Genomic DNA, 57,671 nt, shown 5'->3' with positions numbered 1-57,671 from the left:
TCTTGTTTTGTTATCTGAATTGTTAACATGGTGATTCCAAAGAACTAGGCTTGTTCTAATCGGTCATTTACCAAATTTAAGGGGATGTAATTCATGATCATGTCGGCTATCGTTAGGAAGCGAAATCTGCTGACTTGCTTGCAGGCTGCAGTTTCAGAAGCCATGTGCAGGACGACCTGAATGCTTGAAAGACTGGGATCAAGCCAGTTCGCATTCCCTTGTATACATGTATTCAATATGTGCACAAGAAAAATGATCAAGAGAGAAGGAGAACTTACAACATGAACAGAAGACTCAATCTGATTTTCCTCAAACGATGGTTTATGTTATTAATCATCGTGGCGGTTGCGGCTATGCCGCTGCACGCCTTCGCCGCGGAGGCGGAATCTGGGGCCAATCGGCCTTGGATGAACAAATCTCTATCAGCGGAGGAACGTACCGAGCTGCTACTCAAGGAGATGAAGCTGGAGGAGAAAGTTGGATTCGTAACCGGTAAAGTAAATAACTATTATGGTTTCTATAATGATGGATTGGAGCGCCTCGGCATTCCGGCATTACAGATGGCAGATGGACCCGCAGGAGTACGTGTGGCTAACCCGGATGTGCAGGACAAAAAGTCCACGGCATTGCCTGCACCCATCGCGCTTGCGGCTTCCTGGGATACCAATCTGGCCAAGAAATATGGCGATCTGATCGGTCAGGAAGCACATGATACAACACATAATGTAGTGCTCGGCCCTGGGCTGGATATTGCACGTACACCATGGGGTTCCCGGAACTTCGAATCTCTCGGGGAAGATCCGCTACTGGCTTCCGGCATGGGTGCAGCGTATGTGAACGGGATTCAAAGTAATCCAGTTATCGCTACAGCGAAACACTATATCCTGAACAACCAGGAGACGGAACGTTTCACGACCAATGCAACAGCCAGCGAACGTGCCATTCAGGAAGTCTATGCACGTCCGTTCCAGGCGATGGTCGAAAAAGCGGATCTTGGTTCAGCAATGTGTTCATTTAACCAGGTGAACGGTACATATGCTTGTGAGAACAAGGAGATGCTGACCAATGTCCTTCGGGATCAGTTTGGCTTCGAAGGTTTTGTCATGAGTGACTACGGTGCAAACTTCAGCACAACCAAGTCCGCCAATGCGGGTCTGGATCTGGAGACACCGGGAGAGCCTTACGGCAAATGGGGAGACAAATTGCTGGAAGCCGTGAACAATGGCGAAGTCAGCGAGCAAACCATTGATAAGAAGGTTAGACGCATTTTGCTTCAAATGTTCGATAAAGGGCTGTTTGATAACCCTGTAACGAATACACAAATCAATGCCAAGAAAGACGGCAAACAGGCACGTGAAATTGCAGAAGAGAGCATGGTTCTTTTGCAAAACAACGATAATGTGCTGCCGCTGTCCAAGAAAAACGTGAAATCCATCGCTGTCATCGGTCCGGATGCAGATAACGCATCTGCTGCTGGTGGAGGTAGCAGTCTGGTTAATCCGACTTATACTGTAAGTCCGCTTCAAGGCATTCGTAACCGTGCCGGTAACGGTGTGGATGTAAAATATGCTGCCGGAACGGATCCTATCTCCGCAGGAGATGCATTTAATGGACCATCCGCTGTACCTTCTACTCTGTTATCACCAGCGGATGCTCAGGAAAGCGAAAGAGACTATGGTACAGATCGTGCGGAATATGGTCTGCGTGCTGAATACTGGACGAATAAAGATATGGAGGGTAATCCTTCTTTGGTCCGAACAGATCATCAGGTCAACATGAATCTTGGATTCTACAACTATGAAGGTTTTAACGCACAGTCTTCCAAGCTTCCAGTGACACCAACGAAATTCAATGCCAAAATGTCTGCTCGTTGGACAGGGGCGATCACAGCACCGCAAACGGGTGAATATAAACTGTCCCTGACCAGTCTAGGTTCTGCGAAACTGTATGTGGATGATAAGTTACTCGTAGACAATCAAGGTGAAACATTGAGTACAACGAAGAAAGAAATCACATTCAAAGAAGGTGAATCCCACAATATTCGAATTGAGTATCGTACGGATTTCCCGGTACAGACTAATCATGATATGGGTGCACAGGTTCGTTTTGGCTGGGAAGCTCCAGACGACGCTGTGGATATTAAAATGCGAAAAGCAGTTGAGCTGGCGAAAAAATCCGATGTTGCCGTCGTGGTAACTCGTACGTATGACAGTGAAGGTTACGTCGACCGTTCCGACCTGGAGTTGCCGAATAACCAGGAGCAGCTGATCCGCAAGGTAGCAGCAGCCAACCCCAAAACGATCGTGGTGCAAATGAGTGGTCGCGCTGTTGAAATGGATTCCTGGCAAAAAGAAGTGCCATCCATCGTTCAGGCTTGGTATGCAGGTCAGGAACAAGGTAATGCGGTGGCACGTGTGCTGTTTGGTGATGTGAATCCATCCGGTAAGTTGCCGGTGACGTTCCCATCAGATGATTCCCAGACCCCGGTATCCACTGCGGAACAATTCCCAGGTGTGAACGGGGTGGGCAACTATTCCGAGGGTATTTTTGTAGGGTATAAAGGATATGACAAAGAAGGCATGACACCGGCGTTTGCTTTTGGACACGGACTGTCGTATACCGATTTTAATTATCGTAATCTGCATGTGAAAAACACAGGTAAAGGCGATAAGGAAACTGTAGAAGTATCCCTGAATCTGCGCAATACCGGTAAAGTTGCCGGTGCAGAAGTTGTACAGGTCTATGTTGGCAATCTGCCAACTAAAGTTGAAACGCCAGAGAAGCAGCTTGCTGGTTGGGCGAAGATAGATCTGAAGGCAGGCAAGCAGCAGCGGGTCAACATTCAACTGGATCGCAGCGCATTGTCCTACTGGGATGAAACATCCCATGAATGGGTAATGCCTAAGGGTAAAGTCCAAGTGTATGTTGGCAGTGCATCGGATGATATCCGTCTGACAGGCAGTGTGAATATCGGAAGCAAGTCCGGTAAATAAAAGTTCAATAAGGGAGATTGGAAGGTTGTTCTCCCAGTGAAGTTATTTCGTTAAATGCAGTTTGTTCTACTTCATATAGATTAGGAAAATGAGTCGTGGCCTAGTGGCCGCGGCTTTTTCCACAATGGAAGGAGAGTGAAGCATGATAAACATAGGTTGGCGAGAATATCCCAAACGATGGATGATCCTGTTGATCGCTGCTGTTTGTTTTGTCGGTATAGGAATCTGGCTTATCTTCAACCGAAGTGAACAACCCGCTCCGCCACCGGTTGTGGACAAACAGAGAACGGCCGAAGTCTGGTTAACCACGGGAGATCAGCAAAATCTGCTTGCACGACAGAAGCCCATTCCAATTACCGATCACCATGATGCAGACACAAGTTCTTCAGTTTCTTCAACGCAGGGGCCAGACATTTCTTCGTCGGCGTTCACCATACAGATTGACCCGGACAAGACGTATCAGACCATGGATGGTTTTGGCGCAGCGATGACGGGTTCATCGGCACATCTGATCAACGAGCTCCCAGAGGAACAACAAGAGCAACTGCTGAAGGAACTGTTTACAACAGAAGGGCTGAACATGGATATGGTGCGTCATACGATTGGTGCCTCCGATTATTCGGTAGATGAAACAGGTGTGGCTTCGAGTTATACCTATGATGATATCGAGTCTGGCAAGGACTATGACATGGAATCCTTTTCGATCGAAAAGGATCAGGAAGTTGTGAACATGCTGGAGCGTGTAGCTGATTTGAAACCGGATCTTAACGTACTGGGCACACCGTGGACGGCCCCGGGCTGGATGAAGTATGGGGAGAAGACCACTAACGGTTGGTATCTGGATTACAACGATCCTCAGGTGTATGAAGCGTACGCGAGATATTTTGTGAAATATATCAAAGCTTATCAGACAAAGGGCATTCCCATCTACGGGATCACGTTGCAAAATGAACCGGAATTCACCTCCGATAAATATCCGAGTATGAGTATGGGAGCTGAAGAACAAGCGATGTTCATTCAGGATTATCTCGGCCCGGCTCTACAGGATGCGGGACTGGACACGCGAATCATCGCGTATGATCATAACTGGGATCAGGCGGTCGAATATACCGCTACGGTGCTTGGTGATGAGCAGGCTGCTGCTTATATCGATGGATCTGCTTTTCACTGTTATGCAGGTGATCCATCTGCCATGTCGGAAGTGCATGAGCGCTTCCCGGACAAAAATATCTATTTTACCGAATGTAGTGGTGGGGAGTGGAGTCCTGATTTTGGCGAGAATCTGAGCTGGCAGATGTCCAATCTCATCATTGGTGCACCTCGCAACTGGGCGAAAAATGTACTGCTCTGGAACATCGCACTCGATCCGCAAGGTGGACCCACGAACGGTGGCTGTGAGAACTGTCGTGGGGTTGTGACGATTGACCCGGAGCGTGATGAAATCATCAGAAATGTCGAGTATTATGCGTTAGGCCACATCAGCCGTTATGTACGTCCGGGAGCCGTAAGAGTTGCCTCTACGCAAGAACAGGGCCAGCTCGAGAACGTAACCTTCCGCAATCCGGATGGAACGATGGTGCTGGTTGCAGCTAACACGGGTGAGGCAGAAGTTTCCTTTGATGTAGTCATGAGCGGAGATTCGTTTCGATATATACTGCCTTCCCAATCGGCAGCAACCTTCCGTTGGAAGCCAAAAACGGAGGTAGAACGTTGACTCAAGATTGGAAATTATGGGTACAGATTGAATGATGGACATGGTAAAATAAACGTAGAGTTATTTCAAATTTGATGTATTAAACAAGTCCGATCCCAGGATCGGGCTTTTACATAACCTTTTACTTTTAATAGAAAAGGAGCATAAGTTGGACATGTTAGTCGTTGAATATCGGGAACAGGATCATGACAAGTTGGTCGAGATCTGGGAGAGTGCTGTTCGGGCAACACATTGGTTAACCACGGGATATAATGACCACGAAGAGGAGTGTGCAGGATGACACAGATCAAGGTGACACCGGAACAACTGGAGACGGTCAGTGGGCAGTTCGCTCAGGCACATCAGCAATTATCGGGCTTCATGTCCACATTGGACGGTAAGATGAGTGTCATGCGGAGCAACTGGGATGGCATGGAGCGTGAGCGTTTTTATAACGATTATTCAACGGCTCAAGGCACGATGAAATCTGTTCTGGAACTGGTTCTGTCCATTCAGTCGGAGCTTAAGAAGATTGCCGAGCGTTTCCGCACGACAGATGAAGAGGCGGTGAGCCAGGCAATCATGACGGCGCTGACCGCAGCGCGGGCGCTATCAACCATGGGCAAAAATAAAGGCGATGATCTGGACAAAACGCCAGGTCCACCAAAGAACATGGATGAATGGGATGAGAAGGATGCCGAGAAATACCAGAACTATGAGGAAATGCTGAAGAAAGCCAAAGAGATGGGTGACGAAGAACTGGCGCAACAGATTCAGGCCAGCATGAACATCATTCGGCTTCAGTATGAAGATGTAATCTATCAGACTGACCCCAATACGGGCAAGACGGTGAAAATTACCGAGGATTCCATCGTAGGTACGTATCAGGTGAAAAGCGACAAGGGCGAAACAACCACCATCAGTCTGGATAAACAGGGCAATGTGGTGGACTATAGCAAGGATACGGAAAAGTATAGGTATTCGGAGCAAACGCACACGACCAGTCAAGGCGAGCATCTCTTTGGCAAAGCAGCACAAACGGCTACAGCCTACGGGATTGGTCTGCTGCTCACAAGCAAGACGGGCTCTGCCTTTACAGAACATGCCACTGGACTTGGTTCTTCCTTCGTCGCGGACAAATTCCTGTTCTCCGTGCCGGAAGAAGGCGAGACACGTACGATGATTTACCGTACCAATAAGGAGACGGGCAAAATTGAGAATATGATCGTGGTCACGCGCGGCGACAACGATATTGAATATACTCCGTGGCGGGAGTACTTCTAAGCCACGGATGGGGTTGGCAAGCGGGCAACACAGGGCTACCTGATTGCGGCCTGCTTGCCGACCCACCGCATGGAGCCATGTGGTTGTGTATCACATGGCTATGCGTGTGGAGGGCAGGCGGCTTATCCGTGAGCCTGCCCGTAGAGAAACACCCCGGCAACCTTCTCCCTGAGATGGGAAGGTTGCCGGGGTGTTTTGTGTTTTCCTTACCGATTCGCCACGGTCGAAGGACCGGGCTGGAAGGAGGGCTTTTTTTGCCAGAGATTAATGTGTCTCTTCATCCAGAAACGGTTTGTTCACCGCATAATACATAAAGCCCATCAGCAACACACCGCCCACGAGATTACCCAAAGTCACGGGAACCAGGTTGTGGATCACACCTTCAATTGAGATCGTCCCCGGATGGTTCAGCACGAGTGCAATCGCGAACGTACACATATTGGCGATGCTGTGCTCGTATCCCGAGATGAAGAAGCAGAACACAAAGAGCATCATGGCAAACATTTTGGCTCCATTCTCCTTCATGAACATCGGGACAAAGAACGCCATACATACAAGCCAGTTACACAGAATTCCGCGGAAAAAGAGCTGCATGGTTGGAACTTCCATTTTGTGTTCTACCACGCTTAACAGAAAACCATTCACCTGAGACGAATCGAACAATCCGGTCAGGTAGATTAACAGGGCAAACACGGCTGCACCCATCAGGTTACCGCTATAACTCGCAATCCACAGTTTGATCACTTCGAACCAGCGCAGTTTCTTGCGCAGCGCCGCATACGTGTAATAAAACGTATTGCCCGTGAACAGGTCACCCCCGCCATAGGCGATCAGAATGATGGCCGCGCCAAACGTAATTGCCGCCATCGGATAGGTAAATGGGGACTGCTCCATATAAAAGAAGTTACCTGTCTTAAACGCCACGATGACGCCGAATCCGATAAACATACTGGCCAGCATGGAGCGTGCGAGGTACCTGATTAAACTTTGTTTGTAAATCTTGTGTTTCTTCAGAGCTAGTTGTTCCACGTTGCGTAAAGCTTCCGTTTCCATAATTCTCCTCCAATTGCATGGTGTCTTGCTTACCATTATAACGAAATTATGGAAATTGGGGAGGGTAAACTTGGTTTATTGATTATTACTTCGTTGTTTCGATTGCAGTACCCGCATTGCAGAAGAGCCAAAATCAGGGTCGGATTGAAGCGATTCTAACGCAGATGCTGCACCATTAACTTGTTGATGTGCAACAAGAATAGCAAAGGCAGCTCCTCTGACTAATATGTTTTCTTCACCACTGATTTCGTTAAAATCAGGGTGTTCATCATTGTTATTATGATTCATATCAGACATGTCAGACATATCCTATTGTCCACCTCCTGAAGAATATTAAGATTGGGGTGGAAGCAGGATGGGACGGGCAGCCAAGGCTTCTTCCACAATCTGTTCAGGTGTCAGGTCTCGATCATCCCAGAAAATCAGATTACTGATCTCCGCATGTGGAACCTGCTGCTGTAGCTCCGTTAACATGTCATCCAACTCGGCTTCCGTTCCTTCAGAGTCCATCAGTTTGCGAACCAATTCTACCAAATGTAATCTATTGTCCATATCGATACCTCCTGAATGATTCATAGTGTGAACAAACTAGTCATTCCATGGGTTGATTCAATGGATCATACGTAATGAGCGCCGGAAAAAAATTGGGCTCAAGCATCAGACTAATGCGTTGTTCGTCTTGATCAGTATAAGAAATGATATAGTTTCCGAAATGAGACTCGTAGATGAAGTCTTGGAATTGAAAGGAATGTTCGGGATACTTTATCTTCACATATAACGTAGTAACTCCTCGGGCTAAGGTTTCTTTTAACATAGGAATTTGGGCCAAAATGATAATAGTAATAAGAACAATTAGTATACGTTTAGCGAGACGGGTCAGATGGATTCACCCCATTATCGTTAACTAATTTTCAACAATTCATGAAGGCCCATCTCAAAATAGATGTCACTCCATAAGGATAGCCAGATTACCAAACTGCTCGCCTTTTTCCATGCGTTCGAATGCTTTTGCTACGTATTGCAACGGATATACGCCATCAATTACAGGATGTATGTCATGTTGCTCCACGAATTGCAGCATCTGGATAAACTCCTCACGGCTGCCCATAGAGGTGCCGATCAGACTGATCTGCGGGAAGAAGATAGAGCGAATGGGTACAGTCAGATCATCCCCCGAGCTTGCACCATACATCACGATACGTGCACCTGGTCTGATTATATCAAAATATTTTGGGAACATGGCTTGTCCGATGCTATCCAAGATGATGTCCACAGGTTCCAGATCGTTCTGCGTACTCCAATCGGCATGACTATCCAATGCATGGGTAGCACCCAAGCGCAGTGCCTCATTTCTTTTGGCTTCATTTCTGGAGGTGACGGTCACCTTGGCACCAGCCGCAACGGCCATGAGCAGGGCATAGGTCGCTACACCACCGCCAATACCGGGAATGAGCACATGTTCACCTTGCTTTAATACGCCGCGAGTGAATAAGGCGCGATAGGCCGTCAGCGCTGAAAGGGACAGCACACCTGCTTCCTCCCAGGATAGGTGGGCTGGCTTAGGCAGGGCATTTGCAGCAGGCAAGGTTATATATTGCGCCAGCGTTCCATCCGTAGGGCCACCAACAATATCGGGCACGATGGGCACTTCAGATGCATGTTCCCAACCGAGTGTAGGATGGATAATGACTTCATCCCCTATCGCGAACCCTCTTACGCTTTCGCCAATCGCTACGATAATACCTGCTCCATCGGAACCGGGAATGAGCGGGGTGTCCTGGGTTCCGCGTCCTGCCATGATGAATAGATCCCGATGGTTGATACCAGCGGATTTTAATTGAATCTGCACTTCCCCGGCTTCTGGTGCCCGAGAGATTGACTCTGTATATTGAAGACCTGCAAGGCCGCTCTGGCCCGAATGGACAATAGCTTTCATGTTTAATATTCCTCCTGTCTATGTAGCCAGACTTCACTACTGAGCCTCATTGTACAGACGGAGCAGATTCACGTAAAATGAACAAAAATGATTGTCAGTATCATTGAAAATAATAGATAAGCACTTTGCATGAATCGGATGATGCAGAATGCCGATATAACGACGAGCAGGTGATCAGGGTATGGATGCAGGTGATTTGAAAATATTTCAGGCGGTTGCCCGCGAAGGTAGTATCAGTAAAGCTGCGCTCTCACTTAATTATGTGCAGTCCAATGTAACAACACGGATTAAACAGTTGGAGACTCAACTGCAAGTACCGCTATTTCATCGTTCCAATCGTGGGATGTCGCTGACGCCAGCGGGAGAGAACCTGCTTGGGTATGCGGATAGAATATTGGAATTATTATATGAAGCAGAGCAGGCCACGCAAGTGGGTAACCCACCAGCTGGCATGCTTCGTCTGGGTGCCATAGAGACAGCAGCTTCTACTTTTCTGACGCCGCTCTTGGCTGAATATACTTCATGTTACCCGGAAGTAAAACATTCGCTTGTCACGGGTGGGACCCATGAACTGAACCAGAAGGTTATCCAACATGAATTGCATGGAGCCTTAATATATGGGCCGATTGATCATCCTGAGCTGAATTATATGAAGATGTATGACGAGGAATTGGTGTTGATCGCTGAACCTGGAGTACATGAGATGTACACGTTATTGTCCAGGCCGATGTTGTTTTTTGAGATCGGATGCACACATCGCGATCAGGCGGAATCCTTTTTGAACGATCAGGGTATCCACACGCTTAACATCATGGAATATGGAACACTGGACACGATTCTGAATGGTGTATCTGCCGGGCTCGGTGTATCATTGCTGCCACGTTCTTCGGTTACCAAAGCAAATTTAAGAGGCGAGATTGCAGTGTTATCATTGCCTGATCCTTATTGTCGGTTGGAAGTAGGATTTGTGTATTCCCGTGGTGAACATATATCTAGTGCGCTCAGCGCTTTGGTTGAGATTATTACAGAACCAGAACTATAAGAGGTTGTTCAAAAAGTCCGTTTATGAACATGCACTATAAAGGAGTGAGTGATCTTGAAAGAAACTGCGTTAACGTTGGGTGATGCATTTAATCAGGCAGACTTTATTGTAGGTGGTCATGGCAGTCGCCAAGTGAAGGTACTTCAGAACGTACTGGACCAGATCGATGGAGAGTTGTTCAGTGACCACTACGGGAACGGCCCACTCATTGAAGAATTTCAGCAACAGATGGCTGACGTTCTTGGCAAGGAATCGGCAGTGTTTTTCCCAAGTGGAACGATGGCGCAGCAGATTGCATTACGGATCTGGTGTGACCGCAAAGATGTAAAACGAGTAGCTTATCACCCTCTGTGTCATCTGGAAATCCATGAGGAAGACGGACTGAAAGAGTTGCATCAGATTGAATCAATTTTACTTGCGGACAAGGATCGTTTGATTTGTTTGGAAGATGTACAAGCGCTTGATCAGGACATTGCCTGTCTGCTGTTGGAACTTCCGCAACGCGAGATTGGTGGGCAATTACCGGCGTATGAAGAACTGGAAGCGATCTCGGCCTATTGCCGTGAACGCGGGATTAAGCTGCATCTGGACGGGGCACGCCTGTTTGAGATTACTCCTTATTATGAGAAAACGCCTGCGGAGATTTGCAGTTTGTTTGATACGGTGTATGTTTCCTTTTATAAAGGCATTGGAGGTATTGCGGGGGCTATATTGGCGGGTGATCCGGATGTGATGCAAGAATCGAAAGTATGGAAACGTCGGCACGGCGGAGATCTGATTGGCCTGTATCCGTATATTCTGAGTTCTCAGTATTATTTCAATAAACGGATTGGCAAAATGGAGTTGTATTACGAGCAGGCTCAAGAACTCGCATTCTTACTGAATGCGTGTCACGGAATACAAACCTTGCCCGAGGTGCCGGTATCCAATATGTTCCATGTGCACTTTGCGCTCGCTGCGGCCGAAGTTGAACCAATTCTTGTGCAAATGGCTCAGCAGTATGGCATAGGAATGACTTCATATCTGAACAAAACAAGTGGAAACAGCTGTGCCTTTGAACTGTCTACGGGTGATCGTTATGAGAAAGTTCCTCTGGACAAGCTGCGTGCAGCACTGGAATGGCTGGATCAAGAGTTGCGTAAACAGGTGAGATAAAAAGTTGATTTTAATGCTCGACTCTTGTTTGGGTAAGGTGTTGCACTTCAAGGAGAACTATTGAATTCACAACGGCTTATCAGTGGAGAAAAGTACCTTAAGGGGGAGTTCAAGTGACGTCAATAGAATTGGAACCGATTCGTGATCTTTTGGTAAAAGCCTACGATACAACAATGGGAGAAGGATGTACTCCTGAAGAACAACAGAGCATTGAGGATTTTGAGCAAAAGCATAATGTGAGACTGCCCGCAGTGTATCGCGCACTTTTACTTGAGTTCGGTGCATGTAACTTCGGCGACCCTGCCTTGTATTCGGTGAAAGAACTAAGCTGGGCTTATCCGGATTTTTTGGAAGTATACCGTGAATATGAGAAAGAATACGAGCTGCCAGCTGACCTCCAGCCTTTCCCGATTGGTGGATTTGGTGAAGGAAGTACGGCTATACTGGATCAAAGTTCAGGCAAGATAATGATGTTGATCCACGATGCAGGGGAAACTCCTCTGCGGGAGATTGCTGTGGACTTTAATGAATTGATGACGATGCTGGCTGAGTCGGCAATCTGGGTTCAGGAACAGATGAATTAACAAGGTAGACGGAAGGATGCGCAATCGGCTTATGGATATTCGGAAGTTAAGATACTTTATCACCGTGGCAGAAGAACTTCATTTTCACCGTGCAGCGGAAAAATTAAATATGACGCAACCACCGCTGAGCCAGCAGATTCAGAATCTGGAGGAAGAGCTTGGCGTGAAGCTGTTGGAGCGCACGAGGAAAATGGTTCGTCTTACCCCGGCAGGTGCCGTATTTCTGGAACAGGCCAGACTGATCATGGCTCAGCTCGAACGATCCATTCAACTTACGCAAAAGGCAGATCAGGGCATCATCGGGCATATCACCATAGCCTTTGTGGATTCGGCTTCGGGGAGCATTATGGTGGATGTTCTTAGGAAATTTCGCACTGCATATCCGCAGATTGAATTGACGCTGCGTGAGATGACTTCGTCCCAACAATTGCAGGCACTGGAAGACGGACAGATCCATATTGGATTTTTGAGATATCAGGAAGATACTCGTCATGTATCGTTCCGCCCCTGTCAGATGGAAACGTTGATTGCCGTATTGCCAGATCATCACCCGTTGGCTTCTCAGACTCAAGTTTCAATTCGAGAACTGGCGGATGAAGATTTTATTTTATTCCCAAGGCATCTGGGTTCTCCGTTCCATCGTCTCGTTCTGGATTATTGCAGGGAGCATGGCGTAGACCCTCGAATTACGCAGGAAGCGATCCAGATGTATACGATTGTGAATCTCGTTGCGGCGGGCATGGGCATTTCCATTGTTCCGTCATCAGTGGATGTGTTCCAGCGTAAGGGTGTAGTCTTTCTTCCATTAGAAGAAAATCCGCCCTCCGTACCGTTGTATACGGCATGGCGGACGGATATGAATCAGGAAGTGGTATCACGTTTTATGAACTTTGTTGATGGGGAATATGAGTTGCGCTAAAGGTTATTTACACTTACACTGCGATGACAGAACAACCTTCCAATCGCTGTTATCCCCAGATTTTTTTCGATCCCTTTTCTCAAGGGGAAATCTGGTGATAAAGGCGAACGCTCCGCTTTTTCAGGTTTTTTCTGTCCTCTCCGTTATCGTGTAAATGATTAGTACAACTTAGTATGTTGTGAGTAGTGAAAAAAGAAACTATCCCGTCTTGGTTGGATCACGCTCAATCCACGGATTCAGTATTTCATCAATACGAGACATGATCGCACAGTCCAGTTTCACACCAGAAGCTTTTACATTTTCAAGTACCTGCTCCGGCCGGGATGCACCGATAATAACGGAACTGACATACGAATGTTGTAGAACCCACGCCACAGCGAGTTGGGGGAGAGTTAGACCAATCTCTTTAGCGAGTGGAACAAGCTGTTGCACAGCGGTAAGAACATCTTCACGTAGCCACTGTCCAGCCAGTTTATTGAAAAAGGGTGCTCCTGCCTCAGCAGCTGCACGTGATCCGGTGGGCAATGCTGCGTTAGGCGCATATTTGCCTGATAGTATACCCTGAGCCAGAGGAGACCATGTAATCTGTCCAAGTCCTGCTTGGTCGCTTGCAGGCACCACTTCTTGCTCAATCACACGCCATAACATCGAATATTGCGGCTGACTTGAAATGAAGGGTATATGAAGTTCCTTCGCCAAAGCGGCTCCTCGTGCAATCTGATCTGCGTTCCATTCACTTACGCCAATGTAATGGACTTTGCCCTGACGCACCAAATCGGAGAATGCCAGAAACGTCTCTTCCAGCGGAGTGTTGTAATCATAACGGTGAGCGTAATAGACATCGATATAATCCGTCTGTAGCCGCCGTAATGAACCATTGCAGGCTTCCATGATGTGTTTACGTGAAAGTCCGCGGTCATTATGACCTGTGCCGGTTGGGTGACAGACTTTGGTGCATAGTTCAATACTTTCTCTTCGTACATCCTTAAGAGCCTGTCCTAAGACGGATTCTGCCTTGGTATTGGAGTACACATCTGCGGTATCAAATGTGGTAATACCTGCATCCAATGAGGTTCGCACACAAGCTTCTGCTATTCCATCCTCGACTTGCGCTCCATGCGTAATCCAGTTGCCGAGTGAAATCTCACTGACGGTTAATCCACTGTTTCCTAATTTGCGATATTCCATTCATGTCGCCTCCCTAAGTCATCTGGACTCCATTGTAACAATGGCAGATTAATAGGTGAAATATCTTTTAACCTCATCTTTGATACGAAAAAAGTATCAGTGAACCTATATTTTCTCTTGGAGGTATTTGCGATAGAGAGCAGGCGTAATTTCCTCGAACTTTTTGAATATTTTGATAAAATATCCCGATTCATTAAATCCCAGCTCATCACTGATCTGTGAGACAGGCATGTCGGTGACCTCCAGCAATTGTTTGGCCCACTTTATCTTGAGTTTTGCCAGATAGGTGGTGAAGTTCTCGCCCGTTTCCTTGGCAAACAGTCTGCTGAAATAACTCGGACTCAGGTGGCATAGATCGGCCATTTGTTTGAGTGAAACTTGTTCACTCTTGTGACTGTGAATGTATTCAAAAGCAGGCTGAAGCACCGGGCTGGAGCTTTCCGTGTCACTTGGGCTGTTCTTCAGATAAGCATCCGCTATCGCATTGGTCATCTCTTTTTTGATCGACTCGATATTACGAATGGAGTAACCCGGCAGAATGGTGGAGAGGTTTAGAGTCTCCTGATTGCCTGAAGCTTTTTCGAACATTTCAACTAACAGATTTTTGTTTAGCGCTTCTTCCACAATGTAGTTGCAGAGCAGGGATAACATGTTAGAGATTTTCACAATCTCTTCATAGGTCATCACAGGTAGCTGGGCGTAATCATCCTTTAATTCCTCCAGCTTGGCTGCATGCATGGGTACGTTTTTGGACGTGACAATTTGCTCCAAGTCGCTACCCTTTTCCGGATCGGCGAGTTTCACTTGTCCTGCCATGACGGCGCCGATATATTTGCCATCAATCGTGATTGGAATCGCGATATCTATAATATTGAAATGGCATAAATACACATAAGGTTCATTCAATCGGACCGCTTCCAGACCACCGCGTGAATCACATTTTTGACAGTAGGGGAGAAGCTCCGGGTCTTTACGGACATTCTGGCAGAAAGCCTGACAGCTACTGTGACTGGTTACGGGAATGCCTTTATAATCAACGGTGAGGATCGCCAGTTTGGTTACTGTTGCGAGAGAATCTTGTAGACGCTTCCATTTATTAAGGTCCAGAATTTTATTGATATGCAGATATTCTTTGATCATTGGTGCAACCTCCATAGGCTAACCTGATTCATAATTTAGGCCGTTAAAAGTTAGCAAGTTGTACATATTAAGATGTAATGATGACGGGTAATGTATAATGGGAGGTCAAAATTCAACCATCTCATGACAATAAGATACCATGATTGTGACAAAAAGCAAAAAATTACGATTGTAAATTATAATAATTTGTTATCAAAGTCCACTGTAAAACCTGTTGCTCATGCGTTATATTAAGGTCAATTGTAAGAAATTAAAATTTGATGTAATCACTACACTATTTCATATCCTTAGGAGGCATATAATATTATGAGAAAAGCATTTATCAGCCCAACTAAATATGTACAAGGCGAAGACGAGTTGTTGAACCTGGGGTACTTTGTTAAATCCTTCGGAGAATCTGCTTTGCTGATTGCACATCCCGATGATGTACAGCGTGTCAAAGCTAAGCTGGATGCAACAGCCGAGAAATTTAATATTACGTTTGTTGAAAGCGGTTTTAAAGGGGAATGTTCCCGTGAGGAAGTTGCTCGTCTGCAAGCGATCGCAAAGGAAAAAGGATGTGACTCTACCATCGGTCTTGGTGGTGGTAAAGCCATTGATGCGGCTAAATGTGTAGCTGAAGGCGAAGCACTGATCATCTGCCCAACGATTGCGGCAACAGACGCACCAACAAGTCACTCCGCTGTATTGTACACACCGGACGGTTCTTTTGATGACTATGCTTACTTCAAACAAAGCCCAAGTGTGGTTCTCGTTGATACAACGGTAATTGCCAATGCACCAACACGTTTCCTCGTATCCGGTATGGGAGATGCGCTCTCTACATACTTCGAAGCAAGAGCAACAGCAAAATCCTATTCCCGTGTAAACGCAAGTCTGCCAATGGGTTCCCGCGAAGGATATACCCCATCTGCAGTAGGTACCAATGCGGCGCTTGCACTGGCAAAACTGTGTTATGAAATGCTGCTGACTGACGGTGCAAAAGCAAAAGTAGCAAGTGACAGCAACGTTGTGACACAAGCGCTGGAAAATATCGTTGAGACCAACATTCTGTTATCTGGTCTTGGATTCGAAAGTGGCGGACTGGCCGCAGCACATGCAATTCACAACGGTTTGACTGTTCTGGAAGGCACACATCATTTCTTCCACGGTGAAAAAGTATCCTTCGGTACAATCGCACAGCTCGTCCTTGAAAATGCACCAACTGAAGAGCTGCATGAAGTCATGGACTTCTGTCTCGAAGTGGGACTGCCGATCAGCTTGGCGGATATCGGTGTAGATACGATTAGTCAGGAAGAACTGTTGAAAGTGGCAGAGATCGCTTGTATTCCGGAAGAATCCATTCACGCCATGCCGTTCCCAATCACCGTTCCTGAAGTAGCTGCTGCCATTGCAGCGGCTGACCGCATGGGTCGTGAGTACAAAGCAGCTCGCCGGGAGGTAAAATAATGAAGAAAATTATTAACCAGGCCGAACATGTTGTTATGGAAATGTGCAACGGGATTGCGCTTGCACACCCGGAGCTTGAATTTCTGAAAAAATATAAAGTCATCAAACGCAGAGAGATTCAGGCCGATAAAGTCAGCCTGATCAGTGGCGGAGGCAGCGGGCATGAACCGGCTCACGCTGGTTATGTGGGTAAAGGCATGCTGGATGCAGCGGTGTGTGGAGATGTATTCGCATCTCCTTCCCAAATCCAGGTGTATCAAGCGATCAAGGCAACAGCCAGCAACAAGGGTACACTCTTGATCATCAAGAACTACAGCGGCGACATGATGAATTTCAAGAATGCAGCACATCTGGCTGAAGAAGATGGCATCAACGTACAGTATGTACGTGTTGAGGATGACATCGCTGTACAAGACAGTTTGTATACCGTTGGGCGTCGCGGCGTTGCCGGAACTGTACTGGTTCACAAGATCGCCGGAGCAGCAGCCGAAGAAGGCCGCAGTCTGGCTGATGTGAAATCCGTTGCTGAGAAGGCAGCTCAGAACGTGCGCAGTATTGGTTTTGGATTCACATCCTGTACGGTGCCCGCCAAAGGCACGCCTACATTCGAAATTGCTGAAGATGAGATGGAATTCGGCGTAGGGATTCATGGTGAGCCAGGGATTCGCCGTGAGAAATTGGTATCAGCGGATGAGTTGGCAGGACGTATGGTCGAAGCATTGCTCGCAGATATGAAGCTGGATAAGGATGCATCCGCTGAGATTGCGGTGCTGGTGAATGGTTTTGGTGCAACGCCACTGCAAGAACTATACCTGCTCAACAATTCCGTTCAGCGTGAGCTTGCTGGACATGCAGGTCTGAAGGTCGCTACTACGTTTGTAGGCAACTACATGACAAGTATCGATATGGCGGGGGCATCGGTTACGATCCTGAAACTGGATGAGGAACTAAAAACGCTGTTGTTCAAGGAAAGTGATACACCTGCATTTAAAGTATCCGGCCCTCCAGCAGCACAAGTGGCGTATTCCGAAGCGCTGGAAGCTGTTGTGGGTGAAGACGCTCCTGTATCTTACGAAGTGGAGACGGATGCATCAGCTGCGGTAATCAAAGGCAATCAATTTTCACTGGACAATGTCGTCTATCTGATCGATAAAATGGGTGAGATCATCATCAAGAATGAAGTACCATTCTGTGAACTGGATTCCCATGCCGGTGATGGCGATTTCGGTATGAGTGTGGCAAAAGGCTTCCGCCAGTTGAAACGCGAATGGAATCACATCATTAACGAAGATAAAAAAGACATCGGATCATTCCTCGATGCATGTTCCTTGGTCATCATGGAATATTGTGGCGGCGCATCCGGCCCAATCTGGGGTTCGGCATTCCGTGCGGCTGGCAAAGCAGTAGGGGATAAACAGCAATTAAACGTTGCTGAATTCGCCGAGATGATCCATGCAGCGGTGCAAGGGATTCAGTCTACAGGAGAACGTTCCTTCGGACGTGGTGCCGTTGTAGGTGATAAAACCTTGATCGATGCACTCGTTCCGTGTGCCGATTCCTGGACTCAAAGTGCGGAGTCTGGCGATGACTTCAAAACAGCATTTGCCAAAGGTGCAGCAGCAGCCGTTGAAGGTGCGAAGAAAACCGAAGACATCGTGGCACGTATGGGACGTGCAGGTGCCGTCGGTGATCGTAGTCTGGGCTACCCGGATGCTGGTGCGTATGCGCTGGGTGTTATTTTCACAGAATTATCCGAGTCGATGAAATAAGATTGGTCACGGGTTTGCCCAGCGTCATTCTTAGACAGCTATAGAGATTGAGTCAGTAAACGTTAAGATACTATGTAGCAAGTGACACAGGTAATGGCGCCGGACGTCCGGCGCCGTTATGTGTGCCTTTTTTAGGCCATACTAAGTCAATTTTTACATGTTATCATTTACATCTAATTTGAATAGCTCTTTGGACGTATCTACAATGCACTATTATTCATTCATTTATCTAGTATTTTATATTTGTTAAGGGGACCTTTATGAGAACAGTCACATCATTCTTAAAAAAACCGCAGGGGTTGTTGGTTTTATCACTCGTTTTGGTCATTTTCGGCAGCTTGTTTGCTGGAATGTTCAACTCTTCCTTTTATTCCGTTAAGGTCAAAGAGATCAAATTCCAAGCCGATCACGGCACGCTATCGGGTCTGCTCTACATGCCTAAAGGGGCAGGTGCGGCTGATAAACGTCCGGTCATTATTACAACACATGGATATCTGAATACGAAAGAAATGCAGGATGCACCTGCTATTGAGATGTCCCGACGCGGCTATATTGTGCTTGCACTGGACATGTATGACCACGGGGATTCCCGCTGGAGTGCAGATATTCCGGTAAAGGATCTGTTCGGAACGTTCTGGATATACTCGCAGTTTGATGCAGCCAAATATATTTATGAGCAGGACTTCACCAAGAAAGATGAGAAAGGCAATGCCTACGTGGCAGTCAGCGGTCACTCCATGGGTGGGTTCTCAACGCTGTTGTCAATGTACATGGACGAGATGAGTTCCCTTCAAACAGGATACCGTATGATCTACACAGGCATCTCGGCAGGTGCGGATTACTCTTACGCTGCGGCGGTTGCGCCACAGGATCAGCTTCAGGCTGCATTTGGCAGTCGGACGGTGGGCATGGTCGCGGGGAAATATGACGAGTTTTTCTTCAACAAATCGGATGAAGAGAAAACAGCCGCAGAGAAAGAAGTACAAGGTACGGTGACTCGCAAGGATTTTGCAGCAACGGCTTCGGGTAAAGCCTTCCTTGGCCTTGCACCTGATGCGCCAAGAGGCACGACCGATACATTTACCAAAGTACCATCCGGCGATCTGACCGTAGACGGAAAAGTGGTACGTCCTTCCCAAACGGGTGAGCATATTCTGTTTACGCCTAATCAGACTCACCCATGGAACCATTTCTCGCGTACAACAACTGGGCATCTAATCGACTTCTATGCACATGCATTTAATGGTGTGACGTGGCCTAATCAGACCAATGTGAATCTGGATTCGGGCAATCAGATCTGGTGGGCGAAAGAGGCATTTAACTTTGTCGCTCTGATTGGATTCTTCTTGATGATTGTGCCGCTGATTACGTTGTTGATCAGACTGCCGTTCTTGCGCAAAACGGTAACGGGAGAGATTGCAACGGTGTCCGCAGCAGTCAGTGGGAAACAAAAGTCAATCTATTGGCTTGCTATCGCATTCAGCACCCTGATTCCAGCGGTCTTATTCCCAACCTTGATGGATAAAGAGGCAAATGGATTGAATGTGCTTCGCATCATCGCTCTGATTGTACTTGCCTTGAGTGTGCTTGGAGCCATTATTGGGTTCGTGATGGCTGGAAGCAAGAAGAACGACTATACATCAAGCCGCCGGATGAAAAATATTGCGGTAGGCAGCGTGCTTCTGGCTGTTGTGTCCCTAGTGATGTGGCTTGTCTTCCAATATGCAGACAAGATTGTGGTTACAAGTTCGTACTTCAATGAACCAACAACGAACCAGATTGTGTATTGGGCGTTGGTATCGGCGTTAATTATGATCCTGGTGACCTTTGCCTTCCATTATTTCTCTAAAAAGGATGCAGGAACCCGTTTCAGCGATTATGGTATCAGCTTGAATCCTGTTACGATCATTGCCAGCTTGGTGACCGCTGTGCTCGCAGTAGTCATCGGATACGCATTGCTGTTTGTAGTGCAGGCGATCTTCGGAACAGATTTCCGGATCTGGACGTTTGCGGTCCGTACGTTCGAGAGTGAACACTTCATTACCGCCTTACGGTATACACCGTTCTTCCTGATTTATTACTTTGTCAGTGCAGTTACTCTGAATGCCAACACACGCGGCAAACGTGGCGGAACGTTACTGACGATTGTACTGAATGTTGGCGGGTTGGTGCTGTGGTTGCTGGTGCAATACGGCAAAGACTTTATGACAGGTGTGGCGTTGTATCCAGGTCAGGCATTGAATGGCATTTTGCTCTTTGCACTGGTGCCTTGTCTCATCATCGCTGCCGTGTATGCACGCAAATTGTTTGAAAAAACGAATAATGTATGGCTCGCCGCATTTGTGAACACATTATTGTTCACGATGGTTACGGTGGCGAATACCGCCCTGTTCTGGAATTTGGTTTAATGTAAAAAAAGACATGGAATGCACCTGGGATTACACTTGACCACTCCGATTGCAGACCATACTTGATTTGACACTCAGGAACTACACAGACAGAAAACCTTTCGATCTCTCTTATCCCCGGATTTTAATGATTTTTCCCCTGAAGGTAGAAATCCGGTGATAAGGGAGCACGCTTCGCTTCTTCAGGTCCTTTCTGTCTGCTTCGCTCTTGTGTCTATAATAAGTAATATGTCTGCAATCTCCGTTCCGGTGTAATCATAGCTCAAACCATATCCAACGTTACATTAAACGTGGATATAAGTAAGGAGACCGCTCTGTAGCTTGGCTTACAGAGCGGTCTTTTTGATATGGAGGAGCGATCTTGTGTGCCTTAAATTGGATTCACAGTTCCAGATAGTGTAATCTGGAGGTTAGGTGCAGATCGGTAAAAAACCATTTGAACGAGAAGGGATCGGGATGATTCAATGACGCAAAAAATCTATTATGACTCTGCTTATACAAGAGAGTGGCATACAACGATTACAGGCAGAGTAGACAAGGAAGATGGTGTATATGTCACGCTGGCGGAGACTGCTTTTTACCCGCATGGGGGCGGACAGCCTTGTGATCTGGGACAAATTGGTGGCATCGCTGTTCTGGATGTGAACATTGAAGATGGTGACGTATGGCATAAGCTGGAACGCACTCCTGAAGAGACTGAGGTACATTGTGAGATTGACTGGGAGCGCAGATTCGATCATATACAGCAGCATACGGGTCAGCATTTGTTATCGGCAATCACTCTAAAGCTTACTGAAGCGATGACCCTCAGTTTCCATCTTGGTACGGAGTATGACACGATTGATGTGGCTGCGGCTGAACTGGGAGCGAATCAATTAACCGCCATTGAACAAGAAGTGAATCGCCAGATCTATCGTAACGCTCGTATCAACACGTCCTGGGTTACAGCAGAAGAGGCTGCACAATTACCACTGGTGAAGCAACCTACGGTAACGGAAGACATTCGCATCGTCGAGATCGAGGATGTGGAGTATAACGCCTGCGGTGGAACGCATGTGTCGGCGACAGGTGAGATTGGGATCATCAAACTGTTGAAAACTGAAAAAGTGAAGGGCGGTACCCGCATTTATTTCAAATGTGGAACAAGGGCTCTAAATGAATTCACAGCTACACAAAACGTGCTCAATAGCATTATGGTTAAATTAAAGACCAGCAAGGACGAGTTATTGGAGCGCATTGAGAAAATGGAGCTGGAGCAAAAGCAGCTGCAAACTGAGCTGAATGCAGTGAAAACAACGAACGATGCCTATTATGCGGAGGAACTTCTGGCCGCTCGGCAAGGGCTGGTAATTGCTCAGGTTTTTGAAGACAAATCGCTCAAGGATATGCAGAGTCTTGCTACCAAGCTGACGGCAGACCATGAGGGGCTTGTACTCTTTGCCAGTATCTCAGAGGCCAAAGTAGTTCTGGCACAGAACGGCCAGCCGCCTGAATGGGCTTGTGGACCTTTCTTCAAAGGTAATCTTGGAGCATACCAAGGCAAAGGTGGCGGTAGTGAAAAGATGGCTCAGGCAGGCTTTGCCAGCAGTGAAGATGCGCTTGCCTTTTACGAATTTACCAAGGACCAGTTGGGACATCACTGATTCGTATTTTCCTTTATGGTACACGCAGGTATTTAAATATGGAGTAAGGGACAAGCACGTCACGTTGTGGCGTGTTTGTCATGGCATGATGAAGCGAGCAGATAGTAGAGGGGGTGGAGGGATGACAGGACGAATTCCGTGTATACGGGAAGGGTGTGCAAATACCATTTTACCAGCAACAGCGTTGAAAACGGCTGGTTATTGCATGCCTTGCAAGCAGGAGATGGAACGCGAGGAGCGTCAGAGATACATTGAAGCGAATCGACGTGACGTGAACTTGTATGCAGGTATTACAGACCCAGTCGAAATTTTGAAAATCATGCACAAACCTCAGGTTCGCAATCCACTAATTCGTTATACGCCCTATGAACAATCCGAGGAACAGGTATATCTATCTTTGTCTGTAGAGCAACAAGATCAGATGAAGGATTACGCGATGCAACGGATTTGTACAGGTGATGAAGATACGGGCAAAGACATTCTGGTATATCTGGTCTGCTACCATGATATATCGTTGACTGCCGAAATTCCTGAGGTGCTGGAACAAGAGATCTATTATCCTGCCATTTTGTATAAAAGTGCCTCGGGTGAGGTTCGTGATCGTCTCTTGCAGCAGGTGAACAGCGATGATGAGAATCGGAACCACATATTGCTCATGCTGGCCCATATCGGAGATGATGTTGTCGTGCGGCAGTTCCGGCAGTGGAGACAATCTCCTCCATCTTGGGCGAACGAATTATACGTGGCACCTGAGCATTACACCACTGAAGCTGGTTGGGAGCTTACAAAAGACGGGCAGCGCAGGGAATTATTCATCACCCCAAGTTATTCACTCTATAAAGTAAAAGAGAATGAAGGACCTAACGTGGAGTTAACCGGAAGTTCACTATCGATGCTGAACCCTAGCACCAATTGCTGTCCATGGTGTGGCAATGCGTTAACCACCTTAATTAGTCTGGATGTTAAGCATCCAGCATTGAATGACGTTTCTTGGCATGCTCAGCAACTTCAGATACAGACTTGCGTGATATGCAGCAGTTACGGTGTGGTTTACATGGAGCTGGACGTAGCAGGAGAACCGTTATGGAGTTCACATAATGTCATGCCTGCGGGAATGGACGAGATTGACCTGGACGACTATGGTAAACTTGCACCGGATGTTGGCCAGCAGTTTCGGATTGCAAATGCATCGCGTCATGCATTCCATGCCAGTGAGTGGGCGATGGAGCCATCGTTATCTCAGGTCGGCGGCCATCCGGGATGGGTTCAAGATGCGGAGTACCCAACATGTCCACGCTGTTCCACGAGAATGGAGGCTGTCGCACAACTGGACTGGGGCGAGGTTGAGAAATATGGTGAGGGTATGTATTACATGTTCATATGTGAGCCGTGTCAGATGACCGCCGTATCGTACCAGCAATCTTGATGGTGGAAGCTAGTATATAACATTATAAGCAATTATAAGCAGTCATCTTATTATGATATTACATCGCTTTTAAGGTTGGAATGACAGTAGTAGACAGACTATAACCAAGGGGCATCCCGAAGTTCTTGGAACTTCATGGGATGCCCCTTTGCCCTGCGTAGGATGGATGTGAGATATCTTTGCTACAGCCAGTCGTTTATGCTATTTATTTAGCCGCCAGAGTGAGAATGGGTTGTTTTTTCTACGTGCAGAGGCCGCTTGTCGTACTCACACAGTCTAACGAACCTAGCACGTCTTATTGGGTGAATTTGCAGCAGTATAGAATTCTAACGAATCATAGCAACTCTATTTCTCCAATTGTCATGGTTTTTCGAAGAAAATCGGAGGTTAGGTCTGTAATAAGACTGCTGAGATTCGTTAGAATTTCATATGTTTTTAAAACTGCGATATAAGGTGTGTCCGATTCGTTAGCGCTTGCCACAAACCTAACCCTAAACTCACCCCATACATACCACCCGCACATTACGGCCCACACCATACGTTTCGCACATTACTACCTAAGTTACTACTTCGGCGTATGTGCTCTTCACTACATCTCTCTACAATTCCGCAGATGCTTGCTTTAACAAACCAGCCAACCATTCATAGTCCGGCGTATCTTTTTCCTTGAGTTTGATCGTTTTGCGCTCTTCTGGGCCTTCAAATATCCCATCAGGTAGATCGAGTCCGGTTGCATTGAAGATGGTGAAAGACATGGCTTGTTTGGAAGGCGAGATGACCGCAGCGTACTTTCCGTTTTTCAAAAAATGAGGTTTCTTGTATTGGACGCGTTCTTGTACGTCAGGGATGGTATCATGCACCAACTGGCGCAATTGTTCAGCGACTTGTACTTGCCAGGGGATCTGAATCTGTTCAATAAACTCGGTGACTTCTTCATTCTTGGTCATGCTTGTTCACCCTCCGTATGGATCTGATTGTGTGTTTCCCATTCTGGTCTTAGGATTCCCATCATCAAGCGGTCATAACGCTTACCATCACGATATACAGCTGAGCGTGCCCGACCTTCCAACTGAAAACCAACCTTTTCATAGGAACGGATTGCTTTGGCATTGTAGGCGATGACATCGAGACCAACTCGGTCCAGATTCATCTCATGGAACGCATATCGTAAAATAAGATTCAACGCTTCCGTGCCATATCCCTTGTTGCGATGTTTGGCAAGTCCGATGCCAATGGCAAGCTGTCCGCAGCGGTTGTTCCATTCAATGCCATGAATGACGACAAAACCAATCAGCGTATCCTCTTCATGCGTGCGCAGTCTGAAGTAAACTTCCTTGTTCTTCGTTTCGCCCTCATCTTCCAACTGTTTCTCTGAATAGGGAATGGCCAGATCAGTATCCACATTCCGAAGGTACTCCGGGTCTTCGTTCCATTGCAGCATGGTCTGCACGTCTTCAGGACGTGGTGGAGTCATCTTTAATCGTTTGCTATAAAACAGGTTATCCGTTTTTAGGGTCATAGGGTTCTCCTTTAAAATAAGTTAAGCTTGCTTCACCTTAGTTCCACGTTTAACTCTATGTATATTTCGCAATAGACCTCGCCCCTTTGGCATATGATAGCCTCATCATACTGGAAATTATAGGTGGATCACAATAGCGTATTTCAGTGGATATAAGCAACCTCTTGTCATAAAACCTAACACGGTAGTAAGATGAAATGATTGATATACATTCAGTGATAAAACCAATAAAAATGTCGGCGGGAGTGGTACGTTATGGAGATCAGAGTGGATGATTTGAGTGGAGTACAAGTTAAGGCATTAATCGCTGAGCACTTGCAAGGGATGGCAGCAGATTCGCCTCCAGAAAGTATTCATGCGTTGAATCTGGACGGACTCAAGGAGCCCGAAATTACTTTCTGGTGTGCTTGGGAAGGGGACGACTTGCTCGGCTGCGGGGCTATCAAAGAACTTGATCCAGAGCATGCAGAGTTGAAGTCGATGCGTACCGCTTCGGCTCATCTGAGAAAAGGCGTAGCGAGAAAAATTTTGGCACATATTATGGAGGTTGCCACAGACCGTGGTTATAAGCGAATCAGTCTGGAGACGGGTTCAATGGATTCATTTATCCCGGCAAGGAAGATGTACGAAGACTTCGGATTTGAATATTGCGAACCATTCGCGGATTATGTATTGGACCCGAACAGCACGTTTATGACGAAAAAAATCTAAATGAATTCACATGACAAACCAGTATTCTGTTTTTTTACAGGACGCTGGTTTTTTAATTTTGCAACATATCGTACATTTTAAGAGATGGAAAAAGAGTAGAATAAACTCAATAATACGCATTAAAACAACGTGGCCTTGTGACGAAGAATGTGGAGGGAGTCGTGCATGATTTACTGGTGGTTCGATCATATGAATCCGCTGTTTGCTGTCTTGGTGTTATGTCCCATCATTGCTGTGATGCTTGGAGTATGCAGTTATTTTGCCAATTGGTTTAGACTCTGGGTAGCGCTGGTTATATCTTTTATGCTGCCTTTGTTGTATATCGCGAGTGATCTTTCAACATGGGGTAGTAACATAGGCGCTTGGTTCATCTATGGGGCAGGGTACATTTTGCTAACCTGGATTGTACACAGATTGCTTCGTGCCATTGTGGGGTATAAAACATAGGTTATGTCCATATATGTTTGGGATGAATTGGCCATAAGGAACTTCTGGGCTGATTGATGGACAATAGGGTATACTGGACATTATGTCTATGAAACAAGACAGCATTACAGACGTTTTTTACATCAGGAGGACTTGAATTGGCTCAGACAGAAGGAACACTACAAAAGAAGCTTAAACCAAGACACATCAGTTTTATGGCTATGGGTGGTGTCATTGGAACAGGAATTTTCAAAGGCAGTGCAGAGACGATTGGACTCGCAGGTCCGGGCGTGATCGTCACGTACATTTTTGCCGGATTATTGCTGCTGGTAGTGATGGCCGCGATGGCGGAGATGGCTACGGTGTACAAGAACAAAAATATGAAAGACTTCGTGCAGGAGGCATTTGGTAGCAGAGTTTCCTTTGTTATGGGATGGATGTACTGCTTTCTATGGTTATCGGTGTGTGTCATTGAGGTGATTGCCGCCGGGAGTTTTTTGCAGTATTGGTTCAGTGAAGTACCGCTGTGGATGCTGAGTCTGGCTTGTGCGGCGTTCATTATACTGGTTAATCTGTTAAGTGTAGGTGTGTTCGGGGAATTTGAGTTTTGGCTGGCCGGGATCAAAATTGCCATGATCATTATTTTTATCTTCCTGGGTGCAGGGTTGATCTTTGGCATTATCCCAAGTGATAACACCCCTTATCTGCAAAATTATACGCAAGCAGGCGGGTTCTTCCCGAACGGATGGTCATCGATCTTCTCGGCACTGCTTGTGGTCATGTTCTCTTATGGGGGATCGGAGCTGATTGGTCTGACCCTGACCGAGACGGAAAATGCAGAAAAAGTTATGCCCAAAATCGTGGGCAATTTCATGCTCAGAATTATTCTGTTCTTCACCTTGCCGATTCTCATCATTTGTGGTCTTATCCCATGGAATGAGATCGGGCCGGAGAGCAGTCCATTTGTACAGGTGCTTGCATCCACGGGACTGCCGGGAGCAGCACACATAATGAACTTTATTTTGGTGACGGCCGTTCTGTCTGCTGCGAATTCAGGGATCTATGGTGCATCCCGGATGATGCACTCCATGGCAGTAGGCGGTGAAGCTCCAAAGGCATTGTCACAGACGAATCGCAACGGTAGCCCTGTTAACACACTTCTGGTGTGCTCAGTAGTTTTGCTCGGAGGTTCCTTGCTAGGCCTGTTCGCGCAGGATCAACTGTTCCGCGTATTGCTCGCAGTTCCGGGGTTTGTTGTAATCCTTGTGTGGATCTGTATTGCTTCATCACAGTTGAAACTGCGGAAGAGATATCCGGTTCAACCGACCTTCAAAGTTTGGGGATTCCCTTATATAACCGGAGTCGTTGTACTATGTCTTAGTGTGATTGCAGTGATGTTTGTGTTTGATGAAGGTAATCGGTTCAGCATTAGTATCTGTCTTGCCGTGCTTGCGTTGCTGATTATCTGGTCCCTAATTCGATTCAGGAAGAAGAGTGAACGAACGGTTTAATATTTGTGACATTCAAATGTAGAACACCTCAACATCTCGGCGCTTACGTCGGGGTGTTTTTTTCTATCAATTTTCACTGTAAGGAACCGAAAAGAATTCTTCGAAATTTATCCTAAATGTAGCTCCAATGAACAAAGCTACCACGACCATGATAGCGTTTTTATGTAAACCCAATATTTTCTTGCCTAATTCGACATATTCGTTTACTATTTTCCCATACATAGTGCTTCAAGCATGTGTTTTTTGGGTAGCGCCTAGTCAAAAAGGCTTGGGTTCACGGGAGAGGAAGAGGAGCGGATGATTGGTTTTTTTAGAAAACGTTTGGTTGTGCGCATTGTTGCAGTAGTCACACTGGTCATTACGATTATAGCCGTTGGAAGCATGCTGTTACAGGTGGCCAATATGAAACTTGCTGCGCAGGAGGCCATTTCGAGTTACAACATCCAGATTGCTCAGAGTTATGTGAATCAGCTGGATACAGCATCTTATGCCGAGTTTGCCAAGGACCCCAAGGAGAATGACGAATTCTTGAAGATTCGTGATGAACTGGATGACTTTCGCGTAAGCATTGGTGCAATGTATGTGTATTTCGTCAAAATAGATGACAAAGGTACGCCACTTATTATGGTGGACGGTATGAAGGATACAGATAAAGCCTCACCGATTAATGAAGTTACGGATGTCCCTCAGGAGGCTGTTCAGAAGCTGTTGCAGGGGCAAACAGCCAGTTCTTCGATCATTAACAATGAGGAGTACGGCGACTATATTTCCTCTTACGCTCCCATGCTGGATAGTAATGGCGCTGTAACAGGTGTAATTGGTATCGATACGGCGGTATCGGTGATCGGAAGTATAGAATCGGATATTATGAAATCGAGTATCCCTTTCTATGCCTTGTTGCTACTAATTACACTTATAGGCATTGCTGTTGTCACGTGGTTTATCGTAAGAGGACTGCGGCCACTTCAACCGCTGAAGGCGAGTGTGGAAAAAATGGCACAGGGTGAGCTTGCAGAAGCGAACCAAATTTTGACGTCGTATCGTTTGCGCAGCCAAGATGAGATTGGAACCACATATCAAGCGATGATACATATGTCCGGTAACTTGAATAAGATTGTGAGTAACATGGTTGAAGGCGTAGCAGTAACCACAGATATTTTATCGGAATCAACGAAGGAATTTAATCGCAGTACCGAAGAGATGCTTGAGATGGGCAAGACGGTTGATCAATCTGTCGAACAGATTAGGCAGGGTGCACATACGCAGAAGCAGGGTGCAAGCGATAGCGCGCATGCGATGGAAGAGATCGCAAAAGGCATAACGGATATATCCGAATCCTCGATGGTTGTATCGGATGCGGCATCAAGTGCGCTTTCTACGGCGGAGTCCGGTAAACAGAGCATGACACTGATGAAAACACAGATGGAGAGTATCTCAAATGTCTCAAGTGAAGTTGTAGCGATGGTTCAGGTGCTGAACAACTACTCCCAGGAAATTGGTGGTGCCCTGCACACGGTTCGTGATTTTGCGAGTCAGACGAAGCTGCTTGCGCTTAATGCATCCATTGAGGCAGCACATGCAGGAGAACATGGCAAAGGTTTTGCGGTTGTGGCGGATGAAGTTCGGAAGCTTGCTGAGGCCTCAAGCACATCCATGGAACGGATCTCCGACTTGTTACTTCGTATTCAACAAGAATCACAACAGATTGGCTCACAGATGGGGGTTACTGCAACCGAGATTGGACAAGGTGTTACGATTACCGCAGAAGCGGAGCAAGCTTTCGCCCATGTAGTTGATGCGTTCCAACTGGTGACCCGTCGCATTCAGGAAGTCTCCGCTGCGGCAGAGGAAATCTCGGCAGGATCGGAAGAGGCTGCAGCCTCCGTCAATACGATCTCGCAGATCTCAGCCGGGGTATCGGATCATTCGGATGAAATCTATCGATTGATGCGTGAACAGTCGGCCATGTTCAACAGGGTGGCACAGACCTCCACCATGCTGGAGCAGCAGACGAATGAGATGAGTGAAGCCGTACGTAAAGTGAAAGTATAGTTTGAGTTAGATGTAGCAATAGTAACGCAAGAGATAGTCAGAAAAGTGTTCCGCTCTTGGAGAAGTTGGTGTTCATCCCAAACTTCCTTCAAAGGGTGGAGCACTTTTTTAGATTTAAATTTTTAAATGATCCAGCTCTATCGCCTGTCTGAAGCGTTGGGCGAATCGTTCTGCGGCTACGGCGGACTCCTTGGACTCCGTCTGCACAAAGCCAATTTGCATTTTCGGTTGATCGATTCCAGCGATCTCTACCATCTTCACCAGACCTTCTTTCCATAAGGGATTTTGGTGAAAGGAAAAGTCGTGACCAATCGTGGCGGCAATATCGTTTCTTAACACCATGTTGATGGCTTCTGAATTATTTGTTTTAAACAGAATGGACAGAGGTCCATGATCATAGGTGAATTCCTTGATGAAGTCTTCGATGAAACCATCTCGATACAGTGCCAGCTTGTGTTCTTTTAATTGATCCGGTGAAACACGGCTGTGCTTGGCAAGTTCAGACAGGTGATGAGTACCAACTACCAGCCTGCCCGAGTACATGGGACTGAAGTGAAGTCCATCGAATTCCCGCAATTGTTTGGCGTAGATCGCGATAAAGCCCAGATGGGTTTTGTTGTTGCGAATATCTTCGATAATTTCCATGGACCCTTTCTCTTCAATGGAGATATTAAGTTGCGGGTGCTCACGCTTCATATCCGCAGCAGACTGAACAAGATAGGGCATGACACTTGGAAAAGTAGCCACATGAAGCTCTCCGCTAAGAGAGGAGGCTTCGGCGTTCAGGGATTTCAATTCATCAATCCGCTGCAAAATGTCCAGTGCCTTGGCAATGAATTGTTTGCCTTCGGGAGTGGGATGAGTTCCCTGCCGCGAGCGTTCGAACAGGATGATACCCAATTCTTTCTCCAGACGATGCACCGATTGGCTGATCGCCGATTGTGTGACATGCAGATGCTCCGAGGCGGCGGAGAATGATTGCGTTTTTGCAATTTCAACGACATATTCGAGCTGTTCCAGATTCATGAGTTCATCTCCGTTTAGCATTAATACAACTAATGTTAACATTAGTATCTATAAATATGAATAATACATGAACAGCGATATAATATATAGACAATCATATAAAGGGGATGAACTTCATGAAAGCAGCAGTATGGTATGCCCATAAAGACGTGCGTGTGGAAGAACGGGAGGTTCCGGTCGCTCAAGCGGGTCAGGTCAAAATCAAAGTGGAATATGCAGGGATCTGCGGCAGTGACTTGCATGCCTATCATCATGGTGTGGGCATTCAAGAAGGCGAGAATCATCCGCTCTCAGGACAGAAAGCGCCGCTGACATTGGGTCATGAATTTGCAGGAACCGTGAGTGAATTGGGGAGTAATGTAAGCGGTATCAGTGTAGGGGATCGAGTCGTGGTAGAGCCGTTGTACCATTGTGGAACATGTGAGTACTGTATCCAGGGGCGTTATAACCAGTGTACTCAATTTGGATTCGTTGGACTGAATGGTGATGGTGGTTTTGCGGAGTACGTTGTTGTTGAATCCTACATGGTTCATCCCATACCGGATAACGTAACTTTTGAAGAAGGCGCGCTCGTTGAGCCTACGGCAGTAGCCTTTCACGCGGTTCGTCATAGCAAGCTGAAAGTGGGGAATAAGGTAGCCGTATACGGAGCCGGTCCAATTGGATTATTGACGATTCTGTCTGCCAAAGCAGCAGGAGCATCTGAAATCTATGCAGTCGATGTATTTGAGGAACGTTTGGACTTGGCAGCCAAGCTGGGAGCGATCCCGGTAAACAGTGCCAAAGTCAATGCAACCGAGGTGATCTTGCAACAATCGGGCGGCATTGATGTGGCCTATGAAGCAGCGGGTGTGCAGCCAACGATGGATAGCGCCATTGCGGTTGTCAAAAAAGGTGGAGAAGTTGTTGTCATCGCAGCGATTCCAAATCCGCTTCAAGTGAACTTCTTCGATCTTCTGGTCAAAGAAGCGAATCTAACGGCAACACTGGCATATCGCCACATTTTCCCTGAAGTAATTTCATTGATTGCGGAAGGATCGCTCGATGTGAAACAGGTCATCACCAAGAAAATCAAACTGGACGACATCGTGCAGGAAGGACTGGAGCTGTTGATGAGCGACAAGAGCCATGCGAAGATTTTGGTAGAGATTGGCGGCTAAAAAATCAATAGCGATGTAACATTGCAAATGTTATATAAGTTGAACTAAAATTTATTTACACTGACACTACGATGACAGAATAACCTTCCAATCGCTGTTATCCCCAGATTTTTTTCCATTCCCTTTTCTCGAGGGGAAATCCGGGGATAAAGGCGAACGCTTCGCTTTTTCAGGTTTTTTCTGTCCTCTCCGTTATCGTGTAAATGATTAGTGCAACTTATATAGTTGACATTTATAAACGTAAAACAGACCGTCATGAAGATGATCGGTCTGTTTTACACTTCATTCTCTGTTCGCAGATCCCGTGTTGCTGTTACCCTCCACTAGGAATCATAACGGTAGCAGATCGCCTTGCCCCCGTCACTCTCGGAGCTGAATTCCTTATCCTCTGTAAATCCAAAACGCTCATATAAACGGATGGCATTAACCATCTGACCGCCCGTATATAAGTACACCGTATTTTTGCCCATCTCTTTGGCAGAATCTACGCATTGCTGGAGCAATACTCTGGCAATCCCGTGACCTCTCCATTTTGGATCAACACCCAACAGCCGAATAAACGGATAATCGATCGGCAATTCAAAGTTTGGATAAGCCTTGCGTGCTGTTTCGAATAATTGAACTGTACCAACGATCTGATCATCAATCTTCGCGATCCATAATTGTGTCAGGTACGGATTAACCACAGACTCTCGAATATCTTTTAGGTAGGCTTCCCAGCGTTCATTTTGCTCAAAAGTCTCCCGATACTCGGCATAACTTGCAACAAGGATATCTACAATCTCTGGATGGTCTGCTTCTGTGGCAGGATGAATCGTAACGGCAGCCGTTGTCATCTTATAATTCCTCTTCTCTTATGGGTTAAGCATGGAATATAGTTTTCTTGCATTTTACCATAACGGATTCAATCCGATTCATTCAAATTTTCTATAGGTAACTCAGTCATTTCTATAGATCAAAGCATATCAGCGATTGAGCTGTGTGGAATACAGATGATTGCGATATTCGGTTGGCGTATTGCCTTCGTATTGTTTGAACATGCGCAGGAATAGCTTGTAGTCGGAGAAGCCGCACTGTCCGGCGATTTCTTTTACACTGGCATTGGTGTTGAGCAGCAACTGTTTTGCCCGGCGAATACGTTCTGTGAGGATATAGGTTTTGAGTCCAGTACCTTTCTCGCGTTTCACCATTTTGGAGATATAGTCTTTATTAAAATTAAAATTTTCCGCAATCTGACTCACCGTGATGTTTGTATGCAGATGAATATCGACCCACTTGCAGATATGGTCCACAATTGCATTGTGCGGGCGATAATCGGCCTCTATATTCCGCTCCAGTTCTCTGAACAACAATAACAAAGCCGCGTTGGCTTCCTCGGGTGAGAAGGATGACACATGCAGCAATTGCTTGAATAACTGATTGGCCATGGAAGGCACCTGAATGGTGGCATGTGTCCTAAACTGGTTGAATTCTGCCGAAATGGCATCATAGTGAACCCAGTAAAAGCTGACGGGGGCGTCGCTGATCTGGTAGCCGTAATGGGTGCGACCGGCCCGCAGAAACAACAGATCGTTGGCACGAACTACATATTGTTCCTCTTCTTCCGTGATGTACATCTCACCTTCCAGCATCAAAATGATCTCATACACAGGCATGCTGCGTCTCATGTGGCTCCAGTTGCCTTCGGATATGAACTTGCCGCACAGGTAATGTTCCAGTGGCTTTTGCATAGGACGGATTTATCCACCTTTTCTTGGATTATGAGTCTGATGTAATTGTATTTTATTTGATAATATGAGGATATTCAAGCTCTAAAGTGGATTGATGAGTATTAGTCTTGTAGCTAAAAAAACGGATTTTACCCCTCAAGAATCAATGGATATCTATTACATCCCGAGAAGGAGTGAGTGTCATGATTGATACGAAAAAAGGATTTCTGGGACCGGAACATGTAGATCTGTTAAATGGTGTGTTCCAAACATCACAAGAGGTGGGGGAGCGTTACCTGTTATCGCTGGATATTGATCGATTCCTGGCTCCGTGCTTCGAAGCGCATGGTTTACCTGCCCGAAAAGAGCGCTACGCGGGTTGGGAGGCACGTACCATCAGCGGACATTCCCTCGGACATTATCTGTCTGCCTTGGCTGTGACGTATCAGGCAACCGGGAATATCACGTTAAAAGAAAGACTGGATTATGCGGTCACCGAACTGGCGAGAATCCAGCAGACCACGGGGAGCGGGTATATCGGTGGTTTGTCCGAAGAACCTTTCCACATGGCTTTTCGAGCAGAGAATATCGGTGGATTCAATATCGGTGAATACTGGGTTCCCTGGTACAGTGTGCACAAAATCTATCGCGGCCTGATTGACGCGTATAAACTGACTGGCAACGGACAGGCACTTGAGGTGGTTACTCGATTTGCAGACTGGGCGGTCGAAGGTTTGCTCCCGATGACAGAAGAACAGATGCAGACGATGCTTCAAAGTGAACACGGGGGCATGAATGAAGTATTTGCACATTTGTATGGGATTACCGGCAAAGCCTTATATCTTGAGATCGCTAACAAGTTCACCCATCAATTGATCCTGAGACCCTTGGAGCACAAACAGGACGATCTTCAAGGCAAACACGCCAATACTCAGATTCCCAAAGTGATCGGTGCAGCCGAAATCTACAACCAGGACCATACTCATGAGAGTTATCGGACAACGGCAGAGTTTTTCTGGAACACCACGGTGCATCATCGTTCATACGTATTTGGTGCGACGAGCATTTCGGAGCATTACGAAGCAAAGGGTATGGAGAGTCTTGGCATCAAAACGGGAGAGAGCTGTTGTACCCACAACATGTTACATCTAACGAAGCAACTCTTCGCCTGGAATCACGATAGCGCCTACATGGACTATTATGAAAACGCCATCTATAATCACATCCTCGGCACGCAGGACCCCGATACGGGGAACAAAACGTATTTTGCATCAACGCTGCAAGGCCACTACAAAATCTATGGTACTCACGATACCGCTTGGTGGTGCTGCACAGGATCAGGCATGGAGAACCCGGGCAAATATGCCGAGGCGATTTATTTTGAGGATGAACAGGACCTGTACGTCAATCTGTATATCGCTTCCCAACTGGATTGGGCGTCACAGGGATTATCCCTGAAGCTTGAAACCGACTTTCCTTATTCGGAAAAGGTAACCCTGACGATCACCGGAGGCAACGCCTCGGCTCATCTAAGATTACGTGTGCCCTCATGGCTGCAAGAGCCAATGACGGCAACAGTTAACGGGGATACGGAACATCCGTATACACGGATGGAACCCGGTTATCTTTCCATCGACCGCACATGGACAACGGGCGATGTCATCACCATCACACTGCCGATGTCACTCCGCCAGTACACTGCCCGGGATGATTCCCACAAAGTGGCATTCCTGTACGGCCCAATAGTACTCGCTGGTGCACTAGGAAACGAGGGCCTTCCCGAGGATACGATCGTGGACGAAACAGCGCTGAATCCCAAGACTGCACCTGTACCTGTGATCTGGACGGAGCAGGAGGATGTACGAGAGTGGATCAAGGTTGTGGATGCAGATACGTTAACATTTGAACTTAGCAAGAAGGTCACTTCCACTGGCGAAGCTGTGAAGCTGATTCCGTTCTATGATGTGCATCACGAATTTTATACTGTGTACTGGCCGTTTAACGATGAAGGGGACGCCCTGGAGAAAGAGTTGAACGATATTACGATCGACAGGGTTCAGGCGGATGGTCAGCAGGATGAGATCGGACATCAACTGGATAGTAATTGCCGTGGTGAGCACCACAACGGTTCAACCACAGATGGCCGTAAGAAGTTGCATATGTGGCGAGAGGCTTTTGGCGTCAGTGGGGCTTACTTCAGTTATCAACTGGCGGTGGATCGTGAAGCAACCAATTATCTATGTGTGGCCTATTGGGGCGGAGATCATTCCGCGTTTAAACGGGAAGGTACGTTATATGACAGACAATTCGCCATTACCGTGGATGGAACACTCATTGGTGAGCAGCGAATTCACATGAATAAAATTGGCGACGTGTTCTATGTGACCTACGATATTCCTGAGGCGGTTACATCAGGTAAAGAAAGCGTTACGGTAATGTTCCAGGCGAAAGGCGACAATGGATGTGCCGGGAAAGTTGTAGAGGTGCGCACCACGCGAAGCAAACCGGAATCCATCTTTTCGTAATAAGAGGTATGGTGTGAAAAGGCGCAAACACAATGTAATAATGAAAATAAATTACGGTTAATCGGAAGAGGAGGTTGGAAGTGTGGCAAAACCCGATAATAAAGGTACTTATAACTTTCAGGACTGGTTAACTTGGGAGGGGGCATGGGAATTAATTAACGGCAAAGCTTTTAATATGTCGCCAGTACCTACTTCATCGCACCAGTTTATTGTGGGTGAGCTGCACTTCTCTTTACGGACTTTTTTTCAGAATCGGAAATGTTTTGTGTTTGTTGCCCCTTTTGATGTGTATTTTAGCGAAAATGAACAATATGACCTACCAGATCAAGTTGTACAGCCTGATTTATCGGTAGTGTGCTCCAAAGACCAGATATCCAAAAGTGGCTGTCACGGTGCGCCTTCTTTAATTATTGAGGTGTTATCACCTTCGACTGCGTTAAAGGATTTTAACGAAAAATTTAACTTGTATCAGAAATATGGTGTGAACGAATACTGGATTGTTGACCCCGGTAATCAAACCGTCCATGTGTACACGCTGGAGGATGGCAGCTACCAGACCCGTCATCAGTATACAGAGCAGGAAACGATTCAATCGGTTATATATCCCGAACTGGTAATCCCGATGGATTCGCTGTTCAAGTTCAGGTAGTGCGAAGCGTCAATCTGTCTGCTACAGACGAAGCAATAAGGCGGCCATTTTTTTATTCTAACGAACCGTACACGTCTTATATGGGCAATATTGATGTGGTGGAAAATGTAACGAATCTCAGCGATGCTATTTCATTCGAAATAAGCGATAAACAACGTCTTTTCGCCTAAAACGGGAACATAACGTGTCTCAGGTTCGTTACATTTTCAGAAGAGCTGGAATGTACCTAATAACGTCACCTCAGTTCGTTAGATGTAGAACACGGCATCAAAATTTTAATAAGAACACGAAAAATAATGAACCAACGTAAAAGGGGCGAAATCGGATGATCTCCGATTCGTCCTTTTTGCTTTGCTCCTTTTTCAGACAAGTCTTATATAAAAAATGACACGCATAGCTATTTTCCACGTATTACCTGATAACATTTCATCTCCACAATCTGCTGTCTCGTAAAACTCGCTTTTTATGGATTGACCACAAAATTTCCTGCCAAGTTCCACGTTGTCCCTGAAAATATGAAATGGGATAAGCCCAAACCACGTATATTATGAGTATCCAAATATCCAATCATATCCACCTGAGAGCGTTAACATCATGTACAATAAGAATAAGTTGAACAGGAAAATTACGACATGAAGCACCAATATATAACATGAAAGGAGGTCGGATGATTGAACATGATCAAGTACATAAAATTGTTGGGATTAATCCTCGGTATTGTGGCTGTGAATGTTCTCGCATTCTCACCCGGCTTTATCGGGCTGAATTTCGAGGAGGGTGCATTCACAACTGCGCTATCCGTTACCCTTCTGTTCGGTAGTGCAATGGCACTCCTATATGGGAGTTATGCCCTGCTGTTCAGACAACCGGTAGTGCTGCCCGTGAAGCATATTGAAACGCATGAAGATTATGTGGAAGCACTATCTTTTTATAGACGCATCAAAGTCCTCGAAGAAGATATTACGCTGGGGCTGTCCCAACTTAGTCGAATGAAAAAGAAAAAAGAAACCCTCCTGAATGTGCTTCATCAACGCTTTGATCCAGGGGAACTGAGCTACAAGAAATTCGCTTCGGTCACATTGGAAGTGGAGAAGCTGTTGTACCTGAACATCCGCAGTGTGCTGAACCGGTTGAATGTATTCGATGAAGCCGACTATGCCAACATGATGAAATCCAAGTCCTCCACACTTCCCCAGAAGCTTTTTCAGGAAAAAACCAAGGTATACAACGATTATCTGTCTTATGTGAAGAATTCGCTTCACACCAATGAGGAAATTTTGCTCAAGCTCGATCAGTTGTTATTGGAGATTTCACGCCTCGACAGCTTCGAAGCCGGAGATATTGAACAGATGCCTTGTATGCAGGAGATTGATCAGTTAATCAAGCACACCAAATTATACAGACAGTGAGGGGTTGCGAGTATGGCCAAGAAGGGAAAGTTTTTTTTCATATCGATTGTAATGCTGGTGCTCGTATTTGGTCTAGTCTATGCAGGGATTACACTGACGTCGAACTTTGGCAAGTCGACTACACAGGTGAGCACAGAGAATGCAGGTAAGGAACTGGGAAAACTGTACGCGGACATTGCGCCAGCGACGGCGGAACCGGTCAAAGGACAGATTGATCTCGACCCGGTCGATGTGGCAGAATCACTGCCGGATATCTCCAAATTTGCAATTGCCGTAGAGAATACAACAAATGATTACGTCGAAATCTTCTCTTCCCCAGAGAAGTCGGGCAGCGGGGTAGACGGCTGGTTAACCGAAGTAGGCGAGGAGTTCAACAAAGCGAATATCACCGTTGGCGGGAAACAAGTATCGGTCAAAATCCGCAACATTGCCTCCGGTACGGCCACCGATTATATCAAGTCTGGTAAGTATATGCCGGATGCATTCACACCTTCCAATGAACTGTGGGGCGAGATGGTTGAGGCCAGCGGGGTGAAGACAGAGATGGTATCCGAGCGACTGGTCGGGAATGTTCCGGGTATTGTCATTTCCAAAGCCAAATATGATGCACTGGTTGATACGTACGGCTCCGTTAATGTAAAAACCGTGACAGAAGCCATTGCCAACAATGAACTCGCGATGGGATATACCGATCCATTTGCCAGCTCCACAGGACTGAATTTCCTGGTGACTGCACTGAATACGTATGACAGCGCCAACCCGCTTGGCGAGAAGGCTATTGAAGGGTTCGAAAAATTCCAGACGAATGTACCGTTTACAGCGTCAACAACGATTCAGATGCGGGAAGCTGCCAAGTCAGGCAGACTGGATGCCTTTGTACTCGAATACCAGACGTATGTGAATACCGCTGATCTGAAGAGCGGATACGTCTTTACACCATTTGGTGTGAGACATGATAGCCCGTTGTATGCATTGGGACAATTGCCGCAGAACAAACAGGAAATCATCCAGAAGTTTGCGGAATTCGTAACACAGGCGAAGTATCAACAATCGGCGGAGGAGTTCGGTTTCAACGGGTTACAGGATTACAAATCCGAACTGGCTACCGTGGATGGCGGCACGTTACTGTCCGCGCAGAAAGTCTGGAAAGAGAAGAAGAATGGCAGTAAACCTATTGCCGCCGTGTTCGTGACAGACGTATCCGGAAGCATGGACGGCGAACCGCTTAACCGACTGAAGGAGTCCCTACGCAAAGGTCAGAAGTACCTGGGCACTGAGAATAGTATTGGCCTGGTTTCTTACTCCAGCGGGGTAACCGTGAATCTGCCGATTGCCAAGTATGATACGAACCAGCAGTCCATGTTTGTCGGTACAGTTGATAGTCTGCAAGCTGGCGGTGGTACGGCGACCTTTGACGGGATCGTGGTGGCGATGAAGATGCTGGAAGATTATATGGCTGCTGATCCAAACGTGAAGCCGTTGATCTTTGTCCTGAGTGATGGCGAGACCAACGAAGGTCATACCCTGAAGGATATTCGTGATCTGGTTGAAACGTACAAAGTGCCAATCTATACGATTGGGTACAACGCGGACATCAAGGCTTTGGAGAGCATCTCCAGCATTAACGAAGCCGCAAGCATCAATGCCGATACCGACGATGTCGTGTACAAGATTGGTAACCTGTTTAACGTACAGATGTAATCTAAAGGGGGAACTGTAGATGTCATTTTCAATGGAAATACCGAGCCAGAAGGAAATTCAGAAGGTGATCGAAGAAGAGGTGAAACCCGTGCCCGCCGAGGTCGCGGAGCTTCAACAAGTGGCAAATGCCAACGTAGAGATGATCATGACACTGGATCTCGAATCCCTGGAGAAGCGCAAAGAGATTTTGCAATCCATTGACGGCTTTGGCATGAACACGATGAGATCCTCTTCTGAGAAAAACGCCTTGCTTCAAGTCTCCGTTGGACATCTGTCCAAGACGGGAGACGAGGGCGGTCAGGTCGCCAAAGGTTTGACCGAGCTGCATATGCAACTGAAGGATCTCGACCCGAGCGTGGTCGACTTTGCCAAGACCGGTTTCCTCGGGAAATTGTTCAATCCGCTTCGCGCCTATTTCCTGAAATACCAGAAGGCTGACGCAGTCATCGCTGACATCGTAACCTCTTTGGATAAGGGCAGATCCACCCTGCGTAACGATAATACAACGCTGGAGATCGAACAACAGAACCTGCGAGAACTCACAAAGCGATTGCAAAAGGAAATCCAGCTTGGCGTGCTCATGGATGAGTCCATCGACGCGCAGATTGAAGCCGCCAAGGTCCGCAATGAGGACCCCGAGAAAGTCCGGTTTATTACGGAAGAAGTGTTGTTCCCACTCCGTCAGCGGGTGATGGATCTGCAGCAGATGTTAGTCGTGAACCAGCAGGGTATCATGGCGATTGAAGTGGTGATTCGCAACAATAAGGAACTGATCCGAGGCGTAGACCGTGCGAAGAATGTAACGATCTCGGCATTGAAAATTGCCGTTACAGTAGCAAGTGCTTTGTATAATCAGAAGATTGTATTGCAGAAAATTGAGTTGCTGAACCAGACAACCAACGATCTGATCGCCGGAACATCCAAGATGCTCAAGGATCAGGGAATTGCCATTCAGAAGCAGGCGTATGAAGCCAGCATCTCCGTGGATACGATGAAACAGGCGTTCACCGATGTGCTGTCGGCGCTCGATTCGATTAGTCTTTATAAGCAGGAAGCTCTGCCAAGAATGCGTGAGACGATTAACCAGTTCCGTGAACTTGCGGATACCGGCGAGCAACAGATTCAGCGGTTGGAGAAAGGGCAAAAGCTGGGGCTGTGATAAGGAGAGAGAGAAATAAATACCTATTTGATTGTCCTCTTTATTTATAATTAGAAAAAGAAGCGACCGTTCCTCATTAAACATGAGGAACGGTCGCTTTTTGGGCTTCTATGAAGATAGGTACTAACTGTCATACCCCAAGCTTCTTGCATAGGCGTATAACTGTTGTTCGCATTGATCCATTAGAACACTAGCGGTGTTTACTTTGGCATTACCTTGTTTTAGTAACGTGTAATTCACTTTGTTCTTGGATACTGCCTTTTGGTACAACAGGTATCCTTCGAGCTGAGTGTAACTTGCCTTAACAAATGTAGCGTGGATTTTCTTGATTTGCGGGTTGGTAGGCTTGATTTGTTTTGCCTTGGATACCAATTTTGTATAATTGGGGATCACCGTATTCGTAAGTTTAAGATACATGGACTTGCGATTGGTTGAAGTTACCTGGGTGTCGATGCTTTCCAAAGCTGTGAAGGCTTTGGCCTCATAAGTTTCGAGAGCAAATAACTGATTAGTGTACTCTTTAAATTCTGCATAACTCTGATCTAAATCTGAATATGTAGAGGTTGCTACTTTGGCTGCATCAGCAGAAGTAGCTGGAGAGAGAAGCACTCCGCCAAGCAAAACAAAACTGGTAATCAATGATATAATCCACGACTTCTTCAAATGTAATGTCATCCTCCTTTTGTTTGTATTCCATTGGATAACCTAACATATCATTACCAGAAATTACAGGAATACATTTACATAATTTTGGTGGGAAGCTTTCTTGAAATTAATCTCAATCACCCTAATAAAGGGAAGTAAGATGATTCAAAATTTCAGTTTTATAACACGACATTGTCAGGCTTGTAATGGATGATCTTGAACAACTCTTCAGCCATGTAGGCGGGGCTATGCTTGAAATCTTGTCTGATCCACTCCATAATCATGCCAAATATCGCATGAGATTGGTAGCTTGCCAATATTTCATGGTTGATGTGCGGAGGGAAGATGTGGTTCAGATCCTGTAAAGCCAGATCCCGAAGAACATCACAGATCATACGCTGGAAGTTGGAGGAGGCCTCAGATTTCACAACCAATGTGTAGAATTGTGCGTGCTGGTGTACATGCTCAAATATAGTGATCGCCGAAGAGGGCATCAGATTGACTTGGAACTCTTCCTCATCCTGATAGGGTTTACGGAAAGAAGTTACCAGATCCTGAATCACATCATCGATAATTTCGTTGAACAGGTCTTCTTTGTACTGATAATGCCTGTAGAAAGTTCCCCGATTCAGGTCGGCTCGCTGCACAATATCCGTAATCGAAATTTCTTTAAAGGGATGTTTTTGCATCAAATGGATGAGTGCATCCTTCAGTGCAGCTTTTGATTTCTTGATTCTTCGGTCCATTGAATTCAGAGTTTCAGACATCTATTTACCTCCTCGCGAGTTCACTTTATTAGTTAAAGTACATTCAGGCTTAGTAGTGTTGTTTAACGTACAATTGGACAAGCTTTTACTGATTGAAGTGAAACGCTATGACTTATTATACTAAGGATAAGAGTTAATGAACATTTGTTTGTTAACTTATTGTAAACGAATACACAAAGGAGGATACATGGAATGAAACTTCAAGATAAAGTTGCAGTTGTTACAGGTGCTGGTTCAGGTATGGGGAAAGCAATTGCCACGTTGTATGCTCAAGAAGGCGCGAAAGTCGTTGTATCGGATATTAACGAAGAATCGGCACAAGCGGTAGTGAATGATATTAAGGCACAGGGCGGAGAAGCGATTGTCGTTCTGGCTAATGTAGCCAAAGAAGAAGATGTGCAAAATCTGATCGATACGACGGTGAGCACATACGGTACAGTAGATATTCTAATTAACAATGCGGGCATTATGGATGGCATGGAGCCTGCAGCTGATATAACGGATGAGAAGTGGGAGAGATTGTTTGCTGTGAACACAACCAGTGTGATGCGGACAACACGTAAAGTATTGCCGATTTTCCTGGAAAAACAAAAAGGTGTCATCGTGAACATTGCTTCGGCAGGTGGATTGCACGGTGGACGTGCGGGAGCAGCTTATACGGCGTCCAAACATGCGGTCGTGGGCTTCACCAAAAATACAGGGTATATGTATGCTGAGCAAGGCATTCGCTGTAATGCGATCGCTCCAGGCGCTGTGGCAACCAATATCAGCACATCCATGACCGGTATTAGTCATTTCGGTGCAGGGCGGCAACAGCTTGGGATGGCAATCAACCCACGCATCGGGACAAGCGAAGAGATTGCCAAAGTGGCTTTGTTCCTTGGATCTGACGAGTCCAGCTTCGTGAACGGAACTGTCGTTACAGCAGATGCTGGCTGGAGCTCTTATTAATCCATTCAAGTGCAGACAAGCATGGAGTACGGAAATAGTGTGTGAATTAAGGAAGCCGCATGAGTATATGCGGCTTCTTTTTTTGCACCTATGCACGGTGGATAACAGCATCATATTCCGTGTAGGACAAACGTTTGCATTACTACACGGAAACCCGAAATGAATCAATCTGAGGGTGGCCTTGGTTTGGAAAAGAGTGAGGATTCACGCACGATCAGACGATGGGGGATAATGACCGGATTATGAAGCTGTGGTTCCCCACTAAGAATTTTTAACAATACCTGAACGGCTGTATAACCAAGCTGATAAGTCCCGATGTCGATAGAGCTTAGGGGTGGAGAAGCCAGTTCCGATAATGCAATATTGTTAAAACTGACCACACTGATATCTTCAGGCACCAGATAATGAAGCTCGGCAAGAGCTCTCAATACCCCAAAGGCCACGTTGTCATCGATGACAACAATTGCGGTGGGTCTGTCCGGCAAGGACATGAACAGCGACATCGCTCTGAATCCACTTTCCTGCAGAAATTCGCCTTCCACAATCCAATCACTATCCGCATCCAGCCCGGCTTGGGCAAGCGCTTTTTGGTATCCTAACATACGATCATGCGATAACGTAATGTCCGGAGGACCGCTGACAAATCCGATTCGAGTATGTCCCTGAGCGATTAGATGATGAGTCGCATCATAAGCGGTCTGCACATTATCGTTATCCACCATGGGGGCATTTGGATGAGCTTCACTGCGACCGATTAACACAAAAGGAAACTTTTCCGCTTCCAAAAATGAAATGATGGGATCGTCTCGCTTGGACCCAAGCAGCAAAATACCATCAACTCTACGGCCATGCACAAGGCGGGATATCGCATGCAATTCATTGTCTGATGATGTTTCGGTTGTTAGCAGCAATTCATAATTCATACGGGTGGCATGTGTAATAATACCTCGGAGCAGTTCCCCGAAAAAGTAATTTTGAAACAACTCTTCTGCAGGACGCGGAAGCATAATCCCAAGGGTATGTGTTGTTTTGGAAACCAGGCTTTTCGCGATGATGTTGGGATGGTAGTTCAATTCTTTCATAATTTGCTTCACTTTGAGAGACGTTTTGGTGCTGATTCTAGGATGGTTGGAAATCACCCGTGACACTGTAGAAGGGGAAACACCCGCCAATTTGGCAATATCCTTGATCGTAATCATGTAAAAAAATCCCTTCTGAACAATCGTATAAATATTCTCCTATGGTAATCCAAAGGATACGAGAAATCAATTGCTAACTGCCGAGTAAGGGATGCACGTGAAGTGAAATTAAGGAAGAAAGAGTCAGAACAAGGAAACAGGAAATTACTGTAGGTAGAAGAAGGAAATTGGTTAAAATTGAGCAAATATGGCTTGTGCAAACGTTTGTGCAAATAAAGATCGTTATTGTATGATGTGATTGTTATTGTAGCGCTTACATCAGTGGATTTACATACTTCTTGACTTGTTTACCCCTACATATTGAACGGAGAGGTCATCTTGTCTCCCATTTGAGCAAACGTTTGTACAAAATGGAATATGGGATGCAAAACCTGACAACATACGCAGACAAAAGGGTGAAAAGCGCGAACTTTGTTGGACCAAGCAGAGGGAAGGGGACATTTTACATGAGAAAATGGCAAGGGGCAACATTGTCCGTCATGATGGCTTTTACACTGGCTGCGTGCGGGGCTGGAGGCGGAAGTCCATCTCCAACTACGGCAGGTGAGAATCCGGAGGAAGTTGTAGAGCTGACAGCCGAGAACCTTCAGCCTGAAGAAGGTGCAACGCTGGTGATCTGGGAGGATAAAAATCAAAGCAGCTTTATTGAACAAAGAGCCAAAAAATTCGAAGAAAAATATGGGGTAACGGTCAAAATGGAGGAGTTACCTCCAACCGATCAGGTAACCAAGCTGACGACGGATGGCCCAGCGGGTCTGGCGGCAGATGTCGTTGTTTTCCCACATGATAAGATTGGTAGCGCTTCAGAGGCGGGACTTATTCTGCCCAATGACATATTTGAAGCAGAGACCGTAGGGAACACCAGCGACAACGCGCTGAAGGCAGTGACGTTCAAGGATATCCTGTACGGCTATCCGTACAGCGTGGAGACCTACGCCCTTTTCTATAACAAGGCACTCTATCCAGAAGCTCCGAAAAACTTTGATGAGATTATCAGTTTCGCTAAGACGTTCAATAATGTGAAGTCCAATCAGTATGCGCTGATGTGGGAATTGCAGCAATTTTACTATAACTATGCGTTCCTGGCTTCACAGGGCGGTTATATTTTTGGAGACAACGGGATGGATAGCACGGATCTCGGTCTGAATAACGAAGGAGCCCAGAAGGGTGGACAGTTCTTGCAGACGCTGAAATCGGAAGTGCTGCCGCTCAAGATGGGTGATGTGAACTATGATATTAAAAAAGGATTATTCTCCAGCGGCAAGCTGGCTATGGACATTAACGGTCCATGGACCATTGCCGATTATCGCAATGCAGGTATTGATTTTGGCGTTGCTCCGCTTCCGGCAATCGATGGTAAACCGATGACCTCCTTCTCAGGTGTTAAAGCCTATTATGTGAATGCATTTACACAATACCCGAATGCGTCGAAGCTCTTGGCAGCGTTCCTTTCCAATGAAGAAGCTCAGATGGAGAACTTTGACCTGAACGGTACACTTCCTGCGAACAAAAACGTAGCTGCTGATCCGAAGCTACAAGAGGACCCAATCAACAAGGCGTTCCTGGAACAGTTCAATAACTCAACTCCAATGCCTTCGCTTCCTGCCATGGACAGCGTATGGGGACCAATCACTTCGGCCATTACGGATATCTGGGATACCGATAAGGACGTGAAGGCATCGCTGGACAATGCCGTGAAACAGATCCAGGAAAGCCTTGCAACCGTCCAATAAGGACGAACGATGAGTGCAAAGAAATGCATAAGAACTGTATAAATTGAACTTCATATTTACACAAAAACTTAGAGGACAGAAGAAAGCTGAAGAAGTGAAGCTAAAAGCTTTCTGAAAGAAAGCTACTTCGGAAGCATAGGCTCGCCTTTATCACTGATCGGAAGCTTATTCTGTCATCGGAGTGGTCAGTGTAAGTACACTTTTGTTCAATGTATACAGGTTAGCAATAGGCGGGGAGGAGAGAGCGAATGCAACAGCAGCATGTCCCGGTGCCTGTTGGACCGAACAGGGAAAGACAGCACCGGATGACAGCGGCCATATGTTCCATCATACTGCAAGGTCTTGGACAGCTGTACAATCGACAATGGATTAAGGGAATTTGTCTACTATTACTGGAGGGAGCAGGGCTTGCGTACCTGCTTCCTCGCCTGTCACAGGCTGTATGGGGCATATGGACACTGGGGGAAAATACACAGCGTTTTGTCAAAGTGAATGGGTCCACCGTACTTCAAAGGGGAGACCATTCCATCTTTTTGCTGCTTGATGGCATTATCGTACTGCTGGTGTTTTTTGTGTTTATCCTGATCTACATTCTGAATATTCGGGATGCGTATGTCACGGGACTTGCGAGGGAGGAAGGCAAGCAGACCCTGGGCGCAGCGGCTTCGCTTCGGAACATGATGGACAAAAACTTTCCGTATCTGTTCCTGTCCATCCCGGCATTGGGTATTCTTTTCTTCACCGTTATGCCCATCCTGTTTACGATCACGATCGCGTTTACCAACTATTCGGCCCCGGACCATATTCCGCCAGCCAAACTCGTGGACTGGGTGGGCTTCAAGACGTTCAGTGATCTGATTCAGCTCAAATCCTGGAGCCAGACATTTTACGGCGTGCTCACTTGGACGGTCATCTGGGCCATCCTGGCTACAGTCACCACCTATTTTGGTGGCGTACTTGTAGCACTGTTGATTGAACAGCGGGGCATACGCTTCAAAAAGCTGTGGCGGACCATTTTTATTCTGCCTTATGCCATCCCGCAGATCATCTCCTTGCTGCTCATGCGTAATTTGTTCAATGGTCAGTTTGGTCCAATCAATACGTACATGAGAGCATTTGGGCTGGAGGGATTACCCTGGCTGACAGATCCGTTCTGGGCCAAGGTTACCGTCATTGTTGTCAACATGTGGATCGGTATTCCGGTCAGTATGGTGCTGATTCTGGGTGTATTAACAGCCATCCCTCGTGACCTCTATGAGGCTGCCGAAGTGGACGGAGCATCTGCGTTTCAGAAGTTCAGGATCATTACGATGCCGTTCATTCTTTTTGCCACAACTCCGGTACTCATCATGCAGTTCGCCGGAAACTTCAACAACTTCAATGTCATCTTCCTGCTGACCAACGGAAATCCACTGCGGGGAGACTACCAGTACGCAGGGGCAACGGACCTGCTGGTGACCTGGCTCTACAAGCTCACACTCGACAATAATAAGTTCAACATGGCTTCAGCGGTAGGGATCATCATCTTCCTTATAATCGCTTCATTCTCTATCTGGAACTTCCGCCGCTCCAAATCATTCAAGGAGGAGGACATGATTCAATGAAGACACGTAATAATCCGCTGCGTTTGGCCCTGAGTTATGTGCTGTTGCTGATCATCGCCGTTGTCTCCATCTACCCGGTGCTCTGGATCTTTCTCTCTTCTCTGAGACCTGGCGCGGCATTGTTCAGTGAACGGTTGTGGCCGGAAGCTTTCACGTTGACCCATTACGGTGAGCTGTTCAATAACCCGTCCTTTATGTACGGCAGATGGTATATGAATACGCTGAAAATTGCCTTTTTCACGATGATCTTCTCCACGCTGATGGTGACACTTGGGATGTATGCCTTGTCCCGCTTCCGCTTCCGTGGACGTAAAACGATTCTCTCCACCATGCTGATCCTCGGCATGTTCCCAAGCTTTATGAGCATGATTGCAATCTATATCATTTTGCTGCAAATTAAATTGCTCGACACCCACGCTGCGCTTATCCTGGTCTATTCATCAGGAGCGGTACTGGGCGGATTTATCGTCAAAGGTTTCTTTGACACCATCCCGCGCAGCCTGGACGAAGCGGCGCGTATGGATGGTGCGAGTCACCTGCGGGTATTCACCAGCATCATCCTGCCGTTATCCAAGCCGATGCTGACTTATGTGGCACTAACCAGTTTCACCGGTGCGTGGATGGATTTTATCTTCGCCCGGCTGGTGCTGCGGACGAAAGAGAACTGGACGCTTGCGGTGGGCATGTGGGATCTGGTCAACCGTTATCAGGACAGTAACTTTACGATGTTTGCTGCGGGGGCGGTACTGATCGCCATTCCAATTACACTGCTGTTTGTTTTCCTGCAGCGATTCCTTGTTCAGGGTCTGACAGCAGGAGCTTCCAAAGGGTAATACTGTGCCATAACAGCATAGTCAGCCGCGATCCCTGCGGCACGCTAACCAGGCACTTCCGTGATGTCATGTCTTTGTCGACTGGCACTGCTACGGAAGTGCCTGATTCTGTATGGGCTCGAATCATGATTAGGGAGGAACGTGATGTATGGGCATGAACCCGTCCAGTGAGCCCGAGATTATGGGATACCAAGATGGACAAGCTGCATTGTATAATACTAAAGCTCCGCCAACACTTTGGCGTAATGTTACCTTTCGAAGGATTTTGTACGGCTACGGCATCTCGGTCTTCGGGGATTGCTTCAATGGGATTGCGATCAGTCTGTGGGTGTTACAGACCACAGGCAGTGCGAAGAGCATGGCGGCCGTACAGATCTGCAATATGGCCGTCAGTTTTTTATTTGGATCGGTGGCAGGTACGGTCGCAGATCGATTGGATCGCAGGAAGCTGATGTTGGCGTCTGATGTATTTCGCGGTGTGATGGCTGTGCTGATTGCGATTAGCTTATTCGGTTCGCATGCGCCGTTCCCGGTGGTGCTGTTGTTGCTCTCACTGTCCATGTTTTCAAGTTTGTTTCAGGCACCTGCATTCCACCCCTCTGAAGCAAGTATGGTAGGCAGGGAGCATATTCAACAAGCAACCGGAACCATTCATATGGTGGATAATCTTGCCCGAATCAGCGGACTAGCCGCGGCGGGAGTAGCTGTTGCTGCATTTGGAGGATTTGTCGCCATATTAATTACAGGGGCAACTTTCCTGTTGTCCGCAGTCTGTGTGCTGATGGCGGGTCGCTTTCCTGAGGTACAGCGATCCGGTAGTCAGCAGACCACGTTTGCTCAGGAATGGCGTAGTTCGTTTGCCTACATCTATCGGAATCCTTTGATCCGATCCATCGTATTGCTCAATCCGTTGCTGATATTATTTTTCATGTCAGCCATGATGCTGGTTCAAGTGATGGCGGTCAAGGTATGGGAGGCTAATCCGGTGCAGTTTGGATTAATTGAGACCTGTATTCCACTCGGATATATGATTGGCTCTGCATTGTTGATTGCTTCGGGAAAACGATTGAAGCGAAGAGGGAGATGGGTATTTATCGGTCTGATTGTATTAGGGCCGCTTTATATTTTTTTGGCGAATGTATCCTCCCCAATTATGGCGTTACCGTTCATCGTGGGCGGAGGTGCGATGTTCGCCTGCTGCACAATGCTCACCCAAATTATGCTGAGGACGGCGGTTCCGGACGAGCTGCAAGGAAGGGTCTATGGTGTGGTTGGAACAATCACCAGTACAGCGCCTATTCTGGGATTGACGGTTGTCTCCGTATTGGCTGATCAGTGGGGGGCAGCTTCTGTGCTGCAAGGCGTGGGCATATTACTGCTGGCGACAGGTATTCTGGCCGCTACAACGTTGAAGTCGATCCGAACCTATCATTAGAAATGTGAGATATAGATCCATTCTATATTAGTTGAACTATAAACATTTACACGATAACGGAGTAGTCAGATACAATCCGGAAAAGCGAAGCGTTCGCCTAAAAGATTTCTAAAAGAAAGCTACATTGGAAGCATACGCTAGCTCCAGATTTTCCCTATATAGAAGGGAATTAAAACAACTGGGGGTAACAGCGATGGGAGATGGATCTGACCGTGTAGTGGTCAAGTGTAGAGTCATTTGTTCAATTTATATAGCATAATCCAATAGCAAAACCCGGAGCATACGCTCGTTAGCGTAACTCCGGGTTAGCTTATAGACGGATTATCTTATTGCCAGTTTACATTTACAGTCGCTGTACCGCTGGTTGGTGTGGTGAACGTGTGGTTGGAACCACCTTCCCACGTGATGGTCGCTCCATTTTTCTTGAAGAATTTGAACTCCAGTTGTTTCCCGGCTGGCACACTCACATCATAGTACCAAGTTGGGTAGGCATGGATAACTTGATTGAAAGCAGGGCCAATAGCTGTTGTGCCCGTACTCCAGTTGCCCAGTTCTGCCACGTTACCTGTCAGATAGATGTTCTGACCCAGTGTGGTGGAAGCATTGTTAATGACAAATCGTACAGTGACCTGATCACCCGTAAGGATGGTGAAGTTGTTATACGCATTGCTGTTAACACCGTTCGCAGCTACTTTCACAGCATAATTGCCTGCGGCAACCGCTGGGATCGTTACTTTGATCTGCGTATCTTCCCAGGATGTGATCGCAGCCCCGGTAACAGATGTTGTACCGAAGTATACGGTACCTTTGGTGGAGCCGAATCCACGTCCGCTAATGGTAACGACATTACCCGGTTTGCCCATCACCGGACCCACATGCCCGATCGTTGGTGTAGTTTCGCTCGTTGTATACTGCCAGACCGCGGTTGCTCCGGCTGCCAATGTGAAGGAAGAGACGTTGCCATTGGTGGAAGTGATGTTATTACCGTTCAGTGCACCGCCCAGTACATCGGTGTAGTTGCCTGTTGGCAGTGAAGTGCTTAGATTCGCAATGCTTGCTGGTGTGGAGAGATTACGGTTCACCGCAACAACAGCTACACTTTTGCCAAATTTGCGTTCATAAACGTACACATCATTATTGATCCAGCGTTGCTGAGTGGAGCCATAGGCGATTGCTGGATTGGATTTGCGCAAAGGGGCCAGCTTGCTGATCACGTTGAAAGCAGTGGTTGTTTTGGAGAAGGAAGGCATTTTGGCCCGATTATCAGGGTCTCCGTTACCCGTCAGATACTGCTCGGTACCATAATAGATGGCAGGTACGCCGCGGGAAGTCAGCGTGAAGGCCAGCGCTTGTTCCAGACGACGGTTGTTCACGGCACTTGTTTTGAACCGATCCATATCATGGTTGTCGATGAACGTGACCTGGTCATTCACCTGATTGTAATCTGCCGCTGTGCCTGTAATCATCGAATCCAGAGCATACATGTTGGATGTGTTATCCCTGAAGACGTCACGCACGGCAGAGTTAAAGCGGAAATCAAGCAGGCTCATCCCGGATTCGTTGGCAAATTCCGTGTTATCCGCATCAGATGCAGCAGATCCCAGGAACCATTCACCGAAAGTGAATACAGGTTTATGTGCATAGATGGAGGACATCCAGCTCTTTTGCCAGCCGAGAGGCATATGTTTCACCGCATCAACGCGAATGCCATCCACGCCCATATCAAGCCATAGCTTGATTGCGTCTTTGAAATATTGATCAATGGTACTGTTATTGTGATTCAGGTCAGCGAGGTCATAGAGGTTCTTGTAGATACCATTCTCTAGGGAGGAAAAATCGGAGCCGCCGTTGTGATGGAAATATCCATTTGTATCGTTCGTGTATCCGCCAAGAAGATTACCATTATCGTACAACTTGCCATTCTCTGCAAAGGACGTATCGGTTTCCATGGCAGGAGACGTATGGTTCGGTGCAAAGTCAATTACGATCTTGATGCCTTTGGCATGAGCGGTTGTAATCAGATTTTGAAAATCAGCCATCGTTCCGAAATACGGATTGGTCTTCTTGAAATCACGTGCCCAGTAGCCATGATACGCTGTGTTGATTACGCCGCCGTAGTTGATCGTGGCAAAGATATTTTCGACCGGTTGGGAGATCCACAATGCCGTAACGCCCAGATCGCTAAAATAGTTATCGTTGATTTTGTTGATCAAACCCTGCCAGTCGCCTCCGCAATACAACTTCAGGTTACTACAAGTAGCATCGTAGGCAGCTCCGGTAGGATTGTTGGAAGGATTTCCGTCCAGGAAGCGGTCCGTAAAGATCTGATAGATGACGTCTGTACTAAAGTTCTGCTTGTTGGTAACCGCGGTATCCGCATCGGCATAGATCGCTGAAGCAGGCAGATAGGGAAGTGCGCCCCCTGCAAGTAAACTGAGTGCCAGTGTTGTGCTGAGGAGTACACGTTTGGCCATTTGAAACATAGTAATCCACCCTTCTCGTGAATGTAGTAGTTTAGATAAACAACCAACCCGGCTCTTGAATAATAGCGCTTTCAATACAGCGAAGTGTTACGCAGTGGATTGAAGACTTCCCTCCTTTTGACACGCCAACAACCCCGGCATCTCCTTCGGGAGTTACCGGGGTTGTCCTAAACCGCTCAGGTTTAAAAGCATGGCCCTCGAGTTATGATCACAACGTTATCGTAAGAAATATTGGATCTTATGTCAATAACTTTTTTGGGAGCATTTATTTTCTATTTTTATGTTTACAAAAGCACGTCCGGGGATTTAAACTATTCGCAGATTCACAATATAAGGGCTATGTATCCCGGGACACTTACGTGTTTTCTAGGACAACCCCGTCTCTTCTGAGGCGGGGTTATTTGTATTATGCAGTCGAATTGGGAGAAGAGAGGCGGTTGATGATCGTTGAGTACCCATTCTGTCATCGAATGTTTGGAAGGCATTCAGGCGTCGCGGCTGGGCAATATCCGCAACATTTATGTGTACCTCCCGCCCGGTTACCATGGGCAGGCAGCTCGGCATTATCCGGTTCTGTACGTTCATGCGGGGCAGCGGGCTTTTGGTCCATCCGGGCCAGGCAATGAAACATGGAATATGGACCAGACAGCAGACGGTCTTATTTCCTCGGGGCAGATTGAATCACTGATTATTGTCGGCATTACGCATGTCCGTCCAGTCACGCACAACGAATTCTATCACTTCGTCGCTCCGGAGAGAGAGGCCGTGAGTGTGGGGTGTTCAGGCATCGCCTATGAGCATTTCATCATTCATGAGCTCAAGCCAATCATTGATCATCGTTATCGGACGCTGCCGGACAAGCAGAATACCGGGCTGTTGGGTTCATCTGCCGCAGCACTTTGTACATTGCACATGGGGATGCGAAATCCGGAGGTTTTTGGAAAACTGATCATGATGTCGCCATTCTATGTAGATGTGCAGCTGGACGAAACATCGGAGAGCGGACTGTTGGAAGAAAACATGTATCGCTTGCCAGAAGAGGTACCCGACGTTCGAATGTGGATGGATATTGGAGATATGGAAGGATTGTTTCTGCCTTCTCAGGTCAGAAGGGTAGCTCATCAATTACTTGAACGCGGAGTAGGATCGTGTGAGGAATTGGCATTTCTGGAACAGCAGGGTGCCTGCCATCAGGAAGGTGACTGGGGAGCACGCGTTCACCTCCCGTTACTGTACATGTTCGGCCACGTGGGTAAGCCCTCCTCGCTCGAACTGCTTGGAAGGGATGTCATCGGACTACAGGGTGGAATGACCGTGTGTATCAATACACAAATGCACTACGAGAGTGGGTTGGTTCAGAGTCTGCTGCATGGGAATTATACTTCGAGTGACCCGAATGTGCTTCAGGTTCATGCGAGTGGAGAGTTGGTTCCTGTCGGTATTGGAAGTGCATCCATCACGCTGACTGTGGGGGAACTGTCTGCTACACGCATCTATACCGTCGTTCCTGAATTGTCAACTCACGTAGAGGTCTGCATTCGTGCAGAGGTAGCTCCCGACGAAGACTCGGAGGAAACGATATATGGTGGGATGGGTATGAAGCTTGTCCGTTCTGGTAAAGGTCGATATGAAGGTAGTTACCGAGTCCCGCGTGATAGTGGGTTCTCCTTCCGGTTTACACGTGGTTTCCGCCGTTTCGAGACCGATGTGGATGGCAAACCTATTGCCAATCGGGTATTTCGAGCGACAGATGATATGTCTGTGCATTACCTAATCCAATCCTGGGGCAGTACGTCAGCCAAAACGGGAACAGGAGGCCCAAAATGATCATTCCTTCATTCGCTCCAGTGCTGGACATTCCTTATTATTATCCCTGCAATTTTCCTCTGATTCATGAAGTGCTCCATCGACAAGGATCCATCACAAGTCTTGCACTGCTGGCGGCAAGTCGGTTGTACAGCCTTCCTTCGTGCGGGGATAACGGACTGGTGAAGCCTTATTTTCACAAACTGGATTATGTAGAGCCGATCTGGGAGATATATGGTCAGCGACAGCTGGACAGCTTCGAAGAAGGCAAGACGCAGATCAGGCAGTATATTGGCGAAGGTGGGCTTTTTTTGGCTACAGGAACCAGTTATCACCTGCCTTACTGTGAGGATTATCAGAATCCCGAGTACATTCGCAAACATGTGAAGCAGGGCTCCCGACTACATCTGGTAGACCATTGGATTGCCGTATATGGTTTGGATGATGAGCATGTTCACGTCTACGATCCCGTGCCCTCCAAGTATAAGGGGAGGGTTACTCAAAGGGGCTTTCATGACTTCTGGAAAGGTAACCAAAGCATACCTGAGCTTGCGCAGGCCAAGCGCAAAGAAGAACTCCGAACGTATGGAACCATGGACATTCGGGCGACTGTGAAGCTGGACTCTGACGGTTACCGAGACATGTTGATCCAGGCGTTAACAACGCAGATTGAAGAATTTCTGACAGGCCGGACGATTACACAAGGAGAGCGGAATTTTCATTTTGGACATGCGGTGTCTCTGCGACTCTTAGATGCACTGCGTGGGGCGAATGAAGGGGATCCGCCCAATGAAATGTTAATATCGGGTCTGCTGTTTGATATGCGATGGAGTCGATATTTTCTTCGAGATCTTCTTCAGGAGTCTGCCTTATGGCTAGGTTCTCCACTTGATCAATATGCGAGAGAATTCAGCGACATTATTGTACGTTGGGAGAAGGCCTACAATATGCTTCAGGTCAGTCGGATAAAGCAGCGTGAGCAGTGGAAAGTACAGTTAACAAGTGTAATTAAAATGTTGGTCACCGATGAATGGCAATGGTATGAGTCACTTCGACAGTCCATACCTCAGGCAGATTGCTTCCCACGTCAGGCCGTGTTGATGATTGGACAAGAACACAGGGAGGATTTGCTCCGTATCGTATTGGATAGTTGCCGGGAGTTAAACGCGTACCATAATACAACGATTCCACTTGGTGAGGGTGGTAACGCTCCACTGTACGGACGAAGTGGGCAACTGGATTCGCTGGAACTCGTGTCATTGCTTGCAATGGTAGAGCAGGGAATCGAAGATCGATGGGGAACGGGGATGGGAGCCGCACTGGCGGAGATGGCTGCTGCTTCCATGCCGGAAAGCCCATATCAGACCGTGGATTCACTTGTTGATTATCTCGCACAGCAATGGGCGCCTGACGGTAAGGAGGATGCAAGATGTTGAACCAATTCTTGCTTGAACGATTCGCGGAACAGGGACAGCAACCTGCGCTGATCTGGAAAGATCAGGAGTACAGCTATCGGTGGCTGCTGGAACAGGTTGGCATCATGAGTAAGTGGATTACAGCAGAAAAGCTGACTGGGCAACTTGTAACGCTGGAGGAAGATTATTCTCCCTATGCAGCGGCAGCATTGGTTGCTTTGCTCGGACAAGGGTGTGTCGTGCTCCCCATGGATCGGAACCTGGTTGAAGCCAAACGAGAGGAATATATCCAGCTGGCACAGGTGAAGTGGCGTTTGGGCGTTGAAGAAGGCAAGTTGTGCATTCGGCAAACGTGTGAATTATCTGGAGAGGTTCCTGTGTTGTTATCCTCGCTGGCACAAGAAGGCGTAGGCGGACTTGTACTCTTTTCATCCGGATCAACCGGAGTGAGTAAAGCGACTGTGCATCGTGCAGATCGGCTGTTACATGGTTTTCGGCGGCAGGTTCGGCCTTTGCGAACGATTCCTTTTATGATGTTTGATCATATCGGCGGTGTGAATACAATGCTGCAATCCCTGTCCAGTGGGGGCTGTCTCTGTATCATTGCAGATCGATCTCCCGAAGAAGTGTGCCGAACGATTGAGAAGTTTCGTGTGCAGGCTCTTCCGGTCTCTCCAACATTTATGAATCTGTTGCTGCTGGGTAGAAATGATGAGGGGTATGATCTGTCGAGTCTCGAGGTTGTGTCATACGGATCGGAAGTGATGCCTGAATCCGTACTGGCAGCCTGGAACCGGAGATTTCCACAACTAAGGACGATACAAGCCTATGGCATGTCTGAACTTGGCATTCTGCCAACCCGCTCCAAAGAGCCAGGCTCGCTGCTGTTTTCCATTCAAGATAAAGGGGTCAAGTACCGGGTGGTGGAAGGAGAATTGCAGATCCATACCGAAACTGCGATGATCGGATATTTGAATGCACCTTCACCTTTTACAGAGGACGGGTGGCTACGTACTGGGGATGAAGTTGTGCTGGAGCAGGGTTACATTCGTATTCTGGGACGTCGTTCCGAGATCATTAACGTAGGGGGACGGAAAGTGTATCCTGCCGAGGTCGAGGGTGTTCTGGAAGAGATGGAATGTATTGAAGCGGCCGTAGTTTCGGGAGAACAGAGTGGTATCACGGGTCAGAGGGTGAAGGTGACTATCCGGCTGGCTACAGAATGTACTCTCACCGATCTGCGGCGATCCATCTGGGAATATTGTCAGGACAAGCTGCCTTCATACAAGATTCCGCAGAAAATTGTAATTACACAGGGAGCGCTCGTAAGTTCAAGAATGAAGAAAATACGAAAACCAATGACTTCGACACCCTTCGCCTCGGCTGGGAAATAGGTCGCTGCTTCGAAGAGTTTCACCTTGCTTGAATCGGTATCGCTAGCTATGATGAACGTAACCGCAAAAAATAGCCCTCCATATTGCTGCACATCGTAGGTTAAAATGGACAGTAAGAAGACCACCATTTCAGAGCTACACAGCAAAGGAGAGCTATCCCTATGAAG

At 46.9% G+C, this 57,671-nt stretch carries 46 protein-coding genes; 31 read left to right on the top strand and 15 right to left on the bottom strand.

Features of this window, described 5'->3' with window-relative positions; translation table 11 throughout:
- Positions 1-281: 281 nt before the first annotated feature.
- The 4 genes from PAEAM_RS12050 (at position 282) to PAEAM_RS12040 (ending at position 5,970) form a co-directional block, all read left to right on the top strand.
- Positions 282-2,993: a beta-glucosidase gene (locus tag PAEAM_RS12050; RefSeq protein ID WP_100527710.1), complete on the top strand. Its 2,712-nt coding sequence runs from the start codon at positions 282-284 to the stop codon at positions 2,991-2,993.
- 142 nt (positions 2,994-3,135) lie between these two features.
- Positions 3,136-4,707: a glycoside hydrolase family 30 protein gene (locus tag PAEAM_RS12045; protein ID WP_100527709.1), complete on the top strand. Its 1,572-nt coding sequence runs from the start codon at positions 3,136-3,138 to the stop codon at positions 4,705-4,707.
- A gap of 154 nt (positions 4,708-4,861) precedes the next feature.
- Entirely contained in the window at positions 4,862-4,987 is a 126-nt protein-coding gene (locus PAEAM_RS32480; protein ID WP_279303087.1) for a hypothetical protein, read from the top strand.
- The gene (locus PAEAM_RS12040; RefSeq protein WP_100527708.1) at positions 4,984-5,970 is read left to right on the top strand and encodes a WXG100 family type VII secretion target; all 987 of its coding nucleotides are present in this window, start codon (positions 4,984-4,986) and stop codon (positions 5,968-5,970) included. Before PAEAM_RS32480 ends, PAEAM_RS12040 begins: the two co-directional genes overlap by 4 nt.
- A gap of 264 nt (positions 5,971-6,234) precedes the next feature.
- Here PAEAM_RS12040 and PAEAM_RS12035 read toward each other — a convergent pair whose 3' ends face one another.
- The 4 genes from PAEAM_RS12035 to PAEAM_RS12015 form a co-directional block, all read right to left on the bottom strand.
- Positions 6,235-7,023, bottom strand: coding sequence for a formate/nitrite transporter family protein (locus PAEAM_RS12035; protein WP_036606169.1), 789 nt, complete (start codon positions 7,021-7,023; stop codon positions 6,235-6,237).
- Between the two features lie 75 nt (positions 7,024-7,098).
- Positions 7,099-7,320, bottom strand: a complete 222-nt coding sequence (locus PAEAM_RS12030) for a hypothetical protein (protein ID WP_165789896.1) — start codon at positions 7,318-7,320, stop codon at positions 7,099-7,101.
- Between the two features lie 36 nt (positions 7,321-7,356).
- Entirely contained in the window at positions 7,357-7,575 is a 219-nt protein-coding gene (locus PAEAM_RS12025) for a bacteriocin immunity protein (protein WP_100527706.1), read from the bottom strand.
- Between the two features lie 394 nt (positions 7,576-7,969).
- Positions 7,970-8,959 (bottom strand): zinc-binding dehydrogenase, encoded by a 990-nt coding sequence (locus tag PAEAM_RS12015; protein ID WP_100527704.1) that lies wholly within the window; start codon positions 8,957-8,959, stop codon positions 7,970-7,972.
- 181 nt (positions 8,960-9,140) lie between these two features.
- Here PAEAM_RS12015 and PAEAM_RS12010 point away from each other — a divergent pair, with 181 nt between their 5' ends.
- The 4 genes from PAEAM_RS12010 to PAEAM_RS11995 all read left to right on the top strand — a co-directional run bounded on the left by PAEAM_RS12010 (position 9,141) and on the right by PAEAM_RS11995 (position 12,659).
- Complete coding sequence (locus PAEAM_RS12010) at positions 9,141-10,001, top strand: LysR family transcriptional regulator (protein ID WP_100527703.1); 861 nt, start codon at positions 9,141-9,143, stop codon at positions 9,999-10,001.
- Positions 10,002-10,055: 54 nt separating this feature from the next.
- Entirely contained in the window at positions 10,056-11,156 is a 1,101-nt protein-coding gene (locus PAEAM_RS12005) for a threonine aldolase family protein (protein ID WP_100527702.1), read from the top strand.
- A 113-nt stretch (positions 11,157-11,269) separates the two neighbouring features.
- A complete protein-coding gene (locus tag PAEAM_RS12000) occupies positions 11,270-11,740 on the top strand; it encodes an SMI1/KNR4 family protein (RefSeq protein ID WP_100527701.1) in 471 nt (156 codons plus the stop codon).
- A 31-nt stretch (positions 11,741-11,771) separates the two neighbouring features.
- On the top strand, positions 11,772-12,659 hold the full coding sequence (locus PAEAM_RS11995; protein ID WP_100527700.1) for a LysR family transcriptional regulator: 888 nt from the start codon (positions 11,772-11,774) through the stop codon (positions 12,657-12,659).
- A gap of 198 nt (positions 12,660-12,857) precedes the next feature.
- Here PAEAM_RS11995 and PAEAM_RS11990 read toward each other — a convergent pair whose 3' ends face one another.
- Positions 12,858-13,847: an aldo/keto reductase family protein gene (locus PAEAM_RS11990; protein ID WP_100527699.1), complete on the bottom strand. Its 990-nt coding sequence runs from the start codon at positions 13,845-13,847 to the stop codon at positions 12,858-12,860.
- A 105-nt stretch (positions 13,848-13,952) separates the two neighbouring features.
- The gene (locus PAEAM_RS11985; protein WP_100527698.1) at positions 13,953-14,987 is read right to left on the bottom strand and encodes a PocR ligand-binding domain-containing protein; all 1,035 of its coding nucleotides are present in this window, start codon (positions 14,985-14,987) and stop codon (positions 13,953-13,955) included.
- Positions 14,988-15,293: 306 nt separating this feature from the next.
- Between PAEAM_RS11985 and PAEAM_RS11980 the strand changes: the two genes are divergently transcribed.
- The 5 genes from PAEAM_RS11980 (at position 15,294) to PAEAM_RS11960 (ending at position 23,682) form a co-directional block, all read left to right on the top strand.
- Positions 15,294-16,436 carry a glycerol dehydrogenase gene (locus PAEAM_RS11980; protein ID WP_017690500.1) on the top strand — a complete coding sequence of 381 codons (1,143 nt, stop codon included), beginning with the start codon at positions 15,294-15,296 and terminating at the stop codon, positions 16,434-16,436.
- Complete coding sequence (gene dhaK, locus PAEAM_RS11975) at positions 16,436-18,205, top strand: dihydroxyacetone kinase subunit DhaK (RefSeq protein WP_100527697.1); 1,770 nt, start codon at positions 16,436-16,438, stop codon at positions 18,203-18,205. The genes PAEAM_RS11980 and dhaK overlap by 1 nt, the downstream gene beginning before the upstream one ends.
- A gap of 260 nt (positions 18,206-18,465) precedes the next feature.
- On the top strand, positions 18,466-20,613 hold the full coding sequence (locus tag PAEAM_RS11970; protein WP_100527696.1) for an alpha/beta hydrolase family protein: 2,148 nt from the start codon (positions 18,466-18,468) through the stop codon (positions 20,611-20,613).
- Between the two features lie 464 nt (positions 20,614-21,077).
- Positions 21,078-22,256, top strand: coding sequence for an alanyl-tRNA editing protein (locus PAEAM_RS11965; RefSeq protein ID WP_100527695.1), 1,179 nt, complete (start codon positions 21,078-21,080; stop codon positions 22,254-22,256).
- A 121-nt stretch (positions 22,257-22,377) separates the two neighbouring features.
- On the top strand, positions 22,378-23,682 hold the full coding sequence (locus PAEAM_RS11960) for a DUF1963 domain-containing protein (protein ID WP_100527694.1): 1,305 nt from the start codon (positions 22,378-22,380) through the stop codon (positions 23,680-23,682).
- A gap of 599 nt (positions 23,683-24,281) precedes the next feature.
- Here PAEAM_RS11960 and PAEAM_RS11955 read toward each other — a convergent pair.
- Positions 24,282-24,629 carry a DUF1801 domain-containing protein gene (locus PAEAM_RS11955; protein ID WP_036606185.1) on the bottom strand — a complete coding sequence of 116 codons (348 nt, stop codon included), beginning with the start codon at positions 24,627-24,629 and terminating at the stop codon, positions 24,282-24,284.
- On the bottom strand, positions 24,626-25,201 hold the full coding sequence (locus tag PAEAM_RS11950; protein ID WP_207765570.1) for a GNAT family N-acetyltransferase: 576 nt from the start codon (positions 25,199-25,201) through the stop codon (positions 24,626-24,628). Before PAEAM_RS11950 ends, PAEAM_RS11955 begins: the two co-directional genes overlap by 4 nt.
- 255 nt (positions 25,202-25,456) lie before the next feature.
- Between PAEAM_RS11950 and PAEAM_RS11945 the strand changes: the two genes are divergently transcribed.
- The 4 genes from PAEAM_RS11945 to PAEAM_RS11930 all read left to right on the top strand — a co-directional run bounded on the left by PAEAM_RS11945 (position 25,457) and on the right by PAEAM_RS11930 (position 29,901).
- Positions 25,457-25,912, top strand: coding sequence for a GNAT family N-acetyltransferase (locus PAEAM_RS11945; RefSeq protein WP_100527693.1), 456 nt, complete (start codon positions 25,457-25,459; stop codon positions 25,910-25,912).
- A 165-nt stretch (positions 25,913-26,077) separates the two neighbouring features.
- Positions 26,078-26,359 (top strand): hypothetical protein, encoded by a 282-nt coding sequence (locus PAEAM_RS11940; RefSeq protein ID WP_036606188.1) that lies wholly within the window; start codon positions 26,078-26,080, stop codon positions 26,357-26,359.
- Positions 26,360-26,496: 137 nt separating this feature from the next.
- Entirely contained in the window at positions 26,497-27,849 is a 1,353-nt protein-coding gene (locus tag PAEAM_RS11935; RefSeq protein WP_133120431.1) for an amino acid permease, read from the top strand.
- Between the two features lie 297 nt (positions 27,850-28,146).
- Positions 28,147-29,901, top strand: a complete 1,755-nt coding sequence (locus PAEAM_RS11930; RefSeq protein ID WP_100527692.1) for a methyl-accepting chemotaxis protein — start codon at positions 28,147-28,149, stop codon at positions 29,899-29,901.
- 114 nt (positions 29,902-30,015) lie between these two features.
- On the opposite strand, the gene PAEAM_RS11925 is transcribed toward PAEAM_RS11930, so the two are convergent.
- On the bottom strand, positions 30,016-30,927 hold the full coding sequence (locus PAEAM_RS11925) for a LysR family transcriptional regulator (RefSeq protein ID WP_100527691.1): 912 nt from the start codon (positions 30,925-30,927) through the stop codon (positions 30,016-30,018).
- 116 nt (positions 30,928-31,043) lie between these two features.
- On the opposite strand from PAEAM_RS11925, the gene PAEAM_RS11920 reads away from it, so the two are divergent.
- Entirely contained in the window at positions 31,044-32,087 is a 1,044-nt protein-coding gene (locus tag PAEAM_RS11920) for a 2,3-butanediol dehydrogenase (RefSeq protein WP_100527690.1), read from the top strand.
- A 323-nt stretch (positions 32,088-32,410) separates the two neighbouring features.
- Here the strand turns inward: PAEAM_RS11920 and PAEAM_RS11915 are convergent, their stop codons facing one another.
- Both PAEAM_RS11915 and PAEAM_RS11910 read right to left on the bottom strand, forming a co-directional pair.
- Positions 32,411-32,923, bottom strand: coding sequence for a GNAT family N-acetyltransferase (locus tag PAEAM_RS11915; RefSeq protein ID WP_100527689.1), 513 nt, complete (start codon positions 32,921-32,923; stop codon positions 32,411-32,413).
- Between the two features lie 129 nt (positions 32,924-33,052).
- Complete coding sequence (locus PAEAM_RS11910; protein WP_100527688.1) at positions 33,053-33,817, bottom strand: helix-turn-helix transcriptional regulator; 765 nt, start codon at positions 33,815-33,817, stop codon at positions 33,053-33,055.
- Between the two features lie 182 nt (positions 33,818-33,999).
- On the opposite strand from PAEAM_RS11910, the gene PAEAM_RS11905 reads away from it, so the two are divergent.
- The 5 genes from PAEAM_RS11905 to PAEAM_RS11885 all read left to right on the top strand — a co-directional run bounded on the left by PAEAM_RS11905 (position 34,000) and on the right by PAEAM_RS11885 (position 41,239).
- A complete protein-coding gene (locus tag PAEAM_RS11905) occupies positions 34,000-36,321 on the top strand; it encodes a beta-L-arabinofuranosidase domain-containing protein (protein ID WP_100527687.1) in 2,322 nt (773 codons plus the stop codon).
- 82 nt (positions 36,322-36,403) lie between these two features.
- The gene (locus PAEAM_RS11900; protein ID WP_100527686.1) at positions 36,404-36,970 is read left to right on the top strand and encodes a Uma2 family endonuclease; all 567 of its coding nucleotides are present in this window, start codon (positions 36,404-36,406) and stop codon (positions 36,968-36,970) included.
- Positions 36,971-37,647: 677 nt separating this feature from the next.
- Positions 37,648-38,379: a hypothetical protein gene (locus PAEAM_RS11895; RefSeq protein WP_100527732.1), complete on the top strand. Its 732-nt coding sequence runs from the start codon at positions 37,648-37,650 to the stop codon at positions 38,377-38,379.
- A gap of 12 nt (positions 38,380-38,391) precedes the next feature.
- Positions 38,392-40,080 (top strand): vWA domain-containing protein, encoded by a 1,689-nt coding sequence (locus tag PAEAM_RS11890; RefSeq protein ID WP_100527685.1) that lies wholly within the window; start codon positions 38,392-38,394, stop codon positions 40,078-40,080.
- Between the two features lie 19 nt (positions 40,081-40,099).
- A complete protein-coding gene (locus PAEAM_RS11885; RefSeq protein ID WP_017690481.1) occupies positions 40,100-41,239 on the top strand; it encodes a toxic anion resistance protein in 1,140 nt (379 codons plus the stop codon).
- Between the two features lie 123 nt (positions 41,240-41,362).
- Here the strand turns inward: PAEAM_RS11885 and PAEAM_RS11880 are convergent, their stop codons facing one another.
- On the bottom strand, positions 41,363-41,878 hold the full coding sequence (locus PAEAM_RS11880) for a hypothetical protein (protein WP_165789895.1): 516 nt from the start codon (positions 41,876-41,878) through the stop codon (positions 41,363-41,365).
- A gap of 185 nt (positions 41,879-42,063) precedes the next feature.
- A complete protein-coding gene (locus PAEAM_RS11875) occupies positions 42,064-42,651 on the bottom strand; it encodes a TetR/AcrR family transcriptional regulator (RefSeq protein ID WP_100527684.1) in 588 nt (195 codons plus the stop codon).
- A gap of 192 nt (positions 42,652-42,843) precedes the next feature.
- Here PAEAM_RS11875 and PAEAM_RS11870 point away from each other — a divergent pair, with 192 nt between their 5' ends.
- Positions 42,844-43,602, top strand: a complete 759-nt coding sequence (locus PAEAM_RS11870; protein ID WP_036672609.1) for an SDR family oxidoreductase — start codon at positions 42,844-42,846, stop codon at positions 43,600-43,602.
- Between the two features lie 164 nt (positions 43,603-43,766).
- Here the strand turns inward: PAEAM_RS11870 and PAEAM_RS11865 are convergent, their stop codons facing one another.
- Positions 43,767-44,801: a LacI family DNA-binding transcriptional regulator gene (locus PAEAM_RS11865; RefSeq protein WP_036672606.1), complete on the bottom strand. Its 1,035-nt coding sequence runs from the start codon at positions 44,799-44,801 to the stop codon at positions 43,767-43,769.
- A 446-nt stretch (positions 44,802-45,247) separates the two neighbouring features.
- Between PAEAM_RS11865 and PAEAM_RS11860 the strand changes: the two genes are divergently transcribed.
- The 4 genes from PAEAM_RS11860 (at position 45,248) to PAEAM_RS11845 (ending at position 50,406) form a co-directional block, all read left to right on the top strand.
- Positions 45,248-46,534, top strand: coding sequence for a sugar ABC transporter substrate-binding protein (locus PAEAM_RS11860; RefSeq protein ID WP_076253451.1), 1,287 nt, complete (start codon positions 45,248-45,250; stop codon positions 46,532-46,534).
- 248 nt (positions 46,535-46,782) lie between these two features.
- Positions 46,783-48,138 (top strand): sugar ABC transporter permease, encoded by a 1,356-nt coding sequence (locus PAEAM_RS11855; RefSeq protein ID WP_047841752.1) that lies wholly within the window; start codon positions 46,783-46,785, stop codon positions 48,136-48,138.
- A complete protein-coding gene (locus tag PAEAM_RS11850; protein ID WP_017690474.1) occupies positions 48,135-48,971 on the top strand; it encodes a sugar ABC transporter permease in 837 nt (278 codons plus the stop codon). The genes PAEAM_RS11855 and PAEAM_RS11850 overlap by 4 nt, the downstream gene beginning before the upstream one ends.
- Before the next feature lie 148 nt (positions 48,972-49,119).
- The gene (locus PAEAM_RS11845) at positions 49,120-50,406 is read left to right on the top strand and encodes an MFS transporter (protein ID WP_100527683.1); all 1,287 of its coding nucleotides are present in this window, start codon (positions 49,120-49,122) and stop codon (positions 50,404-50,406) included.
- Positions 50,407-50,732: 326 nt separating this feature from the next.
- On the opposite strand, the gene PAEAM_RS11840 is transcribed toward PAEAM_RS11845, so the two are convergent.
- Positions 50,733-52,880: an alpha-amylase family glycosyl hydrolase gene (locus PAEAM_RS11840; protein WP_165789900.1), complete on the bottom strand. Its 2,148-nt coding sequence runs from the start codon at positions 52,878-52,880 to the stop codon at positions 50,733-50,735.
- 456 nt (positions 52,881-53,336) lie between these two features.
- On the opposite strand from PAEAM_RS11840, the gene PAEAM_RS11835 reads away from it, so the two are divergent.
- Genes PAEAM_RS11835 through PAEAM_RS11825 form a run of 3 tightly spaced genes read left to right on the top strand, consistent with a single transcriptional unit; the run spans position 53,337 to position 57,504 of the window.
- A complete protein-coding gene (locus PAEAM_RS11835) occupies positions 53,337-54,716 on the top strand; it encodes an alpha/beta hydrolase-fold protein (RefSeq protein WP_100527681.1) in 1,380 nt (459 codons plus the stop codon).
- On the top strand, positions 54,713-56,131 hold the full coding sequence (locus tag PAEAM_RS11830; RefSeq protein WP_100527680.1) for a cysteine peptidase family C39 domain-containing protein: 1,419 nt from the start codon (positions 54,713-54,715) through the stop codon (positions 56,129-56,131). Before PAEAM_RS11835 ends, PAEAM_RS11830 begins: the two co-directional genes overlap by 4 nt.
- On the top strand, positions 56,125-57,504 hold the full coding sequence (locus PAEAM_RS11825) for an ANL family adenylate-forming protein (protein ID WP_100527679.1): 1,380 nt from the start codon (positions 56,125-56,127) through the stop codon (positions 57,502-57,504). Before PAEAM_RS11830 ends, PAEAM_RS11825 begins: the two co-directional genes overlap by 7 nt.
- The last annotated feature ends 167 nt before the right edge of the window (positions 57,505-57,671 follow it).

It is taken from the genome of Paenibacillus sp. GM1FR (genome assembly GCF_002803315.1).
Taxonomy (GTDB): Bacteria; Bacillota; Bacilli; order Paenibacillales; family Paenibacillaceae; genus Paenibacillus; species Paenibacillus amylolyticus.
The sequence above is the reverse complement of the archived record's forward strand: the minus strand, read 5'-3'. Positions and strand labels throughout refer to the sequence as shown.

Coding starts and splice junctions, on each gene's coding strand:
- PAEAM_RS11905 (WP_100527687.1), top strand. CDS start 34,000: ATGATTGATACGAAAAAAGGATTTCTGGGACCGGAACATGTAGATCTG.
- PAEAM_RS11840 (WP_165789900.1), bottom strand. CDS start 52,880: ATGGCCAAACGTGTACTCCTCAGCACAACACTGGCACTCAGTTTACTT.
- PAEAM_RS12050 (WP_100527710.1), top strand. CDS start 282: ATGAACAGAAGACTCAATCTGATTTTCCTCAAACGATGGTTTATGTTA.
- PAEAM_RS12025 (WP_100527706.1), bottom strand. CDS start 7,575: ATGGACAATAGATTACATTTGGTAGAATTGGTTCGCAAACTGATGGAC.
- PAEAM_RS11910 (WP_100527688.1), bottom strand. CDS start 33,817: ATGCAAAAGCCACTGGAACATTACCTGTGCGGCAAGTTCATATCCGAA.
- PAEAM_RS11890 (WP_100527685.1), top strand. CDS start 38,392: ATGGCCAAGAAGGGAAAGTTTTTTTTCATATCGATTGTAATGCTGGTG.
- PAEAM_RS11990 (WP_100527699.1), bottom strand. CDS start 13,847: ATGGAATATCGCAAATTAGGAAACAGTGGATTAACCGTCAGTGAGATT.
- PAEAM_RS12040 (WP_100527708.1), top strand. CDS start 4,984: ATGACACAGATCAAGGTGACACCGGAACAACTGGAGACGGTCAGTGGG.
- PAEAM_RS12010 (WP_100527703.1), top strand. CDS start 9,141: ATGGATGCAGGTGATTTGAAAATATTTCAGGCGGTTGCCCGCGAAGGT.
- PAEAM_RS11855 (WP_047841752.1), top strand. CDS start 46,783: ATGCAACAGCAGCATGTCCCGGTGCCTGTTGGACCGAACAGGGAAAGA.
- PAEAM_RS11960 (WP_100527694.1), top strand. CDS start 22,378: ATGACAGGACGAATTCCGTGTATACGGGAAGGGTGTGCAAATACCATT.
- PAEAM_RS11955 (WP_036606185.1), bottom strand. CDS start 24,629: ATGACCAAGAATGAAGAAGTCACCGAGTTTATTGAACAGATTCAGATC.
- PAEAM_RS11950 (WP_207765570.1), bottom strand. CDS start 25,201: ATGACCCTAAAAACGGATAACCTGTTTTATAGCAAACGATTAAAGATG.
- PAEAM_RS11965 (WP_100527695.1), top strand. CDS start 21,078: ATGACGCAAAAAATCTATTATGACTCTGCTTATACAAGAGAGTGGCAT.
- PAEAM_RS11865 (WP_036672606.1), bottom strand. CDS start 44,801: ATGATTACGATCAAGGATATTGCCAAATTGGCGGGTGTTTCCCCTTCT.
- PAEAM_RS11850 (WP_017690474.1), top strand. CDS start 48,135: ATGAAGACACGTAATAATCCGCTGCGTTTGGCCCTGAGTTATGTGCTG.
- PAEAM_RS11830 (WP_100527680.1), top strand. CDS start 54,713: ATGATCATTCCTTCATTCGCTCCAGTGCTGGACATTCCTTATTATTAT.
- PAEAM_RS11980 (WP_017690500.1), top strand. CDS start 15,294: ATGAGAAAAGCATTTATCAGCCCAACTAAATATGTACAAGGCGAAGAC.
- PAEAM_RS11995 (WP_100527700.1), top strand. CDS start 11,772: ATGGATATTCGGAAGTTAAGATACTTTATCACCGTGGCAGAAGAACTT.
- PAEAM_RS11925 (WP_100527691.1), bottom strand. CDS start 30,927: ATGAATCTGGAACAGCTCGAATATGTCGTTGAAATTGCAAAAACGCAA.
- PAEAM_RS11895 (WP_100527732.1), top strand. CDS start 37,648: ATGATCAAGTACATAAAATTGTTGGGATTAATCCTCGGTATTGTGGCT.
- PAEAM_RS11945 (WP_100527693.1), top strand. CDS start 25,457: ATGGAGATCAGAGTGGATGATTTGAGTGGAGTACAAGTTAAGGCATTA.
- PAEAM_RS11930 (WP_100527692.1), top strand. CDS start 28,147: ATGATTGGTTTTTTTAGAAAACGTTTGGTTGTGCGCATTGTTGCAGTA.
- PAEAM_RS11860 (WP_076253451.1), top strand. CDS start 45,248: ATGAGAAAATGGCAAGGGGCAACATTGTCCGTCATGATGGCTTTTACA.
- PAEAM_RS12045 (WP_100527709.1), top strand. CDS start 3,136: ATGATAAACATAGGTTGGCGAGAATATCCCAAACGATGGATGATCCTG.
- PAEAM_RS12015 (WP_100527704.1), bottom strand. CDS start 8,959: ATGAAAGCTATTGTCCATTCGGGCCAGAGCGGCCTTGCAGGTCTTCAA.
- PAEAM_RS11825 (WP_100527679.1), top strand. CDS start 56,125: ATGTTGAACCAATTCTTGCTTGAACGATTCGCGGAACAGGGACAGCAA.
- PAEAM_RS12035 (WP_036606169.1), bottom strand. CDS start 7,023: ATGGAAACGGAAGCTTTACGCAACGTGGAACAACTAGCTCTGAAGAAA.
- dhaK (WP_100527697.1), top strand. CDS start 16,436: ATGAAGAAAATTATTAACCAGGCCGAACATGTTGTTATGGAAATGTGC.
- PAEAM_RS11985 (WP_100527698.1), bottom strand. CDS start 14,987: ATGATCAAAGAATATCTGCATATCAATAAAATTCTGGACCTTAATAAA.
- PAEAM_RS11920 (WP_100527690.1), top strand. CDS start 31,044: ATGAAAGCAGCAGTATGGTATGCCCATAAAGACGTGCGTGTGGAAGAA.
- PAEAM_RS11870 (WP_036672609.1), top strand. CDS start 42,844: ATGAAACTTCAAGATAAAGTTGCAGTTGTTACAGGTGCTGGTTCAGGT.
- PAEAM_RS12030 (WP_165789896.1), bottom strand. CDS start 7,320: ATGTCTGATATGAATCATAATAACAATGATGAACACCCTGATTTTAAC.
- PAEAM_RS11940 (WP_036606188.1), top strand. CDS start 26,078: ATGATTTACTGGTGGTTCGATCATATGAATCCGCTGTTTGCTGTCTTG.
- PAEAM_RS11845 (WP_100527683.1), top strand. CDS start 49,120: ATGGGCATGAACCCGTCCAGTGAGCCCGAGATTATGGGATACCAAGAT.
- PAEAM_RS11875 (WP_100527684.1), bottom strand. CDS start 42,651: ATGTCTGAAACTCTGAATTCAATGGACCGAAGAATCAAGAAATCAAAA.
- PAEAM_RS11970 (WP_100527696.1), top strand. CDS start 18,466: ATGAGAACAGTCACATCATTCTTAAAAAAACCGCAGGGGTTGTTGGTT.
- PAEAM_RS11885 (WP_017690481.1), top strand. CDS start 40,100: ATGTCATTTTCAATGGAAATACCGAGCCAGAAGGAAATTCAGAAGGTG.
- PAEAM_RS11915 (WP_100527689.1), bottom strand. CDS start 32,923: ATGACAACGGCTGCCGTTACGATTCATCCTGCCACAGAAGCAGACCAT.
- PAEAM_RS32480 (WP_279303087.1), top strand. CDS start 4,862: ATGTTAGTCGTTGAATATCGGGAACAGGATCATGACAAGTTGGTCGAG.